The organism is Paenibacillus sp. FSL R7-269, assembly GCF_000517865.1.
In the GTDB taxonomy this organism is placed as follows: domain Bacteria; phylum Bacillota; class Bacilli; order Paenibacillales; family Paenibacillaceae; genus Paenibacillus_AQ.
Map to the genome: position 1 here is coordinate 1 of NZ_ASPS01000038.1, position 49,144 is coordinate 49,144.

50 protein-coding genes, 12 tRNA genes, 1 rRNA gene and 1 pseudogene are annotated in these 49,144 nt (G+C 46.4%); 61 read left to right on the plus strand and 3 right to left on the minus strand.

What is annotated here, in order from left to right; all coding sequences use genetic code 11:
- The 13 genes from rrf to C162_RS18130 form a co-directional block, all read left to right on the plus strand.
- Positions 1 to 87 (plus strand): 5S ribosomal RNA (rrf, locus tag C162_RS34440); the annotation flags it as partial.
- A gap of 9 nt (positions 88 to 96) precedes the next feature.
- Positions 97 to 172 (plus strand) — tRNA-Asn (locus tag C162_RS18075).
- Between the two features lies 1 nt (position 173).
- Positions 174 to 249 (plus strand) — tRNA-Thr (locus tag C162_RS18080).
- Between the two features lie 12 nt (positions 250 to 261).
- Positions 262 to 336: transfer RNA gene (locus C162_RS18085), tRNA-Glu, on the plus strand.
- A gap of 36 nt (positions 337 to 372) precedes the next feature.
- A tRNA-Val gene (locus C162_RS18090) sits at positions 373 to 448 on the plus strand.
- Between the two features lie 53 nt (positions 449 to 501).
- Positions 502 to 575 (plus strand) — tRNA-Gln (locus C162_RS18095).
- Positions 576 to 580: 5 nt separating this feature from the next.
- Positions 581 to 653: transfer RNA gene (locus C162_RS18100), tRNA-Lys, on the plus strand.
- Positions 654 to 668: 15 nt separating this feature from the next.
- A tRNA-Leu gene (locus C162_RS18105) sits at positions 669 to 752 on the plus strand.
- 7 nt (positions 753 to 759) lie between these two features.
- Positions 760 to 834 (plus strand) — tRNA-Gly (locus C162_RS18110).
- Between the two features lie 8 nt (positions 835 to 842).
- A tRNA-Arg gene (locus tag C162_RS18115) sits at positions 843 to 919 on the plus strand.
- A gap of 29 nt (positions 920 to 948) precedes the next feature.
- Positions 949 to 1,022: transfer RNA gene (locus C162_RS18120), tRNA-Pro, on the plus strand.
- 17 nt (positions 1,023 to 1,039) lie between these two features.
- Positions 1,040 to 1,113: transfer RNA gene (locus C162_RS18125), tRNA-Gly, on the plus strand.
- A gap of 17 nt (positions 1,114 to 1,130) precedes the next feature.
- A tRNA-Pro gene (locus C162_RS18130) sits at positions 1,131 to 1,204 on the plus strand.
- Between the two features lie 79 nt (positions 1,205 to 1,283).
- Here the strand turns inward: C162_RS18130 and C162_RS18135 are convergent.
- Both C162_RS18135 and C162_RS18140 read right to left on the minus strand, forming a co-directional pair.
- Entirely contained in the window at positions 1,284 to 1,697 is a 414-nt protein-coding gene (locus tag C162_RS18135) for an ImmA/IrrE family metallo-endopeptidase (protein ID WP_036696270.1), read from the minus strand.
- Between the two features lie 45 nt (positions 1,698 to 1,742).
- Positions 1,743 to 2,183: a helix-turn-helix domain-containing protein gene (locus tag C162_RS18140; protein ID WP_036696199.1), complete on the minus strand. Its 441-nt coding sequence runs from the start codon at positions 2,181 to 2,183 to the stop codon at positions 1,743 to 1,745.
- 298 nt (positions 2,184 to 2,481) lie between these two features.
- On the opposite strand from C162_RS18140, the gene C162_RS18145 reads away from it, so the two are divergent.
- The 41 genes and pseudogenes from C162_RS18145 (at position 2,482) to C162_RS18340 (ending at position 38,378) form a co-directional block, all read left to right on the plus strand.
- A complete protein-coding gene (locus C162_RS18145; RefSeq protein ID WP_036696272.1) occupies positions 2,482 to 2,982 on the plus strand; it encodes an ArpU family phage packaging/lysis transcriptional regulator in 501 nt (166 codons plus the stop codon).
- A gap of 376 nt (positions 2,983 to 3,358) precedes the next feature.
- Entirely contained in the window at positions 3,359 to 3,781 is a 423-nt protein-coding gene (locus C162_RS18150; RefSeq protein WP_036696201.1) for a phage tail terminator family protein, read from the plus strand.
- On the plus strand, positions 3,778 to 3,984 hold the full coding sequence (locus C162_RS18155; RefSeq protein WP_036696204.1) for a hypothetical protein: 207 nt from the start codon (positions 3,778 to 3,780) through the stop codon (positions 3,982 to 3,984). The genes C162_RS18150 and C162_RS18155 overlap by 4 nt, the downstream gene beginning before the upstream one ends.
- On the plus strand, positions 3,984 to 5,306 hold the full coding sequence (locus tag C162_RS18160) for a phage tail sheath family protein (RefSeq protein ID WP_036696206.1): 1,323 nt from the start codon (positions 3,984 to 3,986) through the stop codon (positions 5,304 to 5,306). Before C162_RS18155 ends, C162_RS18160 begins: the two co-directional genes overlap by 1 nt.
- A 1-nt stretch (position 5,307) precedes the next feature.
- A complete protein-coding gene (locus tag C162_RS18165; protein WP_036696208.1) occupies positions 5,308 to 5,778 on the plus strand; it encodes a phage tail tube protein in 471 nt (156 codons plus the stop codon).
- Positions 5,779 to 5,944: 166 nt separating this feature from the next.
- Positions 5,945 to 6,367, plus strand: a complete 423-nt coding sequence (locus C162_RS18170; protein WP_036696211.1) for a phage tail assembly chaperone — start codon at positions 5,945 to 5,947, stop codon at positions 6,365 to 6,367.
- 192 nt (positions 6,368 to 6,559) lie between these two features.
- The gene (locus C162_RS18175; protein WP_036696214.1) at positions 6,560 to 8,392 is read left to right on the plus strand and encodes a hypothetical protein; all 1,833 of its coding nucleotides are present in this window, start codon (positions 6,560 to 6,562) and stop codon (positions 8,390 to 8,392) included.
- Between the two features lies 1 nt (position 8,393).
- On the plus strand, positions 8,394 to 9,140 hold the full coding sequence (locus C162_RS18180) for a LysM peptidoglycan-binding domain-containing protein (RefSeq protein ID WP_036696217.1): 747 nt from the start codon (positions 8,394 to 8,396) through the stop codon (positions 9,138 to 9,140).
- Between the two features lie 12 nt (positions 9,141 to 9,152).
- Positions 9,153 to 10,115: an XkdQ/YqbQ family protein gene (locus C162_RS18185; protein ID WP_036696220.1), complete on the plus strand. Its 963-nt coding sequence runs from the start codon at positions 9,153 to 9,155 to the stop codon at positions 10,113 to 10,115.
- A gap of 5 nt (positions 10,116 to 10,120) precedes the next feature.
- Entirely contained in the window at positions 10,121 to 10,414 is a 294-nt protein-coding gene (locus C162_RS18190; protein WP_036696221.1) for a DUF2577 domain-containing protein, read from the plus strand.
- Entirely contained in the window at positions 10,411 to 10,839 is a 429-nt protein-coding gene (locus C162_RS18195) for a DUF2634 domain-containing protein (RefSeq protein WP_036696224.1), read from the plus strand. The genes C162_RS18190 and C162_RS18195 overlap by 4 nt, the downstream gene beginning before the upstream one ends.
- A complete protein-coding gene (locus C162_RS18200; RefSeq protein ID WP_036696225.1) occupies positions 10,832 to 11,890 on the plus strand; it encodes a baseplate J/gp47 family protein in 1,059 nt (352 codons plus the stop codon). The genes C162_RS18195 and C162_RS18200 overlap by 8 nt, the downstream gene beginning before the upstream one ends.
- A gap of 2 nt (positions 11,891 to 11,892) precedes the next feature.
- Positions 11,893 to 12,306, plus strand: a complete 414-nt coding sequence (locus tag C162_RS18205) for a hypothetical protein (RefSeq protein ID WP_036696228.1) — start codon at positions 11,893 to 11,895, stop codon at positions 12,304 to 12,306.
- Between the two features lies 1 nt (position 12,307).
- Positions 12,308 to 13,330: a DUF2793 domain-containing protein gene (locus tag C162_RS18210; RefSeq protein WP_036696230.1), complete on the plus strand. Its 1,023-nt coding sequence runs from the start codon at positions 12,308 to 12,310 to the stop codon at positions 13,328 to 13,330.
- Positions 13,331 to 13,342: 12 nt separating this feature from the next.
- The gene (locus C162_RS18215; RefSeq protein ID WP_084648967.1) at positions 13,343 to 13,678 is read left to right on the plus strand and encodes a hypothetical protein; all 336 of its coding nucleotides are present in this window, start codon (positions 13,343 to 13,345) and stop codon (positions 13,676 to 13,678) included.
- Between the two features lie 2 nt (positions 13,679 to 13,680).
- Positions 13,681 to 14,292: a YmfQ family protein gene (locus C162_RS18220; RefSeq protein ID WP_051493661.1), complete on the plus strand. Its 612-nt coding sequence runs from the start codon at positions 13,681 to 13,683 to the stop codon at positions 14,290 to 14,292.
- 11 nt (positions 14,293 to 14,303) lie between these two features.
- Complete coding sequence (locus C162_RS34445; RefSeq protein WP_051493662.1) at positions 14,304 to 16,142, plus strand: hypothetical protein; 1,839 nt, start codon at positions 14,304 to 14,306, stop codon at positions 16,140 to 16,142.
- A gap of 12 nt (positions 16,143 to 16,154) precedes the next feature.
- The gene (locus tag C162_RS18230; RefSeq protein ID WP_162174473.1) at positions 16,155 to 16,628 is read left to right on the plus strand and encodes an XkdW family protein; all 474 of its coding nucleotides are present in this window, start codon (positions 16,155 to 16,157) and stop codon (positions 16,626 to 16,628) included.
- A 55-nt stretch (positions 16,629 to 16,683) separates the two neighbouring features.
- On the plus strand, positions 16,684 to 16,815 hold the full coding sequence (locus C162_RS37350; RefSeq protein WP_268748809.1) for a hypothetical protein: 132 nt from the start codon (positions 16,684 to 16,686) through the stop codon (positions 16,813 to 16,815).
- A 421-nt stretch (positions 16,816 to 17,236) separates the two neighbouring features.
- A complete protein-coding gene (locus C162_RS18235; RefSeq protein ID WP_156949649.1) occupies positions 17,237 to 17,584 on the plus strand; it encodes a hypothetical protein in 348 nt (115 codons plus the stop codon).
- Position 17,585: 1 nt separating this feature from the next.
- Positions 17,586 to 17,783, plus strand: a complete 198-nt coding sequence (locus C162_RS18240) for a hypothetical protein (protein ID WP_036696237.1) — start codon at positions 17,586 to 17,588, stop codon at positions 17,781 to 17,783.
- Positions 17,770 to 18,162, plus strand: coding sequence for a hypothetical protein (locus tag C162_RS18245; RefSeq protein ID WP_036696238.1), 393 nt, complete (start codon positions 17,770 to 17,772; stop codon positions 18,160 to 18,162). Before C162_RS18240 ends, C162_RS18245 begins: the two co-directional genes overlap by 14 nt.
- Complete coding sequence (locus C162_RS18250; RefSeq protein ID WP_036696239.1) at positions 18,134 to 18,844, plus strand: M15 family metallopeptidase; 711 nt, start codon at positions 18,134 to 18,136, stop codon at positions 18,842 to 18,844. The genes C162_RS18245 and C162_RS18250 overlap by 29 nt, the downstream gene beginning before the upstream one ends.
- The gene (locus tag C162_RS18255; protein ID WP_200869214.1) at positions 18,844 to 19,122 is read left to right on the plus strand and encodes a holin; all 279 of its coding nucleotides are present in this window, start codon (positions 18,844 to 18,846) and stop codon (positions 19,120 to 19,122) included. Before C162_RS18250 ends, C162_RS18255 begins: the two co-directional genes overlap by 1 nt.
- 299 nt (positions 19,123 to 19,421) lie before the next feature.
- A complete protein-coding gene (gene ppc, locus C162_RS18260) occupies positions 19,422 to 22,214 on the plus strand; it encodes a phosphoenolpyruvate carboxylase (protein WP_036696240.1) in 2,793 nt (930 codons plus the stop codon).
- Between the two features lie 585 nt (positions 22,215 to 22,799).
- Positions 22,800 to 23,366 (plus strand): RNA polymerase sigma factor SigW, encoded by a 567-nt coding sequence (sigW, locus tag C162_RS18265; RefSeq protein ID WP_036696241.1) that lies wholly within the window; start codon positions 22,800 to 22,802, stop codon positions 23,364 to 23,366.
- A gap of 99 nt (positions 23,367 to 23,465) precedes the next feature.
- A complete protein-coding gene (locus tag C162_RS18270; RefSeq protein WP_036696243.1) occupies positions 23,466 to 24,080 on the plus strand; it encodes an anti-sigma factor family protein in 615 nt (204 codons plus the stop codon).
- Between the two features lie 211 nt (positions 24,081 to 24,291).
- Positions 24,292 to 25,125 (plus strand): diadenylate cyclase CdaA, encoded by an 834-nt coding sequence (cdaA, locus tag C162_RS18275; RefSeq protein WP_036696245.1) that lies wholly within the window; start codon positions 24,292 to 24,294, stop codon positions 25,123 to 25,125.
- Positions 25,118 to 26,575 (plus strand): CdaR family protein, encoded by a 1,458-nt coding sequence (locus tag C162_RS18280; protein WP_051493664.1) that lies wholly within the window; start codon positions 25,118 to 25,120, stop codon positions 26,573 to 26,575. Before cdaA ends, C162_RS18280 begins: the two co-directional genes overlap by 8 nt.
- Positions 26,576 to 26,687: 112 nt before the next feature.
- Positions 26,688 to 28,028, plus strand: a complete 1,341-nt coding sequence (gene glmM / locus C162_RS18285) for a phosphoglucosamine mutase (protein WP_036696247.1) — start codon at positions 26,688 to 26,690, stop codon at positions 28,026 to 28,028.
- A 656-nt stretch (positions 28,029 to 28,684) separates the two neighbouring features.
- On the plus strand, positions 28,685 to 30,517 hold the full coding sequence (gene glmS, locus C162_RS18290; protein ID WP_036696248.1) for a glutamine--fructose-6-phosphate transaminase (isomerizing): 1,833 nt from the start codon (positions 28,685 to 28,687) through the stop codon (positions 30,515 to 30,517).
- A 212-nt stretch (positions 30,518 to 30,729) separates the two neighbouring features.
- Complete coding sequence (locus tag C162_RS18295) at positions 30,730 to 31,065, plus strand: helix-turn-helix domain-containing protein (RefSeq protein WP_036696250.1); 336 nt, start codon at positions 30,730 to 30,732, stop codon at positions 31,063 to 31,065.
- A gap of 321 nt (positions 31,066 to 31,386) precedes the next feature.
- Positions 31,387 to 32,631: an RES family NAD+ phosphorylase gene (locus C162_RS18300; RefSeq protein WP_162174474.1), complete on the plus strand. Its 1,245-nt coding sequence runs from the start codon at positions 31,387 to 31,389 to the stop codon at positions 32,629 to 32,631.
- 155 nt (positions 32,632 to 32,786) lie between these two features.
- Entirely contained in the window at positions 32,787 to 33,215 is a 429-nt protein-coding gene (locus tag C162_RS18305) for a hypothetical protein (protein ID WP_036696254.1), read from the plus strand.
- A gap of 127 nt (positions 33,216 to 33,342) precedes the next feature.
- Complete coding sequence (locus tag C162_RS18310; protein WP_156949650.1) at positions 33,343 to 33,561, plus strand: hypothetical protein; 219 nt, start codon at positions 33,343 to 33,345, stop codon at positions 33,559 to 33,561.
- A gap of 255 nt (positions 33,562 to 33,816) precedes the next feature.
- Positions 33,817 to 34,293 (plus strand): tyrosine-type recombinase/integrase, encoded by a 477-nt coding sequence (locus tag C162_RS37465; RefSeq protein ID WP_327196386.1) that lies wholly within the window; start codon positions 33,817 to 33,819, stop codon positions 34,291 to 34,293.
- A 35-nt stretch (positions 34,294 to 34,328) separates the two neighbouring features.
- On the plus strand, positions 34,329 to 34,496 hold the full coding sequence (locus C162_RS37470) for a tyrosine-type recombinase/integrase (protein ID WP_327196387.1): 168 nt from the start codon (positions 34,329 to 34,331) through the stop codon (positions 34,494 to 34,496).
- 370 nt (positions 34,497 to 34,866) lie between these two features.
- Complete coding sequence (locus C162_RS18320; protein WP_156949651.1) at positions 34,867 to 35,640, plus strand: hypothetical protein; 774 nt, start codon at positions 34,867 to 34,869, stop codon at positions 35,638 to 35,640.
- A gap of 103 nt (positions 35,641 to 35,743) precedes the next feature.
- A complete protein-coding gene (locus C162_RS18325; protein ID WP_036696257.1) occupies positions 35,744 to 36,586 on the plus strand; it encodes a hypothetical protein in 843 nt (280 codons plus the stop codon).
- Between the two features lie 179 nt (positions 36,587 to 36,765).
- Positions 36,766 to 37,275: pseudogene (locus C162_RS37630) on the plus strand (L-rhamnose isomerase); the annotation flags it as partial.
- Positions 37,276 to 38,192: 917 nt separating this feature from the next.
- Positions 38,193 to 38,378, plus strand: coding sequence for a hypothetical protein (locus tag C162_RS18340; RefSeq protein WP_036696259.1), 186 nt, complete (start codon positions 38,193 to 38,195; stop codon positions 38,376 to 38,378).
- Between the two features lie 10 nt (positions 38,379 to 38,388).
- Here the strand turns inward: C162_RS18340 and C162_RS34455 are convergent, their stop codons facing one another.
- Complete coding sequence (locus C162_RS34455) at positions 38,389 to 38,868, minus strand: helix-turn-helix domain-containing protein (RefSeq protein ID WP_156949652.1); 480 nt, start codon at positions 38,866 to 38,868, stop codon at positions 38,389 to 38,391.
- A 181-nt stretch (positions 38,869 to 39,049) separates the two neighbouring features.
- Here C162_RS34455 and C162_RS18350 point away from each other — a divergent pair, with 181 nt between their 5' ends.
- The 7 genes from C162_RS18350 (at position 39,050) to C162_RS37635 (ending at position 47,916) form a co-directional block, all read left to right on the plus strand.
- Positions 39,050 to 39,898 carry a heteromeric transposase endonuclease subunit TnsA gene (locus C162_RS18350; RefSeq protein WP_051493671.1) on the plus strand — a complete coding sequence of 283 codons (849 nt, stop codon included), beginning with the start codon at positions 39,050 to 39,052 and terminating at the stop codon, positions 39,896 to 39,898.
- The gene (locus tag C162_RS18355) at positions 39,882 to 40,082 is read left to right on the plus strand and encodes a hypothetical protein (RefSeq protein ID WP_036696261.1); all 201 of its coding nucleotides are present in this window, start codon (positions 39,882 to 39,884) and stop codon (positions 40,080 to 40,082) included. The genes C162_RS18350 and C162_RS18355 overlap by 17 nt, the downstream gene beginning before the upstream one ends.
- Positions 40,079 to 42,259 (plus strand): Mu transposase C-terminal domain-containing protein, encoded by a 2,181-nt coding sequence (locus tag C162_RS18360; protein WP_036696262.1) that lies wholly within the window; start codon positions 40,079 to 40,081, stop codon positions 42,257 to 42,259. Before C162_RS18355 ends, C162_RS18360 begins: the two co-directional genes overlap by 4 nt.
- A complete protein-coding gene (locus C162_RS18365; protein WP_051493674.1) occupies positions 42,252 to 44,000 on the plus strand; it encodes an ATP-binding protein in 1,749 nt (582 codons plus the stop codon). Before C162_RS18360 ends, C162_RS18365 begins: the two co-directional genes overlap by 8 nt.
- A 62-nt stretch (positions 44,001 to 44,062) precedes the next feature.
- Complete coding sequence (locus tag C162_RS18370) at positions 44,063 to 45,793, plus strand: TnsD family Tn7-like transposition protein (protein WP_036696265.1); 1,731 nt, start codon at positions 44,063 to 44,065, stop codon at positions 45,791 to 45,793.
- A gap of 26 nt (positions 45,794 to 45,819) precedes the next feature.
- On the plus strand, positions 45,820 to 47,727 hold the full coding sequence (locus tag C162_RS18375; RefSeq protein WP_084648969.1) for a TnsD family Tn7-like transposition protein: 1,908 nt from the start codon (positions 45,820 to 45,822) through the stop codon (positions 47,725 to 47,727).
- 33 nt (positions 47,728 to 47,760) lie between these two features.
- Complete coding sequence (locus C162_RS37635; RefSeq protein WP_156949655.1) at positions 47,761 to 47,916, plus strand: AbrB/MazE/SpoVT family DNA-binding domain-containing protein; 156 nt, start codon at positions 47,761 to 47,763, stop codon at positions 47,914 to 47,916.
- Positions 47,917 to 49,144: the final 1,228 nt, after the last annotated feature.

The following is a 49,144-nucleotide window of genomic DNA, read 5'->3' on the forward strand; positions in this document are numbered from 1 at the left end:
GTACCCATCCCGAACACGACCGTTAAGCCCTCCAGCGCCGATGGTACTTGGACCGAAGGGTCCTGGGAGAGTAGGACGTTGCCAAGCGGACAATATTCCCTGATAGCTCAGTTGGTAGAGCACTCGACTGTTAATCGAGTTGTCACAGGTTCGAGTCCTGTTCGGGGAGCCATGCTCTCATAGCTCAGCAGGTAGAGTGCTTCCATGGTAAGGAAGAGGTCACCGGTTCGAATCCGGTTGAGAGCTCCACAAATTTACTAAGGCCCGTTGGTCAAGGGGTTAAGACACCTCCCTTTCACGGAGGTAACATGGGTTCGAATCCCATACGGGTCACCATTTTTAATCAGTACCCTTATTAGTCACCATACATATGGAGGCTTAGCTCAGCTGGGAGAGCATCTGCCTTACAAGCAGAGGGTCGGGGGTTCGAACCCCTCAGCCTCCACCATAATGTTCTTGATATTTGAGGGAGATTGTGGGCATTATATAGGTATCTATTGTAGGGGATTCGCCAAGTGGTAAGGCAACGGACTCTGACTCCGTCATCATAGGTTCGAATCCTATATCCCCTGCCAAATATGAGCCATTAGCTCAGTTGGTAGAGCACCTGACTTTTAATCAGGGTGTCGAAGGTTCGAGTCCTTCATGGCTCACTTTTATTGATTTATGCGCGTGTGGCGGAATGGCAGACGCACCAGACTTAGGATCTGGCGTCGTAAGACGTGGGGGTTCAAGTCCCTTCACGCGCACCACTTATTTGCGGACGTGGCTCAGCGGTAGAGCATCGCCTTGCCAAGGCGAGGGTCGCGGGTTCGATTCCCGTCGTCCGCTCCAAATTTTTTGCGCCCTTAGCTCAGCTGGATAGAGCGTTTGACTACGAATCAAAAGGCCGGGAGTTCGAATCTCTCAGGGCGCGCCATTATTCTTTCGAATAGTAACTTGTATTAACGGGATGTAGCTCAGCTTGGTAGAGCACCTGGTTTGGGACCAGGGGGTCGCATGTTCAAATCGTGTCATCCCGATATTTCATTTCACCTGTGCGGGTGTAGTTCAATGGTAGAACTTCAGCCTTCCAAGCTGATAGCGTGGGTTCGATTCCCATCACCCGCTCCATAATAATCTAATAGTTTCGGGATGTAGCTCAGCTTGGTAGAGCACCTGGTTTGGGACCAGGGGGTCGCATGTTCAAATCGTGTCATCCCGATCGAACAGCTTATGGCTGGCAAGCAACTCTTACTGCGGTAAGAGTTTTTTGTTGCGTCATTAAAGGAACATACGTTCCTTTAATCGTCTAAAAAAAAGACAACCTCAGCCGGGATGCCGATCCTTGCATAATAGCTCTGTAGGGATTCATCCTGCTCAATGGCAGTGCCGACTGATAGCAGCTTAACCGCGAATAAGTTAGCTTGCCGCTCCAGCTTGCCTGGCGAGAAGTAAGAATTCTCCTCCAGAAAGAAACGGTTGACCCCTTTGTGCAGGCGGTCATGCGCGAGTTCATGGGCGCATACGAACCGTTGCCACTCTAGCGGCAGCTGGTTATGAATGACGATGAACCTTCTTCTTAACTTGCGGTAGTAGAGGCCCTTGGTGCCGTCACCCAGATGCATGAACCGGATGTGAATCCCCAGTGCTTCAGCCAGCTCGAAGGGGCTGCTGGTATTGTATTTTTTGACCAAACGCTTGATTAGCTCATCCATATTCTTCACCCGCAGCATGTTAATAGTAGTTGGATCGCCTGGTACTTACTCTTTACCTTGATGGTGCTTGGGCTTAGTCCGCTTGTTCATCTGCTTAGCCTCCCAGAACAGGCCGGTTAATACGTCCTTAATCCGCTGCTTATCTTCCTTGTTCAGGGGAATTCCGTCAAACATCAGCTCACCGTCATCCTCCAGCATTTGGCGGAAGTCCCGCTTATCCTTACTGGTGGCCCAGGCAGGCACAGCGCCCTCTGAACTGCTCTCATTCTCGGTTAAATAACCGGCATGGCCCATCAGTTCCTCGTAAGACACATCTGTCGCTTCAGCAATCTTACGCAGTGTAGCCGGCTTGGGGACACCCCGTAATCCATTCTCGATCCGTGAGATTTGGGCTCCACTGATACCGGCAAGCGCTGCCAGCTGATTAATGGTCAGTCCCTTTCCTTCCCGAAGCTGTCTCAGATAGTATCCGAATTCCTCTGCCATCGATAACCACTCCTTATCCCTAATCACCTAAAAAGCTGTTGTACTTACTATAAGCTATTTATGCCAAGAGGTAAACAATAAAGAGTCTATTATTGCCAAAAGGTAAGAATAGACATGCATATAGCTTGTTTATGCTCCAAAACGGGCTAAAATGAGGTTTTACTGAATTGGGAGTTAAGTGGTATATTATCAAAAAAAGAGAACACTATACGAACAAGTAGAATTTTAACACATTTGGCCGGAAAGGTCCGCAACAAAGTTCTTAAATCTCTATAACATCTAAGGAGTGGTATAAATGATGATTCTATCTTCGCTGCCGGAGCTTGACCGCCGCCTGACTCAGGTCACTATAGAGAATATGCTGGAGAAGTACCGGATTTTCAAATCTGTAACGTTCGAGGCTAAAGAGGCTGGGATTACTTATTCCTACACGGAACGGTTCCATGGCGCGACCCATACGGTTACCGATCAGACCGCAGCAATTGCCACGCATAATGTAGATGTGCCTGCTGCAAGACGGGCGTACTGTGCTGTGATCGATTCGGTCGTAGAGCGGCTTACCCAGAGGGAACAGCAGCTGGTGCGGGAGAGGTACATGCGCAGAGAGGAGAGCTACGACTATACTATTTATAATCATGTGTTCGATCCTCCGGTGAGCAAGGATACTTATGTGAAAATAAGGTCGAAGGCGTTCTATAAGATGGCGCTGGCGCTTGATGATCTTCAGCTGCTGTCTCTGGCTACGCTCACGAAGACCCCGGCTGGAGGAAATGGATCTAAGGGGCAGAAATCCTTTTGACAAAATGCAACTACCATATATAAATGAGATGGCCGTATTGCCCCTGGGGTGATGCGGTTTTTTTTGTTGAACGGGGAGCACCATTTATCATCCCTTGTACCACCGGAAGTTATCGTTAACTCATCTGTAATAGCGCCTGCGCAAGGTCTCAGGGGGGCTATGATTATAACATGGCAAATGAAGCAGAAGGACACCGCAGGAGCATAAATGCTCCACATCATCGAAGCCTAAGGCAGGCTGGCAGACAAGCGCGGTGAAAGCTCCTTCGGTCATTGCCGGGTACAAGACGGGTCCAATTCTTCCTGAATCGAATCCGTGGGTGACTTCAAGAAAGGCAGGAGGGATTACCACATCTAATCATGAGAGGAATGAAATCATGACGGTACAACAACTGCGGGGAAATATCACTGCTGCGCTGGTGCAGTTTTTCCCGGATATTCCTGTCTATGTGGAAGGGGATAAGCCGCAGTCAGCCTACTTCAGGCTGGAGCTGCTCTCTGCAACCTACGACAGGCAGCGTGAAGGCAGATACATGGCGATCTACCGCTTCGGTATACGCTATGAACAAGGCAATCTGCTGGATGCAGAGACTGTGGCTGACGGGCTCTGTGAGGCGCTGGACGCAAGAGAAAGTGTTAATCCCGCTTATCGGGTGGTGCGCCAGTCCTGGGTGGCCGGAGCAGAGGGACGGGGGGCGCTGTTCACCGTGGACTATATGCTCTATCTCCAGAAGCAGAAGCAGCCGGAGGAAGAGGCAGAGCTGATGGGACATTTCACAGAAGGGACGCGGCTGAAATGAGTTCTAAGGAAATGACGCAAAGTGAACAGGGACGCGGGAGCGGGGGGCCGGATGCTTTTGGAAAGAAGCAGATGATGAACTCCGCTCTGTTTGGGCCTAAGGAAAAGGATGTACTGGAGGTAGTTCTGCAAGAGGACGGGAGCTACACCTTGGAAGAGGCTAAGCATTTAATGGAGCAGTATCTAAATAAGGAGGTTATCTAATGGCTGGAGGAACATGGACAACACAAAACAAGGTGCGTCCGGGGGTATACGTAAATGTGGCCTCGAACGGCATTGTGGCAGGTAAAATGGGGGAACGCGGTACAGCTGCTTTGGCGCTTGCACTGCCTTGGGGGCCTGCGGGCGTCATTCTGAAGCTTACGGCTCAGGACGATTTCCAGCAAAAGCTGGGCTACGATCTGACGGCTGCAGAGCTGCTGCCGGTGAGAGAGGTACTGAAGCGGACGGGCACACTGCTGCTCTACCGTCTGAATCAGGGTGTGAAGGCAGCTGTGACCAATAATGGAGTTCAGGCGACTGCGCTGTATGGCGGGGAACGCGGGAATGCGCTTAAGGTAGTGATCGAGAAAAATATCGATGACAGCACTCAGTTCGATGTACGGACGCTGCTTGAGGGTAGTGAAGTGGACAAGCAGACGGTAAGTGCTGCTGCCGGTCTGGTTGCGAACGCTTATGTAGAATTTAAGCCGAATGAATCCGGTGCGCTGACGGTGAGCGCTGGACTGCCGCTGGCAGGCGGGGCGAATGGTACGGTGACGAATGCGGAGCATAGTGCGTTCTTGTCGGCGCTGGAGGTTCAGGATTTCCAGACGGTAGGTCTGGTATCGCAGGATAACACGCTGAAGTCGCTATATAGCGCCTATGTGAAGCGTCTGCGTAACACGGAAGGCAAGAAGGTGCAGGCGGTCTTGTCCGATTACGCTACGGCTGATCATGAAGGCATCATCAGTGTGGCGAACGGCGTCATTCTGAGTGATGGAACGGTAGTGGATAAAGCGCATGCCGTGGCTTGGGTTGCGGGGGCAACTGCCGCTGCCGCTGTGAACGAATCCCTGACTTATCAGGCCTATGACGATGCTGTAGATGCGGATGTGCGTTTCAGTCATTCCGAGACTGTAGAAGCACTTACAGACGGAGAGCTGTTGTTCACCTATAGCGGAGGCCGGGCAGTAGTGGAGCAGGACATTAACACGTTCACCTCCTTCTCCACAGACAAAGGCAAGGCCTTCTCCAAGAACCGCGTGCTGCGTGTGCTGGATGGGATTGCTGGTGATTTGAAGCGGATTTTTGAGAGCTACTTCATTGGCAAATTGCCGAATAATGAGGACGGGCGCGCGCTCTTCTGGTCGCAGTGCGTCACTTATATGAATGATCTGCAGAACCTCGGGGCGATTGAGAACTTCAATGCACAGAGCGACATTGTGGTGACTTCTGGAGCGGACAGTGACAGCGTAGTGCTGGAGGTAGCTGTGAAGCCGGTAGATTCCGTAGAAAAAGTATATATGAAAGTGAAGGTGGTCTAAGATGACATTCTTGAGAGCCAGCGATACGCTGTCCGGCCAGGAGGGCCGGGCGTATGCCATGATTAACGGAAAGACGGAAGAAATGTTCTATGTCAAAACCCTGGAAGCCACTGTTGAGAAGCAGAAGGCGGAAGTGAAGACGCTGGGACGCCGCGGGGTGCAGCATAAGGCGACCGGCTGGTCGGGCAGCGGTACGATGACGATTTTCTATATGACGAGCCGTTTCCGCCAGATGATGCTGGAGTACATGAAGACAGGGATTGACCAATACTTCAACATTAACGTGACCAATGAAGATCCGTCCTCAACCGTGGGCGCCCAGCGCATCATGCTGAAGGATGTCAATCTGGACAGCGTTATTATGGCTTCGCTGGATACGGAGTCGGATGCGCTGGAGGAAGAGGTTGCTTTTACCTTCGAGGATGTGGAATTGGTGCAGCCCTTCGCGGCTCCGGCGAATTCCGGCCAATAAAGCATAAGCGGGCTATCCGCAGGTTGTAAAAGAGTAAATGAATGAATAGGTTCGGGGGCTCCCGCAAAGTATCTGGAGGATCATTGAAGCCATAGCTGCTGTGCGGCGGTATTCTGCGGAGGGCCTCTTCGCTGCCCTAACACAATAAGAATCCGGGAGGAACAACATGAGTGAATTAAGCTTGTTTTTTGCGCAAAATGCGGCTTGTGATACAACAGAGGAATTCGCGGTCTCGCTGCGGTTCAAGGACAAGGAAGGTAACCCTGCCGTCTGGAAGCTGCGCAGTATGAATGAGGAAGAGAACCAGGAATGCCGTAAGGCAGCTACCCGCAAGGTCAAAGGAAAGAACGGCACCTACACTACGGACATCGATCCCAATGAATATATGGCGAAGCTGATGACGGCAAGCATTGTGCATCCGGATCTGAAGAATACGGAGCTTCAACGCTCCTACGGGGTGATGGGTGCCGAATCGCTGCTGCGCAAAATGCTGCTGCCCGGAGAATTCGCTGCGCTTGGGGAACGTGTACAGGCCCTGAACGGCTTCGCCACAGACATGAATGAGCTGGTAGATGACGTAAAAAACTAATCAACGAGGGCGATGGTGAGGCTAATCTGGCCTACTACGCCCTCCATGAGCTGCATATTCTGCCGCATGAGCTGATGAAGCTCTCCATCCGCGAACGCGCGGCGATCTATGCCATGATCTCCGTACGCGTGGACAAGGAGAAGCGGGAGCGCGCGCGGAGCAAGGGGAAGAAACGATGAAGGGGGTGAAAGAATGGAAATTACAAGTACAGCGCTGGTTCCCGTAACTGCACTAACCGTCTGGCAAAATGTAAACTCACAGTGGGACCGGCTGAACCAGAATTTCAACCGGGCCAGCCACTCGCTTAGTGGTCTGCAGCAGATCCTGGAGCGGGTGTATGAAGAGAAGAACAAGTCTTTCATGGAAGGATTCATGCAGTCGCAGGAAGCAGCCAGACGCCTGTCAGAGGAAGGTGCTTCGTCACGATCCCGCCGCTCTGCTGACAGTTCGGATGGCGATGGTCCGGATGATAATGATGTCCGGGATGCCAAAAACGGGTTCATGGGAAAAGTGCAAAAAATAATGAAGGCGCTGGATGTCAGCGGGTTCGAGTTAATCACATACGTGGGTGAAAAAGCAGTAGGGTATATTTTGGACAAGAAGAAGGAAAAGGCGGAAGACAAGGAAAAAGAAAAGGCTGAGAAGGAGAAAAAAGCAGCGGAGCCCGGATTCCTCTCCAAAGCAAAGGATTCATTAGGCGCACTGGACCTTGGGAGCGTATTTGATAAGGTGAAAGAACTGGGCACGAAGGCAGTAGTCGCCAATGCCTCTGACAAAGATAAGGAAAAATGGGGCAAGCTCCAAGGCAACATGGACAACGCAGTTGAATTGATGGGTCAAAAAGCGATTGTTGCGTTGCGTCCGATTCTGGATACCTTGAACAATGCGTTTCAGTCTGAAGGAATGACTACGGCTCTAAATCTGATAGCGAACGGCTTCTTGGTCATTGCTACGGTGATTAGCGAAGTGGTGGACGGCATCATGTATATGTTCACAGCCTTTCAGGAGAACTGGGATGTTGTAGGGCCGATCCTTGCGGCCATTGCCATTGTCTTCATAGCGGCGATGATTGTGCAGTTGTATAGTCTTGCTGCTGCATGGCTTGTAGGCATGTGGCCGATCCTTTTAATTGTTGCTGCTGTAGCGCTGCTTATTTACATTTTGCAGCAAGCGGGAGTATCCGTAGACGCGGTAGTGGCTTTTATCGGGGGAGCGTTTGGCTGGCTGAGGGCAACCATAGAGAATTTTGTAATCGGTCTGTACAATAACTTTGTCTCCTTTGCAGACTTCTTCCGTAACTTGTTTATTGATCCGACGTATGCGGTGCAAAAGCTGTTTTATGACCTGGCTACGAACTTCCTAGGCTTCATGTATCAAATGGCATTAGGTGTTGAAAGCTTTGCAGGCGGGTTCGTCAAAGCCATAGCTGAAGGTATAAACTTCGTGCTTAGAGGAGTTCAAACGCTGGCAGGATGGTTAAGCAAAGTTCCAGGCTTTGAATTCTTGGCTGATTTCAAGCCTAACTTCCTGGAGACGGAGAACCCGCATGTCTTCAGTGATATGATCAAGAACGTTCAAGGCACGCTGGTAGAACCTAAATCGACTAAGGATGTATACAATACACCGAAGAAGGAATTCGTAGATGCCTCCAAGAGTGTGGAGGAATACAAGGGTAAAGTACAGGATGTCGTTACTAAATTTAATACCAAGCTGGAGCCAGCCAAGCAAAAGGAGGATACTTCTCCAAACACTGCCCAGACCGCTGCCACGAACATGAATAATATCGGCAAGGTGGGCGAGGTAGGCAAGATCAAAGAAAAGGTCGATATCTCCAGTGATGATCTGGATATGCTGCGGGAGCTGGCGGAGATTCAGTCGATTCAGAATTTTGTCGAGCTGACGCCAACGGTGCAGGTAACAACAGGGAATATTAATAATTCCGGCGATATTGACTCCATCATCACGAAGATCGGGCAGAAGCTGAAGGAGGAGTTCGTCTCTACGGCGCAGGGGGTGTACACGTAACATGGAGGAGTATGGATTCTATCTTAGCTTCAATAATTATGAAGAGGTGATCCGGCTTCCGGTGAACCCTGAGACGCTGGAGATCAAGGAGAACAGCGATGGCAAAAGCTACACGATCGTGGATTTTGGTGAAATCAACGCGATTGCTTATCCGAAGCTGACGGAGATTACGATTGAGAGTATGTTCCCGGCACAGTATTATCCGTTCGTGGTGTATTCCGGCGAGAATGCCGGCAAGCTGCTGAAGCCCTATGAGTATGTAGAGCTGATCCGTAAATGGATGCTCAGCCGCAGGCCGGTCCGGTTTGTTTTTTCAGGGCTGAAGTCGGCGAACGTGCAGAATATGCAAACCCCAGATTGGCTGAGGCAGGCCAGGACGCAGGCGCAGCAGACCTTTACCGGGGATATTGGCATTAATATGGCGGTCAGTATTGAGAACTTCTCCTGGAAGCTGAGTGCGGGGTCCTCGGGGGATATCGATTATACACTTGGACTCAAGAAGTATGTGTTCTATCAGGCGTTAGCTGTGAAGGTTGGCAGCACCGGTGAAGTGAAGAAGCAGCAGAAACGGGCAAGCGAGAAGGCAGTGCCTGCTACCTATACGCTCAAAGCCGGGGATACGCTCTGGTCGGTGGCCCAAAAGCTGCTCGGTGACGGCAGTAAATCCAAAACGCTGCAAAAGCTGAACAATATCTCGGACAGCGAACTGAAGAAGCTCAAAATTGGCCGAGTGATCAAGCTGTCTTAGGAGGCCGTGGCGATGGAATTAATCATAATTAATAAGGAAGGCGCCATCTGGAATATTGCCGGAATCGTTACGGATATCACGTGGAAAACCACCCGGACCGGCAAGCCTGCGACGCTTGAGCTTACGCTGGTGGACAGCGGTATCTATCAGCATAAGAAATTCGCGATCAGCAACGGTGATATTGTGCAGTTCCGCAGAGACGGAGTCGATGTATTCTACGGCTTCGTCTTCAGCATTGACACGGGTGCGAATCAGGAGATCAAGCTGACGGCGTACGATCAGATCCGCTATCTGCTGGGCAATGGCAGTTATGTGCTTCAGGATGTTACTGCCAGTGAGGTCATTAGTACCATTGCCAAAGACCGCGGCTTGCGGCTTGGATTACTGGAACCGGCGGAGTACAAGATCCCCTCGCTGATCGAAGACGGCAAGAAGCTGCTTGATATTATTATGGGTGCGGTCGGCAGTGAGCTGCAGTATAAGGGCCAGCTGATGGCCTTCTATGATGATTACGGCAAGCTGACGCTGCGCAGTCCGCAGTCCATGCTGCTGAATGTGATTCTGGGGGCAGGCCATTACCTGTATGATTATTCGCTGAAAAGAAGCATTGACGATAATACGTACAATACGATCCTGCTCTACCAGGACAACGAAAAGACAGGGAAGCGCGAGTTCTATCCGGTTACGGATAAGGAGAATGTAAAACGCTGGGGCATCCTGCATCTCTACCAGAAAGCGGATGATAATGCGAATGCTGCGCAAATCCAGGAGAAAGCAGACAATCTGCTGAAGCAGCATAACCGCGAGAAGGTCAGTCTCTCCGTGCAGGCTATTGGCGATATACGGGTGAGGGCAGGGAACTTCATTTATGTGCTGCTGGATGAATTCCAGACACAGCTGTTCCTGGTGGATCAATGCAGCCATAAAATTTCCGGAGGGGAGCATACGATGTCCCTAGACATTAAGGTGGTGTAGACAACATGCTCGATATTATCAAACAGGCAAGCCTCGGGGCCGTATCCAATACGAATCCTGTGGCTTTTTCTTATGGGACGGTGGTTCTGGCACAGCCGCTGCAGATTCAGGTAGAGCAGCGGCTACTGCTGACAGGAGCCGCACTGGTTGTGGTTGAATCCGTGATGGAGAGCAAGGCTGTGATCGAGGGCCGGGAGATCCTGCTTCGCCGTGGACTTGAAGCGGGAGACCGCGTGCTGCTCGTGCGGATGCAAGGCGGACAGAGCTATATTGTCCTCGATCGGCTGGTGGACCTATGATTCCGGCAATAGGCAGATCCGGTCCGGTGACGGGAGCTCTGGAAGGGAATGTGACCGCTCCGGGGAATGCCCCGAGTCTGACGTACCGGATGGACTGGGAGCACGGGCGGATCGGCGGGCGGGTAGACGGGCTTAAAGCGGTGAAGCAGGCAGCAATCAAGGTACTGCAAACCAGCCGTTATGAGCACCTGATCTATAGCGCGGACTACGGAACGGAGTGGAAGCTGGTGCTGGGTCAGGACAGGCTGCTGGCCCGGCCGGAGCTGCGCCGGCTGATCAGCGATGCGCTGCTTCAAGATGAGCGGATTCAGGCGCTTGAGGATGTGGAGATTCTTTTTGAAGGAGATACGGTTAGCTTCAGCTGTACGGCTGTCACAGTATACGGTGATTTGGAGCTGAGAAAGGAGGGGATGGCCAGTGTATGAGGATCAGACGTACGAGGCTCTGCTGGAACGTATGCTGGACCGGGTTCCAGAGGGGCTGGATAAGCGAGAGGGAAGTATTATCTATGATGCGCTTGCGCCGGCAGCGGCTGAAATGGCCCAGATGTATCTTGAGCTTGAGGTCAGTAATAATCTGTTCTTCCCGGATACGGCGGCCGGCGAATATCTGGAACGAACCATTGCCTGGACAGGGCTGAAGCGTCATCCCGCAGGCAAAGCGCAGCTTGGCGCGAGGTTCTATACCAGCGGCGAACAGCCTCTGGACATTCCGCTGGGCAGCCGCTTCTCCCTGGGACTGCTTCATTATAGTGCGGCGGAGAAGCTGTCTCCGGGGACGTACCGCCTGGAGAGCGAGACCGCCGGGACGGAGGGGAATCAGTATTCAGGCGCGCTGCTACCGATTGATTATATCCCGGGACTGGCCCGGGGAGAGATTACGGGCCTGCTGGTTCCCGGCACGGATGCGGAGACGGATGAAGCGCTGCGTCAGCGGTACTTCGATTCGGCCCGGCGGCCTGCAACGAGCGGCAATAAATATCATTATATGGAGTGGGCACAGCAGATTCAGGGCGTAGGGGGAGCGCGGGTCTTCCCGCTGTGGGCCGGACCGAAGACAGTCAAGGTGGTCATTGTGAATGCGGAGCATCAGCCCGCCTCCCCGCTGCTGGTCTCTCAGGTGCAGCAGTTCATCGATCCTGCGCCGGGTCTTGGCGAGGGCCAGGCTCCGGTGGGGGCGGTGGTGACGGTGGAATCGGCCACGGGCCGCACAATCAGCGTGACCGCGAAGGTCACGTTGGCGGCAGGCTATGCGCTGCAGCCGGTTATTCAAGCTTTTACCGCGCTCCTGGAGAAGTATCGTAAGGAGAAGGCTTTTGCCGCTACCTATATCAGTCAATCGGTCATGGGCGCATTGCTGCTGAATACGGAGGGCGTAGTGGACTATAGCGGGCTGAAGCTGAACGGCGGGACGGCAAATATCCCTCTGCTGGAGACAGAAGTGCCGCTGTTCGGCAATGTCGTACTGGAGGTGTAGGCATGGGATATCCGGAGCAGATCGATGTCTTTCAGGATAAGCTGAACAAAAAGGCAAACGGCGGCAGTCATGTTGTAGAGGAGAGACTTGGGCTTACAGGTGGTGCATTCAGCGGACTGCTGGCCCACGACAATATTAACAATCAGACGCTGGCCGTGTACACAGGCTCACGCTTCAGCGGGACTGAGGTGCGGAATTACTCGGTCTCTTTCCCGGACGAGGCCCCTTGGCGGCGTCTCATCAACATCTATGCGGATGTGCCCGAAGTCTATGTGACTTACGAGACCCCGGGGGATACCGTGGAAGCGGATGATGTGAACCAGTTACAGGACGGACTTACGGCTACGCAGCGTGAGCTGGAGCGTTATAAACAGGCCGGTCTGATTGACGGCGGATCTTTTAGAAGAGAGGTGTAATATGGCACAGACTATTCAGGTCAAACGCGGTACCCGGGCCGAGCTGTCCACTTACGGGATGCTGAAGGCGGGCGAAATGGGCTTCTGTACAGATACGAAGGAGGTTTATATCGGGGACGGTTCGTCCAACTCCATGGTGGGCCGGGCCTTGTCCGGTCCCGAAGCTTCGCGTCCTGCGGCAGCCTCGGCGGGGCGTCTGTATGTTGTGAGCAGCGGGAGTAACAACGGGTATTTGTATTTCGATGACGGGACCGCCTGGCGGCGGGTTAACGCGCAGAAATTAACAGATGTGAGCGGAACGGTGGACGATATTGCTGACGGCTCCACGTATGCCAAGGTGCTTAAGGCAGATCTTACAGCAGGGCATCCCAATAAAGTGTCGGACGGCACGAATACGAAGAGCGCCGCAGAAATCGCAACGCATCTTAACGATGCCGCGAAGCACAGAATCATCAACGACAGCGGGGCGACGATTACAGATCTGTGGTCCGCGCAAAAAATCAAAAACGAAATCGAGCTGGCCAAGCATAATATTGAGCCGCAGGCTTCGGTGAAGGATCAGAATCTGACGGCTCCGCCAGTAAGCCCCGTGGAAGCTGACCGGTATATCATTCCTTCCGGCGCAACCGGCGTCTGGGCGGGTAAAACCAGTCAGATTGCGGAGTATGCCTCAGGTAGCTGGGCCTATTATGTTCCGGCTGTCGGCTGGACGGCTTATGTGGACGATGAGCAAAAAATCTACAGCTGGAACGGGAGCGCCTGGGTGCGGACGGGCGGTGCGCTGCAGACGATTACGGCGGGGAATGGGCTTACCGGCGGCGGGCAGGCGGACAGTGTCACACTGACCGTCGGGGCAGGCAATGGGATCATTGTCGGCTCAACCAGTGTTGCAGCCAAGCCGGGTAAGGGGATTCTGGTAAACTCCACTGGCATTGAAGTCAACATCGACGGCTCAAGCATCGTTTACGATTCTGCCAATGGCAACCAGCTCACGGTAGGCACTATCGACGGCGGAACATTCTAGGAGGCGGTGACCATGGCACGGAAGACATTGATTCAAATCCGCCGCGGCCTGGAGAGTGCACTGGGTACGCTGGCCGCTGGTGAGCTGGGCTACTGCACGGATAGCGGCAAGCTGTTCATCGGCAGCGGCAGCAGCAATATGCTGCTGGCGGCAGGCCAGAGCACAGGCGATATGCTGAAAAGCATCTACGACACGAATAACAACGGCAAGGTCGATTATGCCCAGGCTGCGGATACGGTTCCCTGGTCAGGGGTGGACGGCAAGCCTTCGGTCTATCCGGCAGGTGCACATACCCATGATTATATGCCCAAGGGTCCGTTGACCTGGAACCAGCTGAAGGGGGTGTAGCTGTGGCTTATGGAGATAGTATCTATGGACTTATGACGTATTCGGCCGATGGTGTGACAGGGGAAGGGCCGGAGATTACCGCTCCTGATCTGATGAAGTACCTGCCCGATTATTATCAGGGCGTCCCTGAGATGGAGGCTGTACAGGCCAGTGCCGGTGCAGCCTGCGGTGAAGTGGCTTACGCCATGGCCGACAGTGACGATCAGAAGACGCTGGAGTCGGCGACCTGGGGGCTGGCCCGCTGGGAGCGGATGCTGGGGCTGGCCTCAGATCCGAACAAGTCCTACGCCACCCGGCGGGAGATGATCAAGGCCAAGCTGCGGGGCAGCGGCACGACGACACCGGAGATGATCCGGCGGACGGCGTCTGCTTTTTCCGGGGGAGATGTAGAGGTCGTGGAGGTGCCCGGAGCGTATAGCTTCGAGGTCCGATTCGTCGGCACACTGGGTATCCCGGCCAATATGGCGGGTCTGATTCAGATCATGGAAGAGATTAAGCCGGCTCATCTGGACTATAGCTTCGTATACAGCTACACCTGGTGGGATTCCTTGAAGTCCCTCACCTGGAACGGTGCGCACAGCAAGACCTGGAACGAACTAAGAGTATATGAATAGGAGTGTGAGCGATGAAAACAACGGGTAATCTGGGGCTGAAAAAGCCCGACGGTACAGACATTGTAGATATCACCGACCTGAACGGCAATATGGATATTCTGGACACCGCCGTCAAGGCTGTGCAGGACCACTCTGCCGATACTGTCAAGCACATTACGGCGGCTGAGCGCACGTCATGGAACGCCAAGGCGTCTACGGCGGTTGCGACCACGACTGCTGCGGGGCTGATGGCCGCAGGGGATAAGTCGAAGCTGGATAGTGTGGCGCAGGGGGCTAATAATTATGTGCATCCCAATCATACTGGTGATGTAACCAGTTCTTCGGATGGCGTAACGGCAATCGCTCCTGGAGTGATTGTTAATGCGGATGTTAATGCGGCTGCGGGGATTGATGCGAGCAAGATTGGGACGGGTGTTGTTTCGAATGCGGAGTTTGGGTATTTGGATGGGGTGACTGGTAATGTACAGGCTCAGCTAGATAACCGCCCCCAACTGAATAGTAATAACACGTTCACGAATAACCAAAAAATCATTTCTACGGCTGGTATCAACACATCCCCAGCTCTTTCTATTGAGGGGGTTACATTTAATGCTGCATTGCAAATCAAGAACACAACCCCATCGACCGGGAAAAGATATTCCTTGTATTCATATAACGGCGGAGATTTTGCCATCGTAAATGAAACGGATGCATACGCCGTAGCTCAAGTTGACGCTGCTTCTAAGGTATGGATGATCCCGGGGGGTGTAAAATCTCCCAACGTTCCGAATCAGACGACGGCGGATATTACCTACTACGTCCGGACGGATGGAAATGATGGGAATACTGGAACGACAGATACGGCGGGCGGAGCGTTTAAGACATGGGCAAAAGCTTATAGCGTCCTGCCGAAAACAATCAATCATACAGTTAATGTTTATATAGGACCGGGAACATATCCAGAAACAATTTCACTAAAAGGATTTGGCGGAGAAGGTGCACTGAGTGTTATCGGGATCGCTGCAAGCAGATTTGTTCAGAGGGTTGAGATTGTTAACTGTACGATTGTCACGACGATTGACGGCTTTACTTGTACTGCAACAACGGTTGAAGCGGTGAGCATTCGTTCTTCTACTGCCGCAGTCGTGAACCAAGTAATATCTACTGTGAGCGCGACGAACCAATCTGGTATTGTGCTAAATTTAGCAACTGCACGATTAACAGCTTGTGTGATTTCGAATAAAGGGCGGGTTGTGAGCGCAGTTAATGGCGGGAAAGCTTATGCTGAAAATTTCAGTGGCACAGGGAATACACACGGGTATGTAGCAGATTTGGCTGGTCACATAGCGTATGCAGGCACTCAGGCAAATTCTACAAACGGAAATTATGCCGGAGCGGGAGGGATTGTAAATTCAGAGGTGCTCAACCCTTGGGGAGATAATACACTTGCAATTAGGCCCGTCATGAGAGCATATATAGGGACAGGACACGGGTTAACAGGGGGGGCATTTACTAAACTACAATTTAATGCTACGTACTATGATTACCAGAGCAATTTTAGTGTCGGGTTGAATAGATTTACCGCAAAGAAGTCCGGACTGTATTTAATTACAGGCGGCGTAATTACAGACTCTTCCGCCCCTGCCTCCGCCTCTCTAGTTCTAAGCGCATGGATCAACGGAACGAGACAGTTAGACATGGGTTCCTATAATAAATCTGGAGCGATTGGCAACATATACACACAAGGCGCAAGAACTGTATATCTAAGTGCTGGGGATTATGTAGAGATGTACGCTTACGCAGATGCATATATGGTCACACAAGGCGGCGTCGGTGTTTTTAACGACTTTTCAGTTACGCAAATTGCATAAGGAGGTATGACCGTGAATATATCACAAGCAATTATGTATCTATACCCAACAGCCAATCCCCTACACGATTTCATCGTCCAAGACAACGGCCCGGAACCCGTCCTGCGGCCGGGAGCCGAAGCCAAAGGCCGGGTACGCTACGAGATCAAGCAGCCAGAAATCGGCGAACAACCCGTAGAAGGTATTCATTACCGCTATGGGATCGACTATAACCTGCTGACCGAAGGCGAGGATTATGATCTGGTGGAGCGCGGGCCGTATATTGCGGTATGGAAGCTGGATGCGCCGCAGCCGACCGAGGCTGAGTTGCAGGCAGCTTGGGAAGCGTACCAGGAAGAAGAGGCGAACAAGCCGCCGGTGCTGACGGAGATGGAGCAGCTTCAGCAGGAGAATCTGCTGCTGAAGGCGCAGAATAACGCGCTCACCGAGCGTGCGGATTTCATTGAGGACATTATCGCCGAAATGGCTGTGCAAGTCTACTCTTAAATGCTCTGCGGGTTTGCCTAAGTTTAAGCATATTAATAGAAAGGTGGTGAGAGCAATGGCATTGTTTTTTGCACAACGCGTCACGTTGGGGAAGACGAAGTATAGCGAGGTTCCCTCTACGCTGAAGCCTGCCGTCAAGGAGATTCTGGTGGAGAACGGACTTACGTTCCTTGTAACTGAAGAGTAGATCACTACTATAGATGCTTTGGAGTCGGGGAGGACTGCTCGCATGCATGGATACCAGCAGGGCCTAAGTAGGGGATTGAAGGCCAGGAATAGTTGGATTTCCTCCACTTGCTGGCAACCAGCAGCGGCTTTTCCGATGAATAGTTGGAAAATCAGCACTTGCTATAGCTCCAAAACCCTTAAAGGGACAGTTTATACAGAAACAAGTGACGATTATCCAACTAAATCTGCCAGATGTTCCTAAGCGGGTGAATTAAGATACGTTTTTCCAACTACTATCCTCTCGAATTGATACTCTCTGGGCGTTTCCGCTGGGGGAGCAGGTTATTATCACTCGGTAGGTTATTTTTATTGAAATTATAGGAGATTTATAGGTTTGACAGGGGTATATGGTGCCTCCGGCCCAGGCCGGGGGTGTCTCTATGAATAACCACACAGAAGGGAGTGAAGCAATGGACAGCAACGATGTTGCGAATTTGGAGAAGCTGCTGCCGCTTGCGGATAAGTATGGACTGGCTTATATCATCACTCTGATTCTGCTCATGATTATGCTTGTGCTTTTGCGGTCAATTGTGAAGGGGAATCTGGTGCCGCGTGAACTGCTGGAGCGTGCTGAGGAAGACCGGGACAGGCTGCAGAATATCCTCGACAAAGAGCGGTCAGACTTCATGGCACCCACGCTTGAAGTATTGCAACGATTGAAGATAGACCATTCCGCGGGCAACCATACGGGTAGTAATAGTATTAATGAAGAAGACAGGGGGGGATAACGTGCTGAGTGCGTGGATCAAGCGTCTATCGCCCCTGCACCGGGACAGAGAGCGGAGGCTGGCGCTGGCAGGACATAAGGTGTCGCTCTCTATCCGCAGGTACAAGAATGTCTCTCAGGACATTCAGGATGAAATCAGGAACAACGGGTTCGCCGAGTTCCTAATCTATGATCGGGGGGCAGAAGATGAGCAGCATTGATATTGTGTTGTTATTGGCCTATTCCATATCCTTTATCTGTGCGCTGCTGCTGATGGCTGCGCTTTTTTTGTATTTCCGCCGGAGATTCCGGGTGCGTGTAGTCAGTCTGTTTATGCTGGCGGCGTTCTTTTTCCTCGGGGCGTATACGGTAAAAATGGCCGTGGCCTTCTGGATCAGATTCAGCACCGCGCCCGTCCCGGACGCTATACGAAGCTCGCTGCAATCGGATGCCTGGGCTATTGCCCAGACGGGAACGACCATTGGACTGGTCATCCTAACCCTCTTGATGTATACCAGACGCCAGGATCTGTTCGTGGTCCTCTCTGAAATCAGGAAAGGGGAGGAATCGCATGCTGACGCTGGCTCAGGTCCTGAATAAATCCGCTGCCCGCCTGTCCGGGCTTCATCCCGCCGTCCTTGCCGCAGCAACCGCACTGATTGAACGCAGTTATACTGGCGGGGTTCCCATCCTGATCACGCAAGGCCTGCGTACGATGGCCGAACAGGATGCGCTCTATGCCCAGGGGCGAACCCGGCCGGGAGCGATCGTGACGAATGCGCGCGGCGGGTACAGTTATCACAATTATGGATTGGCGGCGGATTTTGCGCTGCTGCTTCCGGATGGCTCTAGCGTCTCTTGGGATATGAACAGGGACGGGAACCAGAATGGGACCCAGGATTGGCTGGAGGTGGTGCAGCGCGCTAAGGCCATCGGGTTCGAATGGGGCGGCGACTGGACCAGCTTCAAGGATTACCCGCATCTGCAGATGAGCTTCGGATTAAGCCTGGCAGATCTGCGGACGGGGAAGAAGCCTGCGGCTGACGCCGTGGAGGCGGTGATGGAACGGATCAAGCCCAAGGAGGAACAAGCGGTGAAGACTCAGATGAAAGTTACAGTACAGGTGAATGGAAGGAAGATTGCGGACGGCTGGCTGGAGAATGGGGTTACCTATGTTCCTGCACGTAAAATTGCGGAGGCGTTGGGCGCTCAGATTGCCTACCATCCGGCTGCCAACACCGTGGAGATCACCACCACACCGCAGAAAGGAGCGATTTCATGATGAACAGCGAACTGCTGGATAATGTATTGGCTTTTGCCTCCATTCTGTCCGTCTTTATTCTTTCCCTAGTGCAGCTCATCAAAAATAATACCCATTTGCCGCGTAATAGCATCCCTTTTATCGGACTAGGCGTCGGGCTGCTGGTTGGAGCGGCGGCGTATCCTTTTACAGAGCTGGAGTTGACCTTGCGTCTATGGGCAGGCGGATTGGCCGGGTTATCGGCTACCGGATTATTTGAATTGGCATTCAACAACCGCTCAGGCCACACGATGAAATAAAAGTTAACCTGTAATCAACGGCCGGCTCTGCGGAGCTGGCTTTTTTGTCGTTTTACGTCATGTAACTTTACACAACTACTACATATAACACCTATAAAAGAGAGAATATAATAGGAAGAATTACATAATTATTTTTGACTGCATAAATAGCCGGGTTAGTGTATAATCGAAATTACTGCACTGCTTTACCGCGCAATAAAGTTGAAGATTTCCGGGCTGTTTTATTGTATGATATGTAGAAAGCTTTTCAAATAGACAATGTTAAGAGCATTGATCCGGAAGAGGATGGGGGGAGCAGCATGACCGAACTTACGACTGCCGTTAGCAAAAGCAACTCCAACAATCTGCTGCGGCGAGACGTACGGTTCCTGGGGAACATACTGGGCGAAGTCTTGGTACACCAAGGCGGCAACGAACTGCTGGATATCGTGGAGAAGATCCGGGAGACCAGCAAATCGCTGCGCTCACTGTTTTTGCCTGAACTGCACAATGAATTTAAAGAGCTGATCAGCTCACTGGATCCGGAGAATCGCCATCAGGTGATCCGTGCCTTCGCTATTTATTTTCAGCTGGTGAATATCGCCGAGCAGAACCACCGGATTCGCCGTAAACGCGACTACGAACGTTCTGCCGGGGAGACTGTACAGCCGGGGTCGATTGAGAGCGCGGTTCAGGAGCTTCGCGAACGGGATTTCTCCCACGAAGAAGTTCTTGAGATCATGAGCGGCATGTCGCTCGAGCTGGTTATGACCGCTCACCCTACAGAAGCTATGCGCCGTGCGATTCTCGATATCCACAAACGGATCTCCGACGACGTCATGGGCTTGGATAATCCGACGCTAACCTTCCGCGAACGCGAACAGCTCCGGGAGAAGCTGCTGAATGAGGTTATTACCTTGTGGCAGACTGATGAACTGCGCGACCGCAAGCCTACGGTGCTGGATGAAGTGCGTAACGGGATGTATTACTTCCATGAGACGATTTTTGAAGTGCTGCCGGATGTATATCAGGAGCTTGAGCGTTGTCTGAGCAAATATTATCCGGGCCAGAACTGGCATGTGCCGACCTATTTGCGTTTCGGTTCATGGATCGGGGGAGACCGAGACGGCAACCCTTCAGTGAAGGCATCCGTTACCTTACAGACCCTCCGTCTGCAGCGCAAGCTGGCTATTCGTGAATACCAGCGTATTATGCGCGAGCTGATGCAGTATCTCAGCTTTAGTACAAGCATTGTGAATGTGACGCCGGAGCTGCTGGAATCCATTGAGGCAGACCGGAATATTATCAATCTCAACCGGGTTGATGCCTGGCGTAATGATAACGAGCCTTACCGGATTAAGCTCAGCTATATGATCTCGAAGACCCAGAATGTGCTGGACGATGAGAAAAAAGGAACACCAGAGCGCTACGCATCCCCAGCGCAATTCATCGACGACCTGAACGTGATTGACCGCAGCCTGCGGCATCACTATGCCGATTATGTAGCAGATACCTACATTAAGAAGCTGATTCGTCAGGTGGAGCTGTTCGGCTTCCACACCTCTACACTGGATGTCCGCCAGCACAGCCAGGAGCATGAGAATGCAATGACAGAGGTTCTGGCTAAGATGAATGTTACGCCGGATTATTCCAAGCTGTCGGAGCAAGAGAAGATTGTGCTGCTGGAGAAACTGCTGAATGATCCTCGACCGCTGACTTCCCCTTACCAGTCTTATAGTGAAGGGACAGAGGAATGCCTGGCGGTATACCGTGCGATCTATGAGGCGCAGGAGGAATACGGCAAGCAGTGCATCACTAGCTATCTGATCAGTATGGCGGAGGCGGCAAGCGATATTCTGGAGGTTATGGTCTTCTCCAAGGAAGTCGGCTTGTTCCGCAAAGACAACGACGGTACGGTAGTCTGTACTCTGCAGGCGGTGCCGCTGTTCGAGACGATTGACGACCTGCATGATGCGCCGCAGATTATGCGTACGCTGCTCAGCATGCCGATCTACCGTGATGCCGTCAGTGCGATGAATGATCTGCAGGAGATCATGCTGGGGTATTCCGACAGTAATAAAGATGGCGGTGTGGTTACAGCGAACTGGGAGCTGCGTGTGGCCCTGAAGCAGATCACAGCGACTGCCGATGAGTTCGGCATTAAGCTGAAGTTCTTCCACGGACGGGGCGGCGCCCTCGGACGCGGCGGTATGCCGCTCAACCGGAGTATTCTGGCCCAGCCGGCTTCCACCATCGGCGGCGGGATTAAGATTACCGAGCAGGGTGAGGTTATCTCTTCCCGGTATTCGATGAAAGGCATTGCTTACCGCAGTCTGGAGCAGGCGACATCTGCGCTCATTACGGCGGCTATTCATGCCAGATCGCCACAGGCGGATCTGTATGAAGCCAAGTGGGATGAGATTATTGCCCGCATCTCTGAAGTCTCCCTGAATAAGTATCAGGATCTGATCTTCCGTGATCCGGATTTCCTTACGTACTTCAAAGAGTCCACGCCGCTACCGGAGGTTGGTGAGCTGAATATCGGTTCACGCCCTTCGAAGCGGAAGAATAGCGAGCGCTTCGAAGACCTGCGTGCAATTCCTTGGGTATTCGCTTGGACGCAGAGCCGTTATCTGCTTCCAGCATGGTATGCCGCCGGAACCGGTCTGCAGAGCTTCTATGAGGGCAAGGAAGAGAATATGAAGATTATGCAGCATATGTATGCTAACTTCTCGTTCTTCACGACCCTGATCGATACGCTGCAGATGGCTATTGCGAAGGCGGATCTTGTCATCGCCAAGGAATACGCAGGGATGGGCAAGAACGAGGAGGCACGCGCGCGGATCTTCGGCCAGATCGAGGCCGAGTTCAAGCTGACCTCCGAGCTGATCCTTCAGATTACCGGCCAGCAGGATATTCTGGATAATGTTCCGGTCATTCAGGAATCCATCCGCCTGCGTAATCCGTATGTTGATCCGCTCAGCTACCTGCAGGTTCAGCTCCTCGCCGAGCTTCGCGCCCTGCGTGAGGTTGAGGGGGATGACGCTGAGTTGCTGCGTGAGGTGCTGCTCACGATCAATGGTATTGCCGCCGGTCTTCGGAATACCGGCTGATGTGCCTGTAGCAGTTGGTTTTTCGCTTTCGCAGTTGATCTAAAAAGTCGGCGAAGCCGCTTTAAGATGTTGAATCCGTTGTTCTTCAACCCCGTCTGCCTCTTAACTAGAGGAGGGACGGGGTTTTTGTCGTTCAAGGAGGCCGGGAGCCACAGGCACGGCCGAGACCATGCCCCACCCCATTGTTGCCTGAGATATACTTTGGGCACCAAGAAAAGCAGTAGGGGAACCCAGGCTGATGGAGGGGGCGAAGCGGAAATTTGGAACTGTAGGAGCGATAGCGTTCGCCTTTATTGGCAGATTTCAACCGCACCCTGCGGTTCCAATCAAGAAATCTGCCGGGTAACAGCGACCGGAAGTCCAAATGTTCTGCGCAGCCCCCGACTAATCAGCCGCCAGGGGCCAGGGGGTTCCTTCAGCGATCAGCCGCCAGCGACCTTGCAGCCAGCTTTTCCAGCACATTATATAGAAGGTAACAATACAAACCTTGATTTTTGAACACACATGATTTACGATTTAAATGCTTGTACCGTGGTCTTCGAAGAGCTGACAGTCCAAGGGCGGCAAGTCTGGGGGAGTTAACAGGTGGAGAATCTGGAAGGCAGACTGACAAAGCTCGCCCTGAAGGGTGACCAAAGGGCATTTGCCGAGCTTGTGGAACTATATAAAGACAAAATTTATCATTTGGCTTACCGTATGCTGAATAACCGCCATGAGGCGGAGGATGTTGTTCAGGAGACTTTTTTGCGCGTCTACAGAAATCTGGACAGGTATGATGATAAGCAGAAGTTCTCGACATGGATCTACCGGATTGGCACGAACCTCTGCATTGACCGGCTGCGTAAGCGGCGCCCGACCTATTCCCTGGATGCTGAGATGAACGACCAGGAGGGGATTGACGGGTATTCGATGATTCCGAGCGATAATGTGACACCGGAGACGGAACTGCTGCTCTCGGAGACACAGAGACTCATCTATGAAGCCATCGACAGCCTGCCCGTGAAGTACAGGTCGGTGATGATTCTGCGGTATCTGCAGGATTTGTCGCTTCAGGAGATCGGCGATGTGCTGGATATGCCCGTGACGACGATTAAGACCCGGGTGCACCGGGGCCGTGAGTTTTTGCGTAAGAAGTTAGGACCTAAATTGTAAAAATAGATTATTTTTTATGAAACTCCTGCAGGGCAGGGACGTATGTAAGTTAAGCAAGTCTTATGCACTAAATTAGCACGTATGAAAGGATTGGCTCCTATGGAATGCAAACTGGCCGTCTCTATGATGCACGACTACCTGGATGACGACTTGCCCGACCTGCAGCAGAGGGAATTGAAGGAGCATCTTTTATCCTGTACGGAGTGCCGTGCGAGGTTCAAAGAACTGGAACAGACCGATATGCTGATGTTTTCCCTGATGCACCAGGCACCTGTGGCCTCGGAGGATATGGTTAGCCGGATTATGGATTCATTACCGAAACCCAAGAAGGAAAGAGCCTTCATCACCTGGATCAAGAGACATCCGGCCCTGACGGCGGCGTCCATGTTCATTCTTGTGATGCTGATGAGCTCCGTAACCTTTTGGAATCAGGATCGTCAGCTTGTGGTTAGAGGGGCAGACCTCGACCAGGTTGTGATCAAGGGGAATACGGTGATTGTACCCTCCGGCAAAATTATCTCCGGTGATCTGACGGTGGAGAACGGTAAGACTCAAGTCTACGGGGAAGTCAACGGGAACGTAACGGTGATCGACGGTTCGCTGTATCAGGCTTCAACCGCCCATATCTCCGGGCAAGTCAAAAGTATAGACCAAGCAGTAAGCTGGATCTGGTATAAAGTGACGAACATGTTCTCTGAAGTTGCCTACCGATAGCTAAATGTTGGTCGCTTGTAGCAGATAACTCATTTGCGCCTCTTTTTCCGGAAAGATGGCGCTTTTTTGTTGCCTGAAATGACAGGTTCTTCAATTTACCAGCCGCCAAACTTGCAACCGGAGGCGTAACGTTATAACCTAGAATAAGATTCATGCTTAACAGACAATTTACATAAACCCAGCTAATTTGAAATGACGGGGGTTTTCGGCCATGAGCTACTTTACTGACCTTACATGGAAAGAATCCATTAAAGATATAATCGATATTCTAATTGTCAGCTACATTATCTATAAAGTGCTCAATATGGTGCGCGGGACGCGGGCGGTTCAGCTGCTGAAGGGGATTCTGGTGCTGGTCGTGATCTGGGGCGGCAGTACGCTTCTCGACTTATACACGCTGAAATGGCTGATGAACCAGATGTTTACGTTCGGGGTGTTTGCGATCTTTATTATTTTTCAGCCGGAGCTGCGGCGGGGGCTGGAACAGCTGGGCCGGGGCAAGTTCTTCGGGCGGAATGCGGAGAGCGATGAGGAGATCAGCAAATTAATCGGCGAAGTGATTAAAGCCGTGAATTATCTGGCTGCCCGTAAAATCGGGGCATTGATCGTATTCGAACGGGCTACGGGGCTTAATGAATATACGGAGTCAGGGATTGCCATGCGCTCTGAGGTCAGCTCGGAGCTGCTGATTAATATCTTCATTCCCAACACGCCGCTGCATGACGGGGCGCTGATTATGCAGGGAAGCCAGATCGCGGCGGCCGCCTGTTACCTGCCGCTCTCGGAGAATCCGTTCATCAGCAAGGAGCTGGGAACCCGGCACCGTGCCGCCATCGGTATCAGCGAGGTAGCAGACTCGGTGTCTGTGGTCGTCTCCGAGGAGACGGGGCAGATCTCACTGGCCATTAATGGACAAATTGTCCGGGATATCAAGGAAGAGTCCCTGATCTCGAAGCTGCACCAAGAGCTGAGCGCAAGCAGCTCGCCCCTGATGGAGAAGAGCTCTGCTTTCTGGAGACGGAGGGGGAATAAAGACAATGGATAAGTGGATGAAGAACAACAACTTCAACAAGATCCTTGCCCTGGCTCTAGGGATTATTCTGTGGACCATTGTGCATGTGGATACTGCACCAACGTACCAGACTACGGTTAATAACGAATCGAAGACGATTGAGAATGTCAAAGTGGAGATTGAAGGCTTCGACAGTGAGAAGTATGTACTGACCAAGGATGTGGATAGCGTAAGGATGGAGGTGATGGGCAAAAAGTCTGATCTGACCTATAAGTTCTCCGATGCTTATCGGGTATGGCTGGACTTGAAGGATGTGAAGCCCGGCGATAATACGCTTCCGCTGATGTATTCGACTCCGAGCGGTGTAACCCTGGAAGCTATGGTCCCGAATCAGGTGAATGTGCATATCGAGCCGCGGACGACGAAGTCTTTTCCCGTCTCGCTGAATATAACGGGAGAGCCGGCAGCAGGTTATGAAGTGGGCAGTCCTGTGATTGACCCGGAATCCGTGGAGGTTACCCTTCCGGCAAGTGATCTTGGGCGGGTAGCGAAGGTACAGGGAAAGGTGGAGCTGGAGGGGCAGAATGAGACTTTCAGCGAGAAGAAGTTGAAGCTCTTCGCTCTGGACAGTAAGGGGAATGAGCTGGAGGATGCGGTAATTGAACCCTCTACAGTAGCTGTGGAAGTACCTGTTACCCTCCCGTCCAAAACCTTGCCGCTGGACATCAGCTTCACCGGCAGTCTGCCCGCTTCACTCGTGCTGTCCAGGGTAACGCCTGAACAGGATATGGTAACAGTGTACGGCAGTGCAGAGACCCTTAAGACCTTATCCTCATATGAGGCAGTACTGGATTTGAGCGCTATCAAGAATGCGGGTACAGAGCAGATGAAGCTGGAGCTTAAGCCGCCGGAGGGCACCGGCAAGATTGAGCCTGCGGCAATGACTGTAGCGGTCTCTGCGGCGGAGATTACCCAGCGGACCCTCTCTGCTATCCCCATCAAGCTGGAGGGCGTCAGCAGCGGGCTGACAGCCCGTATCCTAGAACCTGGAAGCGCCGCTATGGATCTGACCCTATCAGGGGCGCCAACTTTGCTGGACCAGCTCGACCAGGATAGTATCAGCGTGGTTGCAGATGTCGGGGGGCTTACGGCTGGTGTCTACGATGTTACGCTGCAGGTGTCGCTCCCCCGGTTCATTAGCCTGCAGAATGCTGCCTCGCAGCTTGTTGCGAAGGTGGAGCTGGTGGCGCCTGCTGCTCCGGCCGCGACTGCCGCGCCGGACAGCAGCCCGGCCTCGTCGTCGCCTACACCGGAGCCCAGCGCTGAGCCTGCATCCGTGGACGAGACGCTCGTAGAGCCAACCCCGGAGCATACCACCGAGATTATAGAGGAGACGCCGATGCCGACACATATTCCGCCGGAGACTGCTGAACCAACGCCGCCCGCAAGCGGCAATAATACCGACAGTACGGGAGGAACGTAACTTTCCGGGCATGTAAGAGTCTATTTATATGCACCTGACATACACGAATTATCGAATCATTCATACTATAATTTATTAAGCTGAAGCAGCGTATTCTAAAGGAGAAAAAAAGATGGGTAAGTATTTCGGAACAGATGGCGTACGCGGGGTGGCTAACCGTGAATTAACAGCAGAAATGGCCTACAGTATTGGACGCTGCGGGGGATATGTGCTGGCAGGAAATGTGGAAAAGCCTAAAGTGGTCATCGGGATGGATACACGGATCTCCGGTCCGCTGCTGGAATCGGCACTGATTGCCGGCTTGTTGTCCATTGGGGCAGATGTGATCCGTCTGGGTGTAGTCTCTACACCTGCTGTAGCTTATATCACTAGACTGCTGAAGGCAGATGCCGGAGTGATGATCTCTGCTTCGCATAATCCGGTGGAGGATAACGGAATCAAGTTCTTCGGCGGAGACGGCTTCAAGCTGACAGACGAAACAGAGCTGCGCATCGAAGAGCTGATGGATGCCGAGCACGATGAACTGCCGCGTCCAGTAGGATCGGGTCTGGGTACGCTGCGGGTGGATGATCAAGCGAAATACCTCTATCTGGAGTACCTGAAGACCACCATCGACCAGAGCTTCAAGGGCACGAAGGTGGTGCTGGACTGCGCACACGGCGCAGCCTATGAGCTGGCACCGCGATTGTTCAAGGAACTGGGCGCGGAAGTGATTGCCATTGGGGCAGAGCCGGACGGGCTTAATATCAATGACGGCTTCGGCTCCACACACCCGGAGACTTTGCGTGCAGAGGTGCTGCGCCATGGTGCGGATCTGGGGCTTGCTTTTGACGGGGATGCGGACCGCCTGATTGCTATCGATGAGAACGGCGACGAGGTGGACGGCGACTTCATTCTCTGCATTTGCGGGGATGCGATGAACCGTGCAGGGAAGCTGAAGGACGGCACTATTGTATCTACAGTCATGAGTAACATCGGGTTCTATAAGGCGACAGAGAAGCTGTCGCTGAATACAGCGAAGACTGCGGTCGGTGACCGTTATGTCATGGAAGAGATGCGCCGCGGCGGCTATAATCTGGGCGGAGAGCAATCCGGCCATGTAATTTTCCTGGACTATAATACTACGGGTGACGGAATTCTGACTGCGATTCAACTGGTGAATACCATGAAGTCCTCCGGCAAAAAGCTAAGCACACTGAAGTCCATGATGACTAAATATCCGCAGGTACTGGTCAATGTGCGTGTGCAGGACAAAACCAATTATCCGAACAATCCGGCCATTGAGGCCGCGATCATAGAAGTGGAAAGCAAGCTGGGCGACAACGGGCGTGTCCTGGTGCGTCCTTCGGGAACCGAGCCGCTGATCCGTGTAATGGCCGAAGGGCCGGATAAGGCGGAGCTGGATCTTTTTGTAGGGCAGATTGTTGAAGTGGTTCAGCGCGAGCTGGTGTAATCACTCACTGAAGTAGCAGGAACGGTAGCCGGTGGATGGATCAATCCGATTCGTTCACCGGCTGAATTATTAATGAGGTCATGGCTGTTTGGAAAAAGCATGAAATGGATGAAAAAGGTTTTCTTCGCCACATCGTTGCAAAAACAGTGTGAGGTGCATATAATAGACTAAGTGTCATTCCAGAAGGAAAGCGGGGATCGTAAGGTTATTGCAACACAAGCGCCAGAGCTTGATCATGCGCGGGAGAGAAGGGACGACCGGTGGCTGCGTAGTAGTGCAGGACGGTCTGAACGGATCACGGCAGATGTAAGCTGACGAGGTGGAGGTGTTCGAAATGTTCGGCGGGGACCTCCCGGTGATGCACCAGAGCCGTAAATGGAAGCGGAAAATGCGAGGGCGACCTTGCACACAACGCTTTTGTGGGTGCTAACTTAAAGATGTACAAATCATGGGTATGCGCATTTGCAGGAACGCAGACGGTTCTGCCACGGCAGAGGAGAAGACTGTGCATAATCGTGACTAACGATGCAAGTGACAGGTTATCATGTTGAGTGTAATGGACAACATCATATTTGCTTTTCTTCAAAACATGCCGCACGGCACGTTTCTTTCCTCATGCGCGCCTAATTACGATAAATTGGACGGAGGAAAATATAATGTGTGGTATTGTAGGATATATTGGTAATCAGAATTCGCAGGGGATCTTGGTTGAGGGCTTGAAGAAGCTGGAATATCGCGGGTACGATTCCGCCGGTATTGCTGTGTTCACGAAGGATGGTCTGCAGGTTGTAAAAGCACAGGGACGTATGGCGAATCTGGAATCCCGTCTGGATGCAACTCCACTGACAGGAAGTGCTGGCATCGGCCACACCCGCTGGGCAACACACGGCAAGCCGTCCGATGAGAACTCTCATCCGCACACGGATAATACTCACAAATTCTCGGTTGTCCATAACGGGATTGTTGAGAATTACCTTGATCTTAAGGAAGAGCTGATTGCCGGAGGATGCCACTTCACCTCGGAAACAGATACAGAAGTCATCTCCCATCTGATTGCCCGTGAGTATAAGGGAGATATTGTTAAGGCTGTACAGCAGGCGATTTCTTACATGCGCGGAGCGTTTGCTCTGGGTGTACTGACTGAATATGAACCGGATAAGCTGGTCGCTGTACGTCAAGCCAGCCCGCTGATTATCGGTCTTGGAGAAGGCGAGAACTTTATCGGGTCGGATATTCCTGCACTGCTGGAATACACCCGCAATGTATATATTCTGAACGACGGCGAAATGGCTGTATTGACACGGGATGCTGTCGAACTGATGACGATTGAAGGCAACTTTATTTCTCGGGAAATGATTACTGTCGATTGGGATGCCGTTACCGCAGAAAAGGGCGGTTATGAGCACTTCATGCTGAAAGAAATCCATGAGCAGCCTAAGGCATACCGCGATACCATGCGCGGACGGATGAATGCGGAAGGCAACAAAGTCATTCTGCCTGAGCTTAACCTGACAGAAGAACAAATCAAGAACATCCGCAATATCCAAGTGGTAGCTTGCGGTACTGCATATAATGCCGGTCTGGTTGGACGTAACCTGATTGAGTCCCTGGTACGCATTCCTGTAGAGAATGATATCGCCTCTGAATACCGTTACCGTTCGCCAATCGTAACTCCGGAGACACTGGTTATCGTAGTGAGCCAATCGGGTGAAACTGCAGATACTCTGGCTGCTCTTCGTGAAGGTCAAGCAAACGGAGCCCATGTGCTGGCGATCACCAACGTAGTAGGCAGCTCTATTGCCCGAGAAGCAGACAGTGTACTGGTTACGTTGGCTGGTCCAGAGATCGCTGTAGCCTCGACCAAGGCGTACACTTCCCAGCTGATCGCCTTCACTTTGCTAGGTCTGTATCTGGCTGAAGTACGCGGCACACAGTCTGAGGCTGAGGTTACCAAGATTCTGGCCGCTATGCAGTCTCTGCCGGAGCAAGTAGAAGTGATTCTTGGTCAAAAAGACGCAATCAAAGCCTACGCTGAGCAAATCGCTGAGCACAAGCACCTGTTCTTCATCGGCCGCGGCGTAGATTACGCTGTAGCTCAAGAAGGCTCGCTGAAGCTCAAGGAAATCTCCTACATTCACTCCGAAGCCTATGCTGCGGGTGAACTAAAGCATGGTACCTTGGCACTGATTGAAGAAGGCGTTCCTGTCATCGCTCTGGCGACTCAGGAATCCGTGCTGGAGAAGACCGTCAGCAACATCAAAGAAGTAAAAGCCCGTGGCGCCCATGTCATGGCCATCACCCACGAAGAGCACAAAGACGACCTGCTCCGCTCCGTTGACCAGGTATTCGTAATCCCTCAGACTTTGCCGCTGCTGACCGCTGCACTGTCTGTAGTTACCCTGCAGTTGCTTGCTTACTATGCGTCTCTGGCCCTGGGTCATGATGTGGATAAGCCAAGAAACCTGGCGAAGAGTGTTACTGTGGAGTAGGGTTTGGGGAATTGGATATATTTTTGTCCAGTGAAATAAAACAGTGGAACCAGTAATAAAACAATGGAACCAATGACAAAAGTGTGGAACCAGTGATAAAACTGTGGAACCGCTATGTAATGATATTACATCTAGGAGTAGCCTGAAGAAATATTCAGGCTACTCTCTTTTTTAGAAGGTGAATCAAGAATTTCAAGAGTGGTGGTGAAAAGATGAGTGATATTGGCTATAGAATTAAATCTATCCGAAAAGAAATGAATTTAAACCAATCTCAGTTTGCAAGGAATATAGGGATTTCTCAAGGGAATTTAAGCGAAATAGAAATGGGAAATAGCAATCCTTCAGCTGAAACATTAATAGCGATTAAGGTTAAATATAATGTTAATTTAAACTGGTTGTTAACTGGTTTGGATATGGAAAATGGAGTTATATACGAAGATCAGGATGTAAAAAAATTGGTTAAGGGTTATAGAGAACTCAATGAATACGATAGGAATGAAATTTTTGAGATAATAGAACTGAAGAAAAGATTAAGATCGAATTCCTGATACATATGCCTACCAGTTACTAGTGCCCAATAGACAACCTTGATTTTTTTATTCCCGTAGTTCCCCCCAATATCTTGCTGTCCTGATGCCTCAATCTTAAGATAGACGTACTGTTTGAAAAATAATGTGCTCCCTACTGTAGGGAGAAAATAAAGTTCAAGACAGAGAAAATAAAACATCAGACCGACAATTCCTTCATTAAGCTAACGGGCAGGATAGTGACAATTATATCTCGAAATATATGGTTAGATTATAATGCAGTTTCTCCTAAAGACGAAGAAGGTAACATTTAATTCATTCTATTATGAAGTGAGGGAAATAATGAGCTACATTTTGTGCGTTGATTGTATTAGGGATACAAATTTAAAAAGACTATTTACCGAATTAGGATTTAAAAGTGTATGCGACATGTGTGGCAGGGCAAGTAGTCATACATTAAGTGTTGAAAACAAACGTTTTCAAACCTTTCTAAAAGCAGTAATCCGCTATCATTATTCAGAGACAAAATATAATAGCCACTGGGGTGGGTATATGCATTGGGTTTCCTTATTTTCAAGAGAAAACCCTATTTTCTGTTTTGTATATAACGGGAAAAATGATAATGATAAATTTTCTTTTGCATTGGAATCAATTGATGGTCATATTGATGATTTTGACAGCGATGTATCACTATACTTTGGTGGCGGACGGATGGATGCTTTTATTTCATCTATAAAAAATGATACCTGCGAAGTAATTATGGAATTAGAATCTGCTATACTTAAAATCAATCCTTATATTGTAGCGACAAGATTAGCTACTCATCTAAAAAAACTAAAGAATTTAAAAATAATAGATAAAACATTAACTGACAAAAAATATTTTCGTGCAAGAATCGGTGTTGAATATATTCTGGCAGATGAATTCTCTACTTTCACTGATAATTATGATGAAATTGCAATTCCATACAAGAATCGATCTATTGCTGCACCATGTCCAGTAATCGCATCAGAAGGTAGACTAAATAGACAAAAAACATCTTATATATACCTAGCATCCAATATAGATACAGCTATTGCTGAAGTTAAGCCTAACAAAAAGCATTATATTTCGATTGGTGAATTTGAAATCACAAAAGAGCTGGACAGGCTCCGTATTGCAGATTTTCACACTTTGGATTTTTATGATTTTACGGAAAGTGATAATGCTATTGATGAGTATGTTATTTTAAAATCAATACAAGAAAGACTATCTTTACCTAACCCTGATAAGAATTATGATTTTACACAAGTAATCGCTGATGCTCTTATATTACTTGGATTCGATGGTGTAAAGTTCTCAAGTTCAGTTAATGATGGATTTAATCTGGTTTTGTTTGACACAAATCAAGTTTCATATGTTAGAAATTCTCACAAGGCTGTTGTAATAAATGAAGTGAAATATCAATATCATTATTTAGATACTACATTAGATACAGACAAAAGAATTGAATATTATATTAAGGGTAATAACAATATTCACCTAGACGATTTAATAGAAGAACACTTTGGGATAAAAGAATATAGTCGATTAATTATTTCTAGATAGGATTTTTCATCTGCATATTTTTCGTAATAATACACGAGCGTCTCCATGCGACCGAAGTACCGACAAAGCGAAGGCATATTTGTAAATCGGTGGATTAAACTAACGGGACACGTTAGTTCAATACATTTATTCATTCAATTACCTTGGAGGTTACCATGATAACTAATGAAGCGATGTCTACACTATTGCTTAAAACCAAACCTTCAGGGGCTAGTAATAATGATGAATACGCCCATTTTGTTGAATGGGATGGCTGTATTTTAATTAGTTGTTTTGCAAGAGATTTACCGAGTAGTTTCGATAAAACAACTTACTCAGACCGTACAGACTGCGAGACATCGATAAACCACTTGCACTTGGAGAACCTCTCTATAGCATTAGAATTAATTGACGTATGGGAAAAGACACTCCGTCGTAACTTCGCAGGGGAAGAATTTAATATTGTAGTTACTTGTGAACCTGATGGTAAAGAAGCTGTTGCTCGTTTTTATCAGCTAAGGCCGGAGGAAGTTACCTGGTTGAATGAAGAAAATGATCTCGAGAATTATAAGCATGAAGCAATACTTCTTCTAAAGGTGCATTAACCTAAAGGGAAACGAGAGCACCACGACTTGATGGCAACGTCACTTTGGGGAGAGATATGCGTTGGTTCGATTTTATTTTAAGACAACCCAAGAATCAGAAAGTTTCTGTTTGGAAATAGTCTGCTACATGATTGAGGAGTTTGGTATCTCGGAGGAAGGGGCTGTCGACAGGATAAATGATATGTGGGAAGGAGTCAACTGGAATGATGATATCGAATCCGAGAATTATGATTTAAGATATCATGAGCATCCGAAAGACTGGGCGTGTATTATTTATTTTGGACATGAGTCACAATGGTGGAGAAAAGAGAAACCTGAATTAACTCCACGACCATATAAAAAGTAGCGCTGACGGGGAACACTAGTTTAATACAGCAGGCGATTAAAACCTCTCTTTAGAAGCAAACTAGATTTAATAGTTTCTAAAGGGAGGTTTTGTTATGAACTTAAATGAGTTGTGGAGTTTGTATGAGGCTGACAAACGCATTAAAGATTCAGTCCAAAAACATTAAAAGCATACGCTTTACAGCACAAGATGTTAGTGCTGGAGCTAGGCAATCTCGATGTCACAGAGGTGACGTTAACCACACTGAAGGAATACTTGGCAAAACAAGCAGTTCGTTTGAAGCCAAACAGTCTTGGCCATCGAATTCGTTTTGTTCGTTCACTTTTTCGCTATGCTTATGAAGAGACTTATCGGACTTCAAACCCTTCTCTAAAATTGAGAGAACCCAAATTAGATAAGCGCATTCCTAAGTTTTTGATTGAGGAAGACGTCATACACTTAAAAATCTCATGTCAGTCACTCAGGGAAAGAGCACTGCTCGAGTTTCTCTACAGCACCGGCTGCCGGATTGGGGAGGTAGAAAAGATTAATGCCGAAGATATAAACTGGGAGAACTGCTCAGCAATCGTTAATGGCAAGGGGTCGAAGCAAAGAGAAATTTATTTTACGACAGAGTGCAAAGTATGGTTAAAAAGTACTTGTCCAGCCGTGCGGATTCCTGCAAAGCCTTATTTGTTACCGATACGCATCCAACCAAACGAATGGCTATCCCTACGATTAGGTAGGCAATAAAACGGCTTGCAGATCGGGGAGAACTTCAAGTGAACGTGTATCCGCATCGCTTTCGACATACTTATGCTTGCCAGCTCCTTGATAATGGTGCTCCATTAGATTTCATTCAAGGAATGCTCGGTCATGAGAAGGCATCGACCACTCAAATCTACGCACAACTCCGAGGCGAACGTCGGAGGGAACTTTATCGACGTTACTTTTAGTTTGTAATGGCGACGGATCAGCTTTAGAATCCGTCGCCATTCAACTAAAGGGCAGTTTAACGCAACTTTAGCCGGGGGAAAGACTCTGCGGCATCTAATTCCTTATATTGCACGCATATTAGGCTGGCTGTTCGTGCTGCTGCTATAAAGAACCCTAGGACTATCTGGATTTTATAGGCTCCCCAATGGGGCCATTTTCGTTTATTATTTTTTAGTGCTCCATTTGGAACGATATCAACAGCGGTATCAGTGACTGTTAAACTCGCATACATTTCGATTCTAATTTGTAATAAAAGAAAGGAAAATGATAATGCTGGTCGTGATATCATAATCACAATGTACAACCACCTTAAAATGAGGAGGATCCGTTGTGTCAAATAGAATGTCTCTCCATGCCATAGCAAAAGAGATTGAAAAGGAATACTTCAACAAGTCGGAATCTGGCGAAGTTTTGCTTTCTTACAAGACTGTCGAAAGGAGATTCAAACAATTTATCAAATCATTCAATATAGATATCACCTTTCTTAAAGATGAAAAAAACGCGATTTATTTGAGCGAAACTGAATCCGTGTTTGTTAAAGGGATCCTGACAGAATCGATTGATAAGAATGGATTTTTTTACAAGCTCCTTTATACCGATGAAATAACGGATCTCAACCCAGCGACCTTTGAGGATCTTTCCGGCTTTATGAATAATATGTACCAGCATATGACCGGTAAGATCAGCGATACAGATCGAGATTCTTATATGGTTGATTTGAACCGCAATTTGAGTTATTCCGCCCTATTAGAATGCCATCAGATGCATGCGTTAATTGATGCGCTTTACGCTAACACTAACCCTATGCTTTATTCGCAAAAGGTATATCTTCTGTCAGAATTCAGAAAAAAACTAGAAAAAGATTTCGCCCACTCAATCGTAACAATTACCCTACAAACTACCGAATTAGCCGAATACATAAAAGACTATAAGATAGTTACTGGGGAAAAACACATGGATTATGGTGACGAACTTGAAAGTGACACCGCGAAAGAATATAGACAACGGGATCGAGACGTCCTTATGTTCCTTGAACAGAACCCGCTAATTAAGGAGCATATTGAAACCAAATTAAACATGACTATTGAAGAGATTCTTCAATAACGTGAAGTGGACAAAACTCATCCTGAGTTGTCCAAGGTTTTCCCCTCTAACCATGATAGAATTAAGCCATACGAAAGAGGAAATTAAAGTGGAGGGGAAACCAATGCCAATGAAAGAAATGTTAAACCAGCTAAAGGATGCGACCGGAACCGAATTTGAGACCATATTCAGCGAAATCATGAAGAAAATTTACAACGATCGGTTCCAAAAAACTCAGACACGTGGGAATAAAGGGGATTTGAAAGCGGACGCGGTCCATCTGGATAATAAAACGATCTACGCTGTACATGCCCCTGAAAACTTCAACGTCACCAAAGTCTTAAACAAATTGAAGTCTGATTATGAAGGTTTCATCGAACTCAAAGAAGCGGGTACCTGGCCAGCAATCACTCAATGGATGTTTGTGTTGAAATCTGATCGGAAGGGTATCCCTTCTGATATCATGGACCTTATCACCACATTGGATGGCGAACATGGAATTTCAACCGGTATCTGGGGGATGAAGGACATCGAAGGATTTGCTCTAGCCTGGGCGCCACCGGAAATTCCCGGTGAAACGATAGAGCAGCTAAGAAGTTCTGTTCTTCAGCTGCAGCGTCAAGGAAAAGCAATCATTTCAGATTTTGAACAGAACCGTGGCCGGCTCTTTGATCTTGTGGAATGGCATCTGGAGACGCAAGAGGACCGCGGAAATGCCTGTGCGAATGCAGCGGCCTTGATTCAGGACATCTACAGCATTTTTGTGCAGTACCCTGGCACCTTCGAGGATATGGGCTTGAAGAAATCCGTAAAAAAGCTGGCTAACTTAGAGCCGGAAACGGGAATCTCAATTGTCACCATCGATGAAGCCTATGACAGCTTGTGCAAAAAGAACCTTAAAGAGGAATATATCCTGCTCAAGCATTGCAGCAAAATTATGAAGCGGCTGGGAGAAAAAATCGCTTGATTTTATCCAAACAAGCAGGCTAAGCCCTTCATAGAGGCTTAGCCTGCTTGTTTTTATGCGAAAGGACGCATCATATATTTCTCAGCGAAATTAATCTCAACTGGAGCAGCGGATGAAGAGGTTCACAAGTTCTGGATTGAACACGCGATCCGCAGCAGCAGAATCGGCAATATTTCTACGAATGGACCGGAAAGGCGTGTGTTATCAACCACTGGCCCCACCGTGGAAATAAGGAAATGCTGATCGATACGTTTGTCCCAAGACTATGTCTGAAGGAGAGCTTCGATCAAATTTTTCTCGGCAACTAAAGACGTTATAGGTGTAGTTGACGGCAATGAAACTAAGCTTTCGGCATAGGTCTTGAAAGCTTTACTGTAGGCTAACAGGAATTATGCATGGGGGGATGTGATGAGAGCAGAATTATGACGCTTGATACCGGCCATTACCATCCGAACGAAGTCGTTTCTTCCAAGCTTGCATCCATCTTTGAGTTCTCGGATCATATATTATTGCTTGTTTCCCGTTCAATCCGATGGGATTCCTACCACGTTGTAAGCTTGGATGACGAAACCAAGGTGATTATGGACATTTGAATAAGTTAGATTCTACTAACATCCATCGCTGCCGACTTCTTTGATGCATCTATCAACCGGATTACGGCTTGGGTTACCGGCTTGAGAAATACTTGAAAAGCAATCCTCGCGTATAAAAAAGAATTTAAAGCGGGACACTTCTCTCTCGTTTGGGATTACTAATGCGCTACAGAAATTGCGGGTGTTGGTTTAAGCTGGTTAGATGAAGTCAAAGCATATGAAGAAGCTGTTATACTGAAAAGACATTGATGGTAACGGATTAGGCTTTTACTGATATAAAGCAGTTTATGGGGTTCCGCCAACATTTAAAGTGAAAAACGCTAAGTCTCCCGATGCATTCGGCTTAGTGTTTTTTTAATTTTAAGCCGATAAAATTCGAATATAAGGTTGGGAAACCAAACTTCTCTAAACCGGAGAGTAACACAATTACGTATGATAGCTAATTCGAAATATATATTAATGCTAAAAGGATGATAGTACATTTGGAGTTGAAGGTATAATTGTTCTGAATTCTGAGAATGATGCATTCAAACAATTTAAAGGAGGACTCTTTGTCCGAATGAACTACTCCCAAATCTATGAGCTACACATTCAACTGCTTAAAGGCTATGCTTCGCATAAAAGAAAGGGGGAATCGCCATATCAAAGGGAGATAAATTACTATAGGAACCAATTGCGCTTCGCTGAGGATATAGTGCAAAGAATATTTGTCTTAAATCAATTAGTAAAGATACATGAGAAAGAGCGAGAGAATATGATTAGGTGGTGTTCAGAAACATACTTTCCACCAACAGAAATTCAAAAAGACTCACATAATGGGGCTAGTGGTTAGCCTATCATATGTGGGTCTTTTTTTGTTATTAATTATTTTAAATTATTTGAATTTTTATTTTTAGTATAAAATATCTAAAAACAGATAAAAATATTAACAGCTAATAATCGAAGATGTAATTAAAAAGTTTATAGAACAAAAATATCTTTAATAATGAATCCATATCCAAAGGAGAGTAGAGATGATATTTCAAATTACAGAAGAAATGCAGCGAAAAATTCAAAACTGGGATTCATGTAATCCCGTTGATGTTACAGGAGCAAAATTTTCCTACACTTTTATTCCTACGGGGCTAGGATTGGTTATCCAGGTGAAATGCGATATATGTAAACGAACATTAGACTTGACAGCAGATTTTTTGATTTGAATTAAAGCTTCTAGAGAATGGAAGAATCCTCACCCGAGATTGGAATATCAATAAGCAGTTCATCTTTGATTTCATCCTCGACTTCTTTCATTCTTTTCATGATAACTTCAATAACTGAATTAATCATCTGCTTATCTTTGTAACTGATTTCTTTATTTTCTACAAAAAGTGGAATTCCAGAATTAATTAATTTTGGTAAGTCCCATGAAGTTCCTTTTACAAAAGCATAATCTATTTGTGGAAATATTGATAGCTGACCGAATGGATCTCGGAAGTGTGGCTCTGGAAAATTAGTTAATCCTAGTAGGTAGTCACTTGAAACTTCAAAGGTGTTAGCTAATCCAATTATTTGTCTAGGATCGGGATTAGCTTTGCTACGTTCCCAGTTAGAAATTACATGTTTAGTTGTACCTATTTTATTTGCTAGTTCTTCTTGAGTCCACTCTTTTGAATTTCGCATACTTTTAATTCGTTCTCCTAGTACTAACACAAAAATCCCCCTTAACAGTACTTCCTAATTCTAAAATATCATATCAGTTTGAAGATGTCAAAAAATCAACTTTAATCATTGACAAGTTGATTAATAATCGATTATGATCAAAATCAAATATAAATACCTTAATTATTATTATTGTAAATTAATAATTAACTAAATAAGGGGATAATAATTCATGGCCAAAAGACGTCAACGTACCACTGCAGCAACAATTGCAAGGCGGATCAAAGAAGGGAGGGGGCAAGGACATTTTAAGGATTATAAACCTTGGTTAACGATTCATGATTTTCCTTCACTTGGAATTGTGACGAGGGTTCCAGGTTGGAAGAGTGGACGCTTGCATCATTACTTCTCAGAGCATTTCGAGCTTGCACACCATTATCAAATGGAATGGGCCAGAGGTGTTATCGATATAAGGGAACAATATCCATTGCTTTCCGTAGAGAAGACCCTTTTCATTGCGCAAAAATTAGGTATAAAACACCCAATTGATCCAAAAACCAAATATCCTATTGTAATGACTACAGACATGATGTTAACGGTAAGGTCAGAAAATGAAGCTGGGTTTATCGTTCATTCGATCAAACCTTCAAATAAATTAAATCAAAGGGTATTAGAGAAACTTCAAATTGAGAAGTATTACTTTGAAGATTTAGGCATTGAGTGGAGATTGATTACGGAAAAGCAAATCAACTATGACTTAGTCAGAAATGTTGAATGGTTACATTCGTCCAAATCATTGGAAGAGATCTCTTATCTCGACAATGACCTGTTGTACGACCTGGAGCCGGTACTTTATGAATGTATAAGAACTGAAAACAAGCCGTTAGCAAAGATTACTTTAAGCATCGACCAAAAAAAAGATTTGCCGATGGGAACAAGCATGCATGCTGTGCGCTATCTAATTGCTAATCGGTTATGGGAAGTTGATATGAAGCGCCGTATCTTGCCTACACAAAATCGATTAGAAATTCAAATAAACCATTTTGAAAATTGGAGGTTAAATCATGATGTATATTGTTAACAATCTTAGTAGTGAGGCATTAGCATCATATTTTAAGTCTGATGAATGGATGAAAGCATACCAATTAAATCAGTCAGTGATATTTGACGCTACACTAATGGATGTCTGGGTAGTTAATCCGGATACCCCTGAGGAAAGTGGAAGGCCTGTACTGGTGTCACTTGAGACTGGAGGGACTATATGAACCTCTTTATCAACACTTTACTCGATAAGAGAGACGCTGAATTAAAGCTTGTTGATTGTGAAAGAGTATTGTGGCTGGATCAGTTAAAGGATTGTGCTGTAACAATCTCTATTATCCGAGAAAATGCACTCCCGGAATTCAAGCTAATTTCATCATTAGAACAGGAACTGGTGGACGGCACTATGATTAAACGTGAAAGTGACCCGTATGCGAGATTTAAAGTTCCGAATGAAAAGCTGAATTCTAAGGAAATTACAATCAGAGATAATGCATGGAATTGTATCAAAGAAATTGTCGAATTGGAGCCCAATATATACGATCCAAAAGAACGATATCAAATCATTAAGGGAGAAATAGATAAAACAAAAAAAGGGGAGGGAAAAGGGAAGAAATTTTACTATAAGTATTTACGTTATTATTGGGCTGGTGGCAAGATGGTGAATGCTTTACTGCCAAGATTCAGAAAGTGTGGAGGAAGAGGTAAAAAGAAAAATCCAACTCGAAAAATGGGTAGACCTAGGGAAACAAGTATTGCTATAGATCCTAAATTAAAAGGTGTCATAGTCACTGAGGGGACTCGTGAAATATTTGATGCTGTTATTAGAAAAGTCTATCTTAGGAGTAATAGAAGAGACTCTGTCCGCTTTGCGTATATCGAAATGCTAAAAACGTATTATCAGGTCGGTACTATTAAAAAGGGGAATTATGAAATTCCCGTTATACCACCAGAGCATGAGCTACCAAGTATTGCCCAATTCAGATATCACATACGGAAAAATTATACTAAACGGAAACAATTAATTGAGCGTGAAGGAGAAGTTACGTTTAATCGTGATTTTAGACCCCTACTAGGTTCTGAAACAAGAAGAGCAACTGGGCCAGGCCAGATTTTCGAGGTGGATGCAACGGTTGCAGATGTATATTTGGTCAGTTCTGAGGATTCAAATCGAATCATCGGCAGACCTGTTGTCTACATTGTAGTTGATGTTTACACCCATATGACTGTGGGAGTATACGTTGGTTTCGAAGGGCCCTCATGGCTTGGTTTAATGATGGCTATAGAAAATACTGCTGAGGATAAAGTTGAATTTTGCAAGCAATTTGATATTACAATCACAGAAGAAGAATGGCCATGTCAGCATATGCCCGAAATTTTCTTTGCTGATCGAGGAGAAATGGAAAGTAAAAGTGCCGATTCCCTCGCAAATGCACTCGGGATAAAAGTGAAGAATACCCCCCCATATCGTGCGGATTTAAAAGGAATCGTGGAACAACAATTTCGCACGTTAAACCTGACACTGCAACCATGGACTCCAGGCGCTGTGAAAAAGGAGTATCAGAAACGTGGAGGACCTGATTATGTGCTGGATGCAAAGCTTACGCTTAAGGAATTTACAGCAATGATGATTGAAATGATTCTTCACAGAAATAATCACCACTATATGGAGTATTATCCATTGGATAAAGATCAAGCATTGGATAATGTTCGTCCAGTCCCTAGAGACTTGTGGAATTGGGGGGTAGCTCATAATCATTTTTTAAAGGTCATTGATCCTGAGATTGTCCGTTTAAATATATTGCCTGAAGCAATAGTAACAGTAAACCGAGAGGGGATTTATTTTGAAGGCATGTATTACGGTTCAGATGAGATAATTCTCCAGGGAGGGTTTATTAAGGGGAAATCACCAAAAGTGACAATTGCTTATGATAGAAGATGCATGAATCATGTGTACGTGAAGACTGAACAGGGGAAAGGAATGATTAAATGTACTCTATTATCCAAGTCTTCACGCTTTAATAATATGAGCCTTGAAGAAGTTAAATTAGCTAGATATGAAGAAAAGCTGTCAAGAAGTTTGTATAAAACACCAGAACTTAATTCAGAGGTAGCTCTGAGTAAAAAATTACAGACAATAGCAGAAAAAGCAACGGAACGAAGTGAAGAGAACGAGGACAGCAGCCTGACGAAAAGTGAACGTAAATCCAATATTCGGGTAAACAGGGCAGTTGAAAGAGATAACCTGCGAAAGGAGCAGGCCTTCGAGCTGGGAGAAGTAGATCATGATGATGAATCTGAACCGGTTGATAACGTAATTCCAATAGAAGTGTACAAGCCCAAATCTAAATTAGGTATGCTTGAAAAATTGAAAACAGAAGGAGATAAAAATCATGGATAAGAAAAAAACTCAGCTCTCTACCATTTATCAGTTTTCACCAAGTCTTATTGGAAGACAAGAAGAAGCGCATTATTCCGAGCAGCATATTTCAGGGTATAAGGATAATCCATTCATAGAAGCGTTGCCGCCGATCTTTGAAGAAGAAGAGGTGGCCTTACAAATTAGGAAATATCCTGATTACCAGGATGATCAGCGCAAGTTAGGAAAACAAACAAGATTACATTTAGTACAACAAATCTCTGACTATGTTGAGCCATTGCCACAACATTTTCTTGTGGAACAAAGACTCTCAAGGCTAATGCGACATGCTTATAAAGCTCGTAACCCTTTCTTTCCAGAATATATTAGACAGTTCCACATCGGTTTTAAAGATGTACTTGATGGAGGGGTTGATCAGACAGGGAGTAATATTGCCGGTGTAAGATCTACTGCTGCAGCGTTTACGATATTAGGTGTAAGCGGTCAGGGGAAAACGACGTCGATCGAGAGCTCACTATTATTATATCCACAAGTCATTCATCATTCGACGTATAAAGGGCAACCTTTCATACGGAAGCAAATAGTATGGCTGAAACTGAATTGTCCCTTTGATGGTTCCGTGAAGGGCTTGTGTTTTAACTTTTTGCAAGCTGTCGATTCTATTCTGGGTACCGATTACTTTCAGAAGTTCGCAAACAAAACTAAAGGTACTTCTGTCGATATGTTAATTCCAATAATGGCTCATATTGCTTCACTGCACGGTATAGGCGTGTTGGTCATTGATGAAGTCCAGAACCTAAGCTCCATGAAAAGCGGTGGGGCAGAGAGAGTGCTGAATTATTTTACTCAATTAATTAATACTATAGGTGTCCCGGTAGTATTAATGGGAACATTCAAGGCGATGAGCCTACTTTCAACATGTTTTAGCCAAGCTCGTAGAAGCACAGGTCAAGGAGATATGATATTGGACCGTTTGGTTCAAGGCGAAGAATGGAACTTTTTTTTGAAGAGTCTGTGGAAATACCAATGGACGGCTACAAAAACAACGCTTAATTCTAACCTCAGTAATAAGATGTATGAACTTTCACAAGGAATTATTGATATAGCCGTAAAATTGTATATGTTATCCCAGTGGCAGGCTATTGAGGATGGGGACGGTAAAGAAAGAATTACGCTTAGCCTCTTAGAGGCGGTTGCGAAACAACATTTACAGCTTGTCCAGCCTATGCTAAAGCTCTTAAAACGGAATGACCCTGATATCTTAACGAAAATAGATGATTTGTACCCTAAGTGGGATATATTTGATGAATATTTAAAAAAGTCTGCTGAAAAAGTAAATGTGCAAGGTAAGATCAGAACGAAGGCGTTACGGGATGAAAAAATAGAGCGAGATGAAGAGAAATACATTGAACTCATTCAAACAGCTATTGATTTCGGAGTATCTTCAGATATAGCTCAGGAACTCTCGAATAAGATTCTTCAGTCGAATGAAGCAGATAAAGATATTGCAACACTACGTAAACAGCTTGTCATTGAAATTACAAGTGATGCTGTAACTGAAGAGTCAGATAACATATATGTTGCTGAAAATGGGGATCAAAGTAGACAAAAGGGTGCGAAAAAACAAAAGCAAGTACTTGATGAAGATGACCTTAGAAATGCAGTAGTAGGTAATGAGAAGGATACTGAGGCTATGTGCGAAAAACTATTGGATATTGGCAGTATACCAAGGGAAGATGAACTGTTAAAACTTATTATCTAATCAAATATTGAGTACTAAGAATATATAAAAAGGGGAACTCTAGCAATAGGATATCTGAGAGGATGATTCTATTGCTAGCTTATTTTCCGACTCTTTATGAAGATGAATTACTATATAGCGGTATTGCAAGATACCATATGAACTCTGGTAATAAGACTCAAAAACAAACCATTGAGGATCTTTTTGGTGGTGTATGGGTTTGTGCATCTGCAGATTTTCCAAGTCATATAGGTGTTTTAGTCTCGAAAATAGATGATTTATATTCTTCTGAACAACTGATAAGAGACCATACGTTGTTTCCTTATTACACGCATTTTATGAGTAAGAGCAGGATTAAGCAGGTTGAAATGTTAATGAAGGGTATTACTGATCAAGGAGCTATTTATGCTAACTTAGGTTTAGCGGCCACAAAAATAAAAACTCCGAAATATCTTAGGTTCTGCCGGGAATGTTTTAAAGCTGAATCTGAGATATGCGAACCCTACTGGCATAGGTCTCACCAATTACCAGGTGTCAGTATTTGTCCGTTGCATAAGCAACCTCTTATCTTAAGTGATGTTGAGTGTAGCACGGAAAACCACAAATTTGAGTTTGTGGCTCTGTCGAAGATCAAAGAAGAACATTTTGTAGAAGTTGAGATAGATAATAACTGGATTGAGCATCTTATTTATCTTGCCGAGCAATCTTCATTTCTGTTGTTATCTTCATGTTTAAGAATAAATGATCGCTCAGAGTACAAAAGTTTATTGTATGAACAAGGATATTTAACACCCAAAGGGAGGGTGAAGTTCGAGCGACTAATTAATAATTTTCGGTTGTTTTATAGCGACGAGTTGCTAAGGTATCTAAATTGCGAAGTGACGGGAGTTTGCGAAACCTGGTTGCACAAGATTATTAGAACACCTGAAGAAATCGTACATCCGTTAAGGCATTTATTGATTATGAAATTCTTTGGAGACAATACCAACCGGGAAGAAAAACGTAGTTATTCACCGTTCGGTGATGCGCCGTGGCCGTGTTTAAATAAGGCTGTAGGACATTATCTGCTTAATGTCATTGAAGAATGCGCAATATCACGATGCAGTAAAACGGGGCGACCGGTTGGAACTTTTCAGTGCTCATGTGGATTTGTATATTCACGTACCGGTCCAGATCAATCTTATGAGGATAAATACCGGATTGGGAGGATAAAGGAATTCGGGCATGAATGGTATGAAAAGTTGAAGGAAGTTAATGCAACAGACAGTTCGCTTCGTAAGAAAGCAAAGATTTTAGGAGTTGACCCTGGAACTATTAAAAAACAGACAACAATGTTATTAAGTGGTGATCTGAAAGTTTCTTATAAAAAAGAACGAACGTTAGTGAAAAAGAGTAAGCCCATCATAACGACGAAGAATTCATTCGATAAAAAGCAAATATCAAGGGTAAATTGGAGTGAAAGAGACATATTAATGTTTGAGGTGGTTCGGAGAGCGGTTGAGGAAATAGAAGGCATGTCGGAACCTCATAGAATCACATTAGCATCAATAGCCAGAACTTCCGCAGCAAAAAACTTTTCATTATTCCTAAATAATATAAATAATCTCCCAAAGACTAAAAACTTTACCCAAAGTAAATTGGATACAACAGAATCTTATCAAATTCGACGAATGCTTTGGGCTGCCGATATATTATTTGAGCTGGAAGGCAGCCTAGCAGAATGGAAACTATTAAAACTAGCGGGGCTGAATTTTCCTTTAAAAAGTCGAGTTGAAGATATGTTCAATTATTTAACAAGACCATATAATATTTAATTTTCATCTCAGAAAGGGATAAAATTATGCTTACTCATTTTCCATATTTGTATTCAGATGAAGATTTTAGATCTATTGTGTATAGATATCATGTGTTATCAAGAAATAAAGATCTAAGAGAGACCAATATTGACCTTTTTAATAGAAGCACTTATGAGAATAATTTATTTCCCCGTAACCTAAATCATCTAATGGAACAATTACCATCCAAAAGTATTTCTGTGGAGAAATTTCTATATAATCACACCTATTTTTTCTGGGCCAAGCCATTTATTCCGGCACACCGATTGGATACCCTCATGAATGAAATGATGTTTGGTAAAGCCGAATCAAATATCGTTAGTATGTTAGGTAAAGGGAGTGCTAAACTTTTAACTGATACCTATCGTTATTGCCCCATTTGCATTACAAATGATTATAATCTATACGGAGAAACATACCTCCACAGAAAGCATCAATTCTCTTTTTTGACATGTTGTCCTGAACACTATACTGAATTAATTACTTGCTGCCCGAATTGTAAAGCAAATTTTAAAAAAAATCTTTTCTCCCCTCAATGTAAATGTGGATTTGATTTTTCTGAAATGGATATAACAGTGCTTGATTCAGATAGTCTTAACTCAGAGCGGGAAGTGCTGAATAATCTCGAACAGTTGATTGAAAACTCAAATGATCTACAACTTGAACAAATTCAAATGAAATTTCGAAACATCATAGGACTAAAGGGATATCTAAAATATTCTGGTAATGTAGAGCAAAAAAAACTCATTGAAGACTTCAATAAATATCTTATAGCCAATAGCTTCAATAAGTTTCTACCTATAGATGTAGATGATCAATTGAACATAACAACTACTATCCTTACTGGAAACCGAGTGAAAAGTATTTTGTTTTACATTTTATTCATTATGTTCTTGTCTGGTTCAGTAGAGAAATTTCTTAAGGATAATTCGGCATTTACCGTACCTATTCCATTTGGAAATGGTCCATGGCTTTGTCATAACTCAGTTTGCCAAGGTTTTAATCTAGAAGTTATTCGGAAATGTGTTCGAGTAGATCGACAAGGGAAATTCATCTCTGGGTTGTTTGGGTGCCCCTTATGTGGATTCAGTTTTGTGAAAAGATGGAGAAACACGAATCAAGAAAATGATGGGAACTATGTAGTCCTGACCATGGGGCCTTTGTGGTATGCCCTCTTAACGGAACTACATGAAACGGGATTAAGTAATACTCAAATTGCAAAGAGGTTAAACACTACTGCAACACAAGTGAAAAGAGGCTTACTATCAAAAAATAGCACTTCAGGATTGGACAAAAGAATACTTCAACCGCTTAATCAATTATGGAGTTCGTTGGGCAGTGATAAGGAAGTTGCTTCCACTTTAGAGTCAACAAATAATTTTAATGAAAATCGTGTTAGGATTCTTAAAATACTAAAAGAGAATGAGGGTATTTCAAGAACGGAAATGAGTAAAAAGTATAGCTATTTATATAATAAAATGAAAATTGAAGATAATGAATGGTTAGAGAGTGTATTACCTCCAAGCAAAAAAAATAGGACCCGACTTGATTGGGGACGTATTGATGATCAATATTGTAAAGATGTAACTTTAGCAGCTGAAAAAGTATATAAGCAAGATCCACCAGAACAGATTAAAAAGTATACGATATTATCTTATGCTCCTAGGACAATTACCAAGCATTTAGAACAGGTATGTGAAAAACTTCCTAAAACAATTAAATTATTAGAAAGTAAAGTTGAAACAGATGAACATTATCTGATAAGGCATCTTCCTGTGATTATTAGTCAGATGACAAGATACAGTAAGCGGATAGATTCTCTTGATGATATAAAAACATTTAGCCCAATGTATAGGAGGAGTACAAAAGAGCTAGATGATAAGATAAAACTCCAGCTAAATGAGCTTTCATAATTATTGTGAACGACAGCAGTAAGTCAATAGAAGATACTTCCAAAGCATCAAGTAACCCTGCCAAAAGAAGTTAGAGAGAGACTGGAACTAGATATTGAAGGGAAAGTCATGTTTGTTGAGACTGATAATGGCATTCTCATTAAACGACTTGATCAAAAGCTCTTTGAAGCAATTATCAAACAAGATTAACAGAGAACTACATCATAACTGCCTGGTTAAACAATCTCAATGCCAAAGAATGAGCATAGCGGAATATAACCGCAGTGCTCATTCTTTTATTTTTAGCTTGAAAATAGAAGGTTGCAAGGGGCGTTGTCTGTAATTATTATTGGCTCGTCAAGTGAAAGAAAAAGCACAAGAATTGGAAGTGTATAGATTTTCAAAAGGGAGCAGTTATTTCTGCTATATTCGAATTGTTTCTTGATGTTTGTGGTGGTTATTTGCTGGCAGGTTTTTTATAGCATGAAGAAACTCTCAAAAGTAATATCTGGTAATAATGCTAAATCAAATGAGTAAAGGGATGAACAGCGGAATATAGCCATTTTACCCTTATTCTAAATTCGATTATTTATAAACAATTACGTTAAAGAGAATAGAATCTCAGAAATTTTAAAAAGGGAAATAGACATAACGACTGCCATTTTTCATCAAAATTTGATTGTATCATTAATAGTAAAAATACAAAATACTTACCAAAGTTCAATTAAAGTTAACTCCCTGATAAATGCGAAGAAATTAAATAGATAAAATAGGCAAGTGGACAGTTGCGTTACAAGTGTAATATTATCTTCCGAAATAATTTATTCTATTCCATTCCATAAACACTTAAAAAATAAAGGGGTTATTTAGAAAAAAGTCGAAATTAATAGATATAAGAAGTAGAGTAGAGTTCAACGTATTTTCTTCCAGGGGGAATAAATAACGTGTTTTATGTTATAGAAATTAAGCTTGGTTTTCTTTGATTCTGCCTAGTAGATTTTAATCGATTTATAAGAAGGTGCTTGAGTTTTGTACAGTTGTCTGAAGTGTAAAGAAACCATAAGTATTAAATACAGATACGATGAGAACCAGGAGAGTTATTCTGCGTATGTACCCTCTTTATGTTCTAAATGCAAGGAAATTATGACAAAATCAATAGCTATAAGAGAGATTTTTTCGGATAAAGCTAAAGTTTATTTTGCAATAATAAAGATAGTGCTAACTGTTACTCTTATTGCAATAATTGCAGGGTTCCCCTTTTTCACTAGCGTTAAAATGGGGGAGACTTTTTACACAGGCTTTATTTTACTTTATTTAGGATTAATATCAATAGCTAGCAGTATTGCTCTAACCTGAATCCGTGAAATAACCAAAGCCGGAGCACCCCCTCCTCTTGAATTGTAGCGATTCGTGTGACAAGCAAAGAGGAGAGTGGATT

What these genes read in the sequence shown, in the direction of transcription:
- C162_RS18135 (WP_036696270.1), bottom strand. Translation starts at nt 1,697, where the DNA reads ATGGATGAGCTAATCAAGCGTTTGGTCAAAAAATACAATACCAGCAGC.
- C162_RS18140 (WP_036696199.1), bottom strand. Translation starts at nt 2,183, where the DNA reads ATGGCAGAGGAATTCGGATACTATCTGAGACAGCTTCGGGAAGGAAAG.
- C162_RS18145 (WP_036696272.1), top strand. Translation starts at nt 2,482, where the DNA reads ATGATTCTATCTTCGCTGCCGGAGCTTGACCGCCGCCTGACTCAGGTC.
- C162_RS18150 (WP_036696201.1), top strand. Translation starts at nt 3,359, where the DNA reads ATGACGGTACAACAACTGCGGGGAAATATCACTGCTGCGCTGGTGCAG.
- C162_RS18155 (WP_036696204.1), top strand. Translation starts at nt 3,778, where the DNA reads ATGAGTTCTAAGGAAATGACGCAAAGTGAACAGGGACGCGGGAGCGGG.
- C162_RS18160 (WP_036696206.1), top strand. Translation starts at nt 3,984, where the DNA reads ATGGCTGGAGGAACATGGACAACACAAAACAAGGTGCGTCCGGGGGTA.
- C162_RS18165 (WP_036696208.1), top strand. Translation starts at nt 5,308, where the DNA reads ATGACATTCTTGAGAGCCAGCGATACGCTGTCCGGCCAGGAGGGCCGG.
- C162_RS18170 (WP_036696211.1), top strand. Translation starts at nt 5,945, where the DNA reads ATGAGTGAATTAAGCTTGTTTTTTGCGCAAAATGCGGCTTGTGATACA.
- C162_RS18175 (WP_036696214.1), top strand. Translation starts at nt 6,560, where the DNA reads ATGGAAATTACAAGTACAGCGCTGGTTCCCGTAACTGCACTAACCGTC.
- C162_RS18180 (WP_036696217.1), top strand. Translation starts at nt 8,394, where the DNA reads ATGGAGGAGTATGGATTCTATCTTAGCTTCAATAATTATGAAGAGGTG.
- C162_RS18185 (WP_036696220.1), top strand. Translation starts at nt 9,153, where the DNA reads ATGGAATTAATCATAATTAATAAGGAAGGCGCCATCTGGAATATTGCC.
- C162_RS18190 (WP_036696221.1), top strand. Translation starts at nt 10,121, where the DNA reads ATGCTCGATATTATCAAACAGGCAAGCCTCGGGGCCGTATCCAATACG.
- C162_RS18195 (WP_036696224.1), top strand. Translation starts at nt 10,411, where the DNA reads ATGATTCCGGCAATAGGCAGATCCGGTCCGGTGACGGGAGCTCTGGAA.
- C162_RS18205 (WP_036696228.1), top strand. Translation starts at nt 11,893, where the DNA reads ATGGGATATCCGGAGCAGATCGATGTCTTTCAGGATAAGCTGAACAAA.
- C162_RS18210 (WP_036696230.1), top strand. Translation starts at nt 12,308, where the DNA reads ATGGCACAGACTATTCAGGTCAAACGCGGTACCCGGGCCGAGCTGTCC.
- C162_RS18215 (WP_084648967.1), top strand. Translation starts at nt 13,343, where the DNA reads ATGGCACGGAAGACATTGATTCAAATCCGCCGCGGCCTGGAGAGTGCA.
- C162_RS34445 (WP_051493662.1), top strand. Translation starts at nt 14,304, where the DNA reads ATGAAAACAACGGGTAATCTGGGGCTGAAAAAGCCCGACGGTACAGAC.
- C162_RS37350 (WP_268748809.1), top strand. Translation starts at nt 16,684, where the DNA reads ATGGCATTGTTTTTTGCACAACGCGTCACGTTGGGGAAGACGAAGTAT.
- C162_RS18235 (WP_156949649.1), top strand. Translation starts at nt 17,237, where the DNA reads ATGAATAACCACACAGAAGGGAGTGAAGCAATGGACAGCAACGATGTT.
- C162_RS18245 (WP_036696238.1), top strand. Translation starts at nt 17,770, where the DNA reads ATGAGCAGCATTGATATTGTGTTGTTATTGGCCTATTCCATATCCTTT.
- C162_RS18250 (WP_036696239.1), top strand. Translation starts at nt 18,134, where the DNA reads ATGCTGACGCTGGCTCAGGTCCTGAATAAATCCGCTGCCCGCCTGTCC.
- C162_RS18255 (WP_200869214.1), top strand. Translation starts at nt 18,844, where the DNA reads ATGAACAGCGAACTGCTGGATAATGTATTGGCTTTTGCCTCCATTCTG.
- ppc (WP_036696240.1), top strand. Translation starts at nt 19,422, where the DNA reads ATGACCGAACTTACGACTGCCGTTAGCAAAAGCAACTCCAACAATCTG.
- C162_RS18270 (WP_036696243.1), top strand. Translation starts at nt 23,466, where the DNA reads ATGGAATGCAAACTGGCCGTCTCTATGATGCACGACTACCTGGATGAC.
- cdaA (WP_036696245.1), top strand. Translation starts at nt 24,292, where the DNA reads ATGAGCTACTTTACTGACCTTACATGGAAAGAATCCATTAAAGATATA.
- C162_RS18280 (WP_051493664.1), top strand. Translation starts at nt 25,118, where the DNA reads ATGGATAAGTGGATGAAGAACAACAACTTCAACAAGATCCTTGCCCTG.
- glmM (WP_036696247.1), top strand. Translation starts at nt 26,688, where the DNA reads ATGGGTAAGTATTTCGGAACAGATGGCGTACGCGGGGTGGCTAACCGT.
- glmS (WP_036696248.1), top strand. Translation starts at nt 28,685, where the DNA reads ATGTGTGGTATTGTAGGATATATTGGTAATCAGAATTCGCAGGGGATC.
- C162_RS18295 (WP_036696250.1), top strand. Translation starts at nt 30,730, where the DNA reads ATGAGTGATATTGGCTATAGAATTAAATCTATCCGAAAAGAAATGAAT.
- C162_RS18300 (WP_162174474.1), top strand. Translation starts at nt 31,387, where the DNA reads ATGAGCTACATTTTGTGCGTTGATTGTATTAGGGATACAAATTTAAAA.
- C162_RS18305 (WP_036696254.1), top strand. Translation starts at nt 32,787, where the DNA reads ATGATAACTAATGAAGCGATGTCTACACTATTGCTTAAAACCAAACCT.
- C162_RS18310 (WP_156949650.1), top strand. Translation starts at nt 33,343, where the DNA reads ATGATTGAGGAGTTTGGTATCTCGGAGGAAGGGGCTGTCGACAGGATA.
- C162_RS18325 (WP_036696257.1), top strand. Translation starts at nt 35,744, where the DNA reads ATGCCAATGAAAGAAATGTTAAACCAGCTAAAGGATGCGACCGGAACC.
- C162_RS18340 (WP_036696259.1), top strand. Translation starts at nt 38,193, where the DNA reads ATGATATTTCAAATTACAGAAGAAATGCAGCGAAAAATTCAAAACTGG.
- C162_RS18350 (WP_051493671.1), top strand. Translation starts at nt 39,050, where the DNA reads ATGGCCAAAAGACGTCAACGTACCACTGCAGCAACAATTGCAAGGCGG.
- C162_RS18355 (WP_036696261.1), top strand. Translation starts at nt 39,882, where the DNA reads ATGATGTATATTGTTAACAATCTTAGTAGTGAGGCATTAGCATCATAT.
- C162_RS18360 (WP_036696262.1), top strand. Translation starts at nt 40,079, where the DNA reads ATGAACCTCTTTATCAACACTTTACTCGATAAGAGAGACGCTGAATTA.
- C162_RS18365 (WP_051493674.1), top strand. Translation starts at nt 42,252, where the DNA reads ATGGATAAGAAAAAAACTCAGCTCTCTACCATTTATCAGTTTTCACCA.
- C162_RS18370 (WP_036696265.1), top strand. Translation starts at nt 44,063, where the DNA reads ATGATTCTATTGCTAGCTTATTTTCCGACTCTTTATGAAGATGAATTA.
- C162_RS18375 (WP_084648969.1), top strand. Translation starts at nt 45,820, where the DNA reads ATGCTTACTCATTTTCCATATTTGTATTCAGATGAAGATTTTAGATCT.